The following is a 47010-nucleotide window of genomic DNA, read 5'->3' as shown; positions in this document are numbered from 1 at the left end:
GAGCTGGTCCGGCACGTCCGGTCCGAAGCTGAGGCACCCGCCCAGCAACAGCGCGGGGGCCAATCCGGCAAGAAGGCGAACGGAATTCATCGCGGGATATCCTCTCACGGCTCGTAATCGGGCAGAGGTTGGCTCGACAGCAAAGCGCCCGCGCCCTGTTCGTCGATCTTTTCGGTCACGTCGCGCAGCGCTTTGCTGGTGGCGCGCAGATCGCGCAGCGTCGCTTCGGCGGCGGGCAGCGTGCTTTCGGTCAGCTGGCGCGTGGCCGGACGCGCTTCCTCGAGCGTCTGTTCGAGCGCTTCGGCAGCACCGCTGGCGGATGTGAGCGTGGCACGCAATTGCGCTGCGATCGCTTCGCCTTCCTGGTTGATGATCCGGTCGGTGGAGCGCGTAACCGTCTCGAACTCGTTCAGCGCCTCGCCCGCTTCGCGCAGCGTGACCTGCAATTCGGTCATGGTGCGTTCGATCTGCGGCGTCGCGCTGGCGAGGTCCGCGCTCATGCGGTCGGTATTGCGCAGGATGCCCGCGATGGAAGCCTGGTTGTCGTCCGACAAGAGCATCGTCAGCCGCTCGGTCAGTGTCGCCAGGCGTTCCAGCAGCAGCGGCGCGTTGGCGAGAATCTCCCCGAACCCGCCAGCCTTGGGCGGGATCACCGGCACGCCTTCGGTGCAGGCGGTCGTCTCGCAAGTGATCGGCGGCTGGCCGCTGCGCGCGCCATCCAGCAGGATGGTCGACACGCCGGTGAAGCTCGACTGGATGGTCGCGGTCGTACCGACCAGGATCGGCGTATTGGGCTTCACCTCGATGCGCACGCGCACGAATTCGGGGTCTTTCTCCCACAAAACGATATCGCTCACCTGCCCCACCGGGACGCCGGTGAAGGAGACCTGCGATCCGGTGGCGAGGCCCGACACCGAAGTCTTGAAGAAGATATCGTATTCGTCCCTGTCGCCCTGGCCCAGTCGTGCGAGCCAGATGACGAAAGCCGCCAGCGCGGCCAGAAGGACGAGGGTGACGACACCCACCCAGACGTGATTGGCACGCGTTTCCATTGGTTAGGCCTTATCCTTTCCGGCAGGCGGATTGTCCAACGCTTTGATCGTCTGCGCGGCTATCGGCTCGTCCATATGCCTGCGCAATTCGTCGAGCGCCTGCGCAGTCAGCGCTGCGCGGCCGCGCGGGCCGTTGAAATATTCCTGGATCCATTCGTGATCCAGTTCCATCAGATTGGGAACCGTATCGACCGCGATGACCTTCTTGTCGGCCAGTACGGCAACCCGGTCGCAGATTTCATGCAGGCTGTCGAGATCGTGCGTGATCAGGAATACGGTGAGGCCGAGCGCTTTCTTCAGTTGAAGCGTCAGCTGGTCGAACGCCGCCGCTCCGATCGGGTCGAGACCTGCGGTCGGCTCGTCGAGGAACAGGAGTTCGGGATCGAGCGACAGTGCGCGCGCGAGGCCGGCGCGCTTCTTCATCCCGCCCGACAGTTCCGACGGGTATTTGTTGACCGCCTCTTCCGGCAGGCCCGACAGCAGCACCTTGTAGCGCGCGATATCGTGCATGAGCTCGGGCGAGAGGTCGGGGTAGAATTGCTTCAAGGGGACTTCGACATTCTCGCCCACGGTCAGCGTCGAAAACAGCGCCCCGCCCTGGAACAGCACGCCCCAACGATCGCGAATGCCCAGCGCCTCGTCCGGATCGGCATCGGTGATCGAGCGTCCGAAAACCTTGATCGATCCTTCGGTTGGCGGTTGCAACCCGATGATCGAGCGCATCAGCACCGATTTGCCGGTGCCGGAGCCGCCGACCACGCCCAGGATTTCGCCGCGCTTGACGTTGAGGTCGAGCCCGTCGTGAATGGTCTGATCGCCGAAGCGGTTGACCAGCCCCTCGACCTGGATCGGGTATTCGCCGCGAAACCGTTCGTGCCGACCCACGCGCTCGTTCTGGCTTTCGCCATTGTCGGTGCTCGCTTCGGCCATCACGCCCATCCAACTCGGGTGAAGAAAACGGCGAAGAAAGCGTCCAGCACGATCACTGCGAAAATCCCGGTCACCACCGCCATGGTGGTTCGCGATCCCACCTGCTCGGAATCCCCTTCCACCTGCATACCGTTATAGCAGCCCGCCAGGGCCACGATCAGCCCGAAGACCGGCGCTTTGATCATGCCAACATAGAGATCGTAGGGAGGAACGACTTCCTGAATGCGCTGGAGGAAATTCCAGAACGGGATACCCAGCATCAGGTCCGACACCACCGCCCCGCCGATGATCGCCATGACCGAGGCGTAGAAGCCCAGAAGCGGCATCATCAGGATGGCGGCGAGGATGCGCGGGATCACCAGCGCTTCCATCGGCGCGATGCCGATCGTGCGCATCGCGTCCACTTCCTCGGTCAGCTTCATCGTGCCCAATTGCGCCGCAAAAGCGGAGCCGGAACGGCCCGCGACCATGATCGCGGTCATCAACACGCCCAGTTCGCGCAAGGTGATCCGGCCGACAAGATTGACGGTCAGCGTCTCTGCGCCGAATTGCTGTAATTGCACCGCGCCCTGCTGCGCGATGACGATACCGATCAGGAAGCTCATCAGCCCGACGATCGGTAGCGCCTTGACGCCGACCAGTTCGAGCTGGCGCACCAGCGCCTTGCCACGGAACCGGCTCGGATGGCGGATGACACTGCCCGCGGCGAGAATCAGCGCACCGAGAAAGCCGATTACGCCGCGCGCACCGTGGCGGGCGTTGTAAACCTTTTGCGAGAAGCTGTGATAGACCCGCTGCCCCAGCGGTTCGCGCGGCGAGCTCACCTCGGTGTCGGTTTCGTGGCCGCAGACCGCGTCCATCAGGCGCTGCGCACGCTCGCTCGCGCCGACGATTTCGGCTTCGTGTTCCTTGGCGAGGTCGCAGGCGATCCAGGCACCGACAGTATCGATTTCCGACACATCCGAAAGGTCGATTTTCGAGACCGGGCCTTCGACGGCGTAGATCCCGTGCTCGATATCGGAGACGGAGGATACGAGATAGGGTCCGGAGAGGGCCAGGACACCATCGTTGATCGCGAATTCGGCCGTGCGCTCCATATTCCCGCGCCTATGCGGGCTTTCGCGCGGTTTGCCAAGGGTTTCGGCGTGTGTGCGCCAAGTCGGTACGCCAGCGGACGCCGCCGCGTACCGGACTGTCCGGGCCTCTGGTGGCCTTGTTTCGCCAGTCGCGCGGGGCGCTGGCGTCCTTGTGTTGCCAGTCGCGCAGGGCGCTGGCGTCCTTGTGTTGCCAGTCGCGCGGGGCGCTGGCAAAGGCTCCGCCCATGAGCACCGATCTTTCGAAAACCTTCGACCCCGCCGAAATCGAGGCGCGCTGGTACGCGCACTGGGAGGAAAACGGGCTTTTCCGCCCCGAACGCCCCGACGCCGAAGCCTACACTATCGTCAATCCGCCGCCCAATGTGACGGGATCGCTCCATATCGGCCATGCGCTCGACAACACCTTGCAGGACATCGCGATCCGTTACGAGCGGCTGCGCGGCAAGGATGCTTTGTGGGTGGTGGGTACAGACCATGCCGGGATCGCGACCCAGATGGTGGTCGAGCGTCAGCTGGAAGCAGCGGGCGACAAGCGCACGAATTATGCGCGCGAGGATTTCGTCGCCAAGGTGTGGGAGTGGAAAGAGGAATCGGGCGGCACCATCACGCGCCAGCTGCGCCGCCTCGGCTGTTCGATGGATTGGAGCCGCGAACAGTTCACCATGGACGATCATTTCAGCCGCGCCGTGATGCGCACTTTCGTGCAGCTGTACAAGGATGGGCTGATCTATCGCGACAAGCGGCTGGTAAACTGGGATCCCAAGCTCAAGACCGCGATCTCCGACCTCGAAGTGGAAACGCGCGAGGTCAAGGGCAGCTTCTGGCGCCTGCGCTATCCGCTGGAGGACGGCGTCACGCTGGCCGATGGGCGCGATTATATCGAGGTTGCGACCACACGGCCCGAAACGCTGCTCGCCGACATGGCAGTGGCGGTGCATCCGTCGGACGATCGCTATGCGAGCGTGGTCGGCAAGCATGTCGTCCTGCCGATTACGGGACGCCGTGTCCCCATCGTGGCGGACGAACATGCCGATCCCGAATTGGGATCGGGCGCGGTCAAGATCACGCCGGGCCACGATTTCAACGATTTCGAAGTGGGCAGGCGCGCAGGGATCGCGGCGGGCGACATGCTGAACATGTTCGATGCGGACGCGCATGTCTGCCAGACTTCGGACGGGCTGGTGCCCGGCGACCTCGTCGGCCTCGAACGCTTCGCCGCGCGCGACGAGGTGGTGGCGCGGATGAAGAAACTCGGCCTGCTCATCCCGCACGTCACCGAAAAAGATGGCGAGCGCACCGAACACGATGCCGAGCCGCGCACCATTCAGCAGCCCTTCGGCGATCGCGGCGGCGTGCCGATCGAACCCTGGCTGACCGACCAGTGGTATGTCGATGCCGAGACCCTGGCGAAGGATCCGATCGAAGCGGTGAAGTCCGGCGCGGTCGAGATCGTGCCGAAAAGCTGGGAGAAGACCTTCTTCAACTGGATGGAGAACATCCAGCCGTGGTGCGTCAGCCGCCAGCTGTGGTGGGGACACCGCATTCCCGCCTGGTACGATGGCGACGGAAACGTCTTCGTCGCCGAGACGGAGGAAGAAGCCCAGGCGCAGGCGGGCAGAGGTGTGGCGCTGACCCGCGACGAGGACGTGCTCGACACCTGGTTCAGCTCCGCCCTGTGGCCCTTCGCTACGCTCGGCTGGCCGGAAGAGACCGAGCTCGCGACCAAGCATTACCCCAATTCGCTGCTCGTTTCGGGCTTCGACATCCTGTTCTTCTGGGATGCGCGGATGATGATGATGGGGCGCTATCTGACCGGCGAAAATCCGTGGCCGCGGCTCTATCTCCATGGGCTGGTGCGCGCGGCGGACGGTGCCAAGATGTCGAAATCGAAGGGCAACGTGGTCGACCCGCTCGGCCTGATCGACCGCTACGGCGCCGATGCGCTGCGCTTCTTCATGGCGGCGATGGAAAGCCAGGGCCGCGACATCAAGATGGATGACAAGCGGGTCGAAGGATACCGCAACTTCGCCACCAAACTGTGGAACGCCACGCGTTTCTGCCAGGCGAACGGCATCGGCGCGAGCGATACGATCGCCGCACCGACCGCCACATTGGCGGTCAACAAATGGATCGTCGGAGAAGTCGTCGAAACCCGCGACACGCTCGACAAGGCGCTGGCGGAGCTGCGCTTCGACGCGGCGGCGAACACGATCTACCACTTCGTGTGGGACCGGTTCTGCGACTGGTATCTGGAGCTGATCAAGGGCCAGATCGACGACGAGACTCGCGCGGTCGCCGGGTGGGCGCTCGACCAGATTCTGGTCATGCTGCACCCCTTCATGCCCTTCATCACGGAGGAACTGTGGTCGAAGCAGGGGGACCGCGCGGACTATCCCCTCATCACCGCCAAGTGGCCCGAGCCCGAGGCCGACGTGGACGGCGAAGCCAAGGCGGAAGTCGATTGGCTGATCGCGCTCACCAGCGCGGTGCGCACGGCCAAGAACGAGCTCGCCATCGCGCCGGGTGCCAAGCTCGAAGCCTACTGCCCCGCCCCGTCCGCACTCGCACGCAAGGTCGTGGAAGAAAACGCCGCCTCGATCGAGCGGCTCGCGCGTCTGACGCCGATCCGCTTCGCCGATGCACCCGCAGGCGCGGCGATGCAGGTCGGCGCGGGCGAGGATGCTTTCGTTATCCCGCTCGAAGGCGTGATCGATATCGACGCGGAGAAAGCCCGCCTCGCCAAAGCGCTCGAAGCTTCGCGCAAGGAAGCGAAATCCTTGGAAGGCCGGCTCGGCAATGCCAATTTCGTCGAGCGGGCCAAGCCCGAGGCGGTCGAGAAGGCGCGCGCCGACCTCGCCCACCACACCGGCGAGATCGAGCGGGTGGAGGCGGCGCTGGCCCGCCTGGGTTGAACAGCCCTTGCCGATGCCCGCCCTCCCCTTCTGCCACAGAGCCGCGCCATGACGCTGACGCTCGCCACCGACGATACCGGCGGGCCGGAAATTTTCGCCTCGGTCCAGGGCGAAGGGCCGAGCGCGGGCATGCCGGTGGTGTTCCTGCGCCTGTCGCGCTGCAACCTCGCCTGCGTATGGTGCGACACTGCCTATACCTGGCATTTCGACGGGGACGATCGCCCGCATCGCAATAGCCGGACATTCGATCGCAAGGCCAATCAGGTGACGCTGGACGAACGGGACGTTGCGGAGCGGATCGCCGCTTTGGGCCAGAAACGGCTCGTGATCACCGGGGGCGAACCGCTGCTGCAGGCTCCGGCGCTCGCCAAGCTGCTCGATCTGCTCCCCGATATCGGCGTGGAGATCGAAACCAACGGCACGACCAAAGCCCCGCCCCGCCTCGATGTCCGTATCGACCAGTTCAACGTCAGCCCCAAACTGTCGCATAGCGGCAATCCTGCGGAGCTGGCGCTGATTCAGGAACGGCTCGACGCATATGCCACCGATCCGCGCGCTTTCTTCAAATTCGTGGTCGCGAGCGAAGACGACGTGAGCGAAGCCGCCGCGCTCGTACGCCGCCACGCGATTCCGCCCGGGCGCGTATTCCTGATGCCCGAAGGCACCGACAGCGCCACCCTGCGGGCGCGCGAGGAATGGCTGGTGCCGCTATGCCTCGACCACGGCTTCCGCCTCAGCGACCGGCTTCATATCCACCTCTTCGGAGATACCAGGGGGACGTAGCTTGTTTTCCGCACGCCTCCGGCGCGCGATATCCTCGCGCCTGACGGCGCTGCGGGCGGGCGGTCGCCCTTGCGGTCGGCTGGTCGCCGACCGAGCTCCGCCACCAAGCCCTCAGACCGGGAATAGCCCGGTCCGCGACCAGCGGACCGCAAGCGCGACTGCGCGCCCCGCAGGTGCCCGACCGAAGGGAGGACTAGCACCGAGGATGGACCCGCGGAGGCGGGTTCGGCACTTAACTACTCGCCCGCCAGCGCGCCACGATCCGTTCCACCTGGTCTTCTTCCCCGCCTGCCTGATTCCATAGCTCGACGAAACTGGGATCGTCAGAGGCAGGACGCTTCGATTCTTCCAGTGTGTCGAAGCTGACCCTGATCGGAATCGCCACACCCTCGCCGCAGACGATGCATTCGCGATTGCGCAGCGCCGGTATCGAATCGAGGAATCCGCGCGCGCCTTCGGGCATGGCAGCCTTGACGAAAGCCTGATCGCGTTCGTTGTTGAGGCGCATCGAAATGATCGTGCCGCACTGCGACAGCACGCCTTCGGCCAGATCGCTCGGCCGCTGGGTGACGAGGCCCAGCGAAATTCCGTATTTGCGCCCTTCCTTGGCGATGCGGCTCAGGATCTTGCCGACCGACGAACCATCCGCGTTCTTTTCGTTCGGCACGTAACGGTGCGCTTCTTCGCATACGAGCAGGATGGGGCGAGTCTTCTCTTCGCGCCCCCAGATCGCGAAATCGAACACCAGGCGGCTCAGGACCGCGACGACCGTGGCGGTCACGTCGGACGGAACGCTCGAAACGTCGATGATCGAGATCGGCTTGCCGCCGCCGGGCATGCGGAAGAGCTTGCAGATGAAGTCCTTCATCGTATCCGCCACCAGCATGCCGGAGAACATGAACTGGTAGCGTGGATCGTTCTTGATCTCGTCCAGCTTGTTCCTGATCCGCATATAGGGTGCCGAATTGGTCGCCTTGTCGAGCTTGCCCATCGCGTCCTGCAACGCGGCGCCCAGATCTGAGAGCAGATAGGGGATCGGCGAATCGACCGTGATCTTGCTCAGCTGGCTTGCAAGGCGGCTTTTCTGTCGGGCGGCCAGAAGGCATTTGGCCAGGATGTCGGCATCGATCTGCCGCTCGTGACCCTCGCTGTTGAGGAACACTTCGCAATGTTCCTCGAAGTTCATGATCCAGTACGGCATCTGGAGATTGGAGACGTCGAAGATATTGCCCGCCTCGCGAAACGCCGCAGAATATTCGCCGTGCGGGTCGATCATCACGATATGGCCGTCGGGCGCGGCCTGGCAGATGCGATGGAGGATCAGCGCGGCACTGGTCGATTTGCCCGTCCCCGTGGAGCCGAGAAGCGCGAAATGCTTGCCCAGCAGGGCATCGATATAGAGGCCCGCGCGGATATCCTTCGTGGGATAGACTGTGCCGATCTGGACCGAACTGCGCCCGTCGCTGGCATAGACCTGCCTTAGATCCTGCGTCGTGGCAGGATAGATCATGGCACCGGGAACCGGATAGCGCGTGACGCCCCGCCGGAACCCGTGAAGCTTGCCCGTGAGCTTCTCCTCCTTGCCTTCGCCAAGGAAGTCGATGTTGGCAACGATGGAACCTTCGGCACGCCGATCCTGGCGCTGATCGCGCACGCTTGCCAAAAGCCAGCTATCGCCGACGCGGATCTTGATCTGGCTACCGACCTGTCCGGTCATAGCGATGGAGGGGTCGGGATCGTCCGCGCAATCGGTGAGCCGCTGAATATCGATCGCGATCTGCGATCCGGCGCCAGCTACTTCGAGCACCACGCCGATGGGAAGCGCGGCGTTTTCGCCGGGAGCGGGCGTATCCGGCTTTTCGGACGTTTCCGAGGGAGGTTCGGGCTTTGAATGCGGCGTTTCCACCTTCGGGCGCGGCGGCTGCTTTTCCGCATCGATTTGGCGCAGTCGGTCGCGCAGGGCCGCTGGACGGGCGGGCTGGGCCTGGTCTTCGAAATCGCGCTCCGTGGCCGGGTCGAACACCCGAAAATTCCCGCCTCCCACATCCGTCATACGAAAACCCTTTGCGCGCCCTCTTGGTCTAGGGTCCGCTATGGATCGGGAGCGGTTAAGAACGGGTCAATATCCACAACCGCGCTGTGTCAAGCGTCAGATAAGCGCGAAAAAACGCCCCGCTGCCCAGCCCATCCCGATCGACAGGATAACCGCGACGAGCCCATATACGAGGCCGTGGCGATTGGCCGAGTTTTCGACGAAGCGTTCGAAACCGACCTTGCGTACGGCGACCTCCGCCGTCGCCGAAGCGAGCACGCGCCCGCGCGAAATCGCGAAGGTTTCCGCCGTGTAGATGCCGGTAGTCACATTGGACGGCAGCTCGATCCGCGCCTGATACAGCACCTCCTCGCTGATCGTAACGCCGCCGACCTGTTCCTTGTAAAGGCCCTGTCGCGTTTTGAGATCGACCAGCCCGGCGGCGAAGCGCGCCTGTTCCTCGGTGTCGATGACCCCGCTGGGCGAAAGCTGGATATAGGACGTCCCGAATTCGTAGATCGCGGCGGTCTTCTCGTCCACGATCTGCTCGATCGGGCGCGAGGACGCGACGGCGAAGAAGCTGGGGGCGGAACGGAAATCGGTGTCTTCGGCATTCAGCCAGACACCGGCAATCCGCTCCTTCTCGCGGACCCGGATAGGCTCGGACGGGCCCTTCAGGACCACGACGATATCGTACAGCCCGCCGGTGCGCTGGGCGATCGGATCGATGATCGCGCCGAAAAGAAGCAATTCGGTGCCGGTAAAGCCCTGGCGAACCTGCACCTCGTGCTGCGACACTTCCGGCACGAGTACCGGATCGCGCTGGCCCATCGTCAGGACCGCGAAAAACAGGAGCAGCCAGGCTCTCACAGGCTGTCGACCGTGTAGATTTCGTCCGGCTGGACGAACAGGCCGAAGAACATCCGCACGGCGATCACGAGCACGATCACCGCCAGCACGATGCGCAGTTTTTCAGGCGCAAAGCGCGCCGCCACCTGCGTGCCCATCTGCGCGCCCGTCACCGATCCGATCAGAAGCAGGCCGACCAGCACGATATCGACCGCCTTGGTCGTCAGCGAATGCATCATCGTCGTCACCACGGTCACGAACAGGATGTTGTAGAGGCTGGTGCCGACCACGACATTGGCGCTCATTCCCAGGATGTAGAGCATCGCCGGGACCAGGATGAAGCCGCCGCCCACGCCCATCAGCATGGTCAGCGTGCCGACAATAACGCCCAGCAAAAGCGGGGCGAGCGGCGAGATGTAGAGGCCCGAGCGATAGAAGCGCCAGCGTCCGGGCAGCGAGGCGACCAGCGGATGGTGGCGGCGACGGCGCGGTGCGGCGGCATTCGGATCGCCGCGCAACGCCTGCCACGCCTCGCGCGCCATCAGCGTCCCGATTGAACCTAATAGAACGACGTAGAGCGCGTTGATGACCACGTCGATCTGACCGATCGAACGGAAGAAACGGAACAGGAGCGATCCGATCCCCGCCCCAATCCCTCCGCCTGCGACCATGACCGCGCCCATGCGGTAATCGACGCCGTTGCGCTTGGAATGCGCCAGCACGCCCGACACGCTGGCCCCGGTGACCTGAGTCGAAGCGGACGCGGCTGCCACGGTGGGCGGCACCCCGTAGAATATCAGCAGCGGTGTCGTCAGAAACCCGCCGCCCACGCCGAACAGGCCCGAAAGTATGCCCGTGATCCCGCCCAGCAGCACGATCCAGAGCCCGTTGACGGACAGGTTCGCGATGGGGAGGTAGACGTCCATCCTCCGGCTCTATCGCAGGGGAGGCGGGCTTTGAAGTACGCCGTTTCAAAATCCGGTCGAAAGCGTCACCGCCGCGCCCGATCCCGGCTGCGCATCGCCCGCGATCCGAAACCGGTAGTCTGCGGACAGCCAGACAGGCGATCGGCCAAGGCGTAACGCTACGCTGGCGCTCGGGCCGATATCGAGCCGCCCCGCGCCGCGCTGGACGCCGCCCCAGGCCCCCGCCCCGATGGAGATCTCTCCCAGATCGAACCGCGCGACCGCGCGTTCGCCGACGATCTGGGCATCGGCGAAGGCCGTGGCCGATTGCCCGCCGACATATCCCGCCTGCGCATAGCCGCGCGCCGTCAGCCCGGTTTCGCGGTCGTCGCTGTAAAATCCGGTGGTCGCGAAGACGGCGGGGCGCACCAGCGTCTCTCGCTGCGAGGCCTCGCCCTGACGGGTCACGCGCGCTTCGGCGTGGAAACGCAGAGGCAGACTCGCCACAGGCTGCGCGCTGACGCCGAGCGCGACATCCTGTTGCGTGGGCACCTGAAGAGCGGCGACGAGCCGCCCGTACAGTTCGGGCCGGGCCGCCTCTTCAGGCGCGAGCGCGTAACGCAGCACAGCTCCTGCCTGGCTGGCTCCGTAAGTCGCAAGCGCGGGAGCGACTAGCGCAGAGGGGGAATTGCCCGCTCGGTTGAAGATCCATACATCACCGCTAATTCTATTCCGAGAGGCCGGACGATAGGCCGCTTCATCGTAAAAGATGGGAAGAGTTCGGAAATCCGTTCCCGCGACGAGAAGCGACTCTCGCATCGCCCGCGATGGTTCGGCGATCGGGATCGGCCAGAAACCTCGCGGTCCAGGATCACCGGACGGGGCTTGGTCCACCAACCTGGTGCGGGCAATTTCGCCGAAAGTGAAGGATGGCTCGATGCGCTCGGCTCGTATGAACCGCGCACGCGAAGGTCTGGCTGGTATCGCGATTTCGGGCGCCTCGCTGCCGTGCGCGAAGACCTGAAGCGGGGTAATCGGTCCGGCGAGAGGCTCGACCGATGGGCTAGGGAGTGGCGGAACGGCTTCGAACAGCGGTGTCCAGAACGCCGTGCGTAGGACGGTATAACCCGCGAGCAGCGAGACGATCGCCACCAGCGGTTGGCCCCGCTGCTTCGCCGTCGTCATATCAGCTGCCTTCGCGCCTGTCGGGACCAGGCCCTGCGGAAACATCAAACGCGGGTTCATGGAAGGCAGGATGATCGCGATGCTCGGTCTTTTCCCACACCACGGGAGCCCCGCGCAGAGTGCGGAGATAGGCGAAGAGGGCCCGCCGCCCGGCAAGAATGGCAATGAAGTTCGAGACCGGAATGCGGATGACGGCCAGCATGGCCTCGCGCCAGCCGAATTCCCGCCCCGTGAAAGCGGCGCGGACAACGGCTCGCCAGACAAGAGCGGCGAAGTTCGCGATCAGAAGCATTCGGAGCACCGGACCGGGCGCGACCGGTCCGATCCTGCCCAGCGACCGCACTGCCCAGCTTACCGCGATCGACAAGAGCAGGGCATATGCCAGGAACAGGAGCAGGGCGGCCAGGGGCCCGCGCCGGTCGCGAAGATCGAACCAGCGCCGGGCGAAACCTCTGCCCCAACCCATCCGGTCCCAGCCCAGCAAGGCGATCCCGTTTATCCACCGCGTCTTCTGCCGCACCGATTCTCCGATCCTCCCGGGAAAATAGGCTCGCGTTGCGATCAGGCGCCCTTCTATAGTCCGCATGCGCAGAAATCGCGTCCGCAGGCCCATCGCCGCGATATCGAGCCCGAATTCGTAATCCTCGGTCAGCGAATCGGCCGCGAAAGGCCCCGTTTCCCCCCGCATTCGCGCGACCGCACGAATTGCGTCGCGTCGCACGGCGCATCCGACGCCTGCGCCCGGTACGCCCGCCCCAAGACCATCGCGCACGGCCATGGTCTTGCCATGGGCCTCGCAGAATTCATCCGCATAATGACCGGCCACGAAAGGCGATCCGGGCTTGGGCAAGGCCAGCACCGGCAATTGGACGAAAGCCGCATGGTCGAGCGCGAGGTCGAACAGCTTGAGCGCCAGGGGATCGACCATATCCTCGGCATCGTGGAGTACGACCATGCGGACCGTTCGCCCCGTAGCCGTCTCCTCGTCTTCAAGCGCTTTGTAGAGACAGTTCAGACAATCCGCCTTGGATGTCGGCCCCGGCGCGGGATTGACGACAACGCGCACGCGGCAATCCTGCGCGGCGAGCGAGCGCGCGGCAGCCAGGGTTTCGGCATCGTTGACGTAACAGCCGATATGGATCGTAAGCTCGGGATCGGACCAGACCGTGAGCGCATGGGCAACGGTGGCACCGATAACCCGCGATTCTTGCCAGCAGGGAATGAAGACTGCCACCCGCCCGCCGAGCGGATTGGTGGAAAGCTCTGCCGCATCGATGCGTCCGGTACCTATTCTGCGCGTAATGCGCAGCCACAGATAGGCAATATCGACGGCAAATTCGTCAAGCGTTCCGATCAGAAAGAAGATACCGGCGAACAGCAGCATCTCGTGCTGGAGCAGCATGAACCATTCGCCGCCTTGAAAGGCGTCTGTCAAAGTAATTGCATGCCCCCAACACGCCCCCCCGTTCTTGCCGCCCAATTCTAATACGCAATCTGCGTAGCGGCAATACTAGAAAGTCGCAGGGGAAAATGCGAGCGGTTGTCGGCGGCGATCGCTATCGATCGATCTGCCGCCGATTAAATCAGGGCCTCGCCCCCCCCCGATGGCACGAACGCCCCTACCAGGTGCCGGTGTTTTCCATGCTCGCCCAGGGCTCCCGCGGCGGTAGATGGCCTTCCTGCAACAATTCCACCGAGATCCCGTCGGGCGTGCGCACGAAGGCCATATGGCCGTCACGCGGCGGACGGGCGATCGTGTGCCCGGCATCCATCAGGCGCTGGCAGGTCGCGTAGATATCGTCGACGCGATAGGCGAGATGCCCGAAATTGCGGCCACCGGTGTAGTCTTCCGGCGCGCTGCCGTCTTCGGCGGGCCAGTTATATGTCAGTTCGACCTCGGCCACGCCCTCCTGCCCTTCGGCGGCGAGGAAGATCAGCGTGAAACGGCCCTGTTCGTTGTCGAACCGGCGCATTTCCTTCACGCCGATTAGGTCGAAAAAGGCAATGGTCGCATCCGGATCGCTGACCCGGATCATGGTGTGGAGATATTTCGTCATACTCGGTCCCTTCGTCTAGGCCTGCCAGATGGGACCCATGACGGGACGGCGAAAGGGGCGGCCCGTAAGGACCGCCCGACTTTCTTCGATACGCGAACTATCTCAGAAGCTTGCGCTGAGCGTGACTACGAAAGCGTCGTCGACGAAATCGTAAGCGCCCGGCGCAATGTCGCCTTCCGCACCGACATAGGCCGCGCTGAGCGTGAGCGGACCGTAGATATTGGCCTCCGCCCCGATCGACCAGTCGAACGCATCGCCATCATCCGTGAAGGTGAGGAAGCCGTCGGTGTAGCCGAGATGCCCCGTCAGAGTGACCGGCGTATTCGGAATGCCGACGCCGACATCGCTGTAGACGTAGAGATTGTCCGTTCCGCCGAGCGAATCCTGTTCCGGCGCATAGGCGACGCCGACCGTGGTTTCGGCGGGTCCGAGGGTGAAACCCAACGACGAATAGAATTCGACGTAATCGAAGTCTCCCGGCCCCGCGTCGGGATAGAGATAGCCGATAACCCCGACATCGAGTGCCACACCTTCGCCGACATCACCGCTCCAGCCGCCATAGACGTCGAGCTCGATATCGCCGAAGCCGACCGTATCGTTATCCAGCGTGGAGGCCCAGGTGCCGACGTAGAAGCCCGATTCGTGGCCCAGGTCGAGGCCGCCCTGAACGGCCACGTCGCCGCCCGACAGATCGACACCGCGGAAGCGGTATTCGCTGGTCAGCGCGACATTGGCGGAAAAGGTAATAGGACCTTCGGTTTCCGCTTCGACTTCGTCGGCGGGATTGACGGTCTGAGCAGCCACCGAGGCTGCGAAGGCGAGGCTCGCCAAACCAAAAAGCGCGGTCGGGCCGCGAAAGGACGTGCGCATGACAGACTCCTGTATGTGTCGCTTCGTCCCACCTGCAATCCGCCGGGCCCCTTGTTTTCGAGCGGGGTCCTCGTCCGGATCGGAAAGCTTGTTTCATCAAATTGGGGTCAGGCGCAAGTTTCGATCCACAGCTTTTCGCACTTGCAACAAATTGCGTGGCAAATCTGCAACTAACCGATGGGGCAGAGGGGCGCGATGGCGGTTGCCGTGCCACGCGCCCTCCCCTATGTGCCTTGCGCCGGGCTCCAGGGTCGCCACATGCCAGCCATGATAAAAGCTCTCAGCAAGATTTTCCGCTCAGACAAGGCTGTCAAGCCGCTCCCCTCCGTGCCCGAGGGCGAGCGTTATTACGTGATCGGCGATATCCACGGTCGCTGCGACCTGTTCGAAGCGCTGGTGCAGGCGATCGAGCACGATGAAAAGGACTGCGAGGGCACCAGCACCATCATCCTCCTCGGCGACCTCGTCGATCGCGGGCCCGACAGCGCGGGCGTGATCGCCATCGCGCGCGCGCTCGAAAACCAGCGCCCGATGCGGTTCCTCGCGGGCAATCACGAGGAAATGTTTCTCGAAAGCTTCGAGGATCGCAAGGTTTTGCGCCATTTCGTCAAGCATGGCGGGCGCGAGACGATCATGAGCTACGGCCTCACGCGCAAACAGTACGACGCGCTGGAACTCGCCGAATTGCAGGACGAGATGCGGCGTCTGGTCCCGCAGGAGCACCGCGATTTCCTCGCAGGCTTCGAGGACATGGTCGTGATTGGCGATTTCGTCTTCGTCCATGCGGGCATCGATCCCGCGCGCCCGATCGAGGACCAGTCCGGCAAGGATCTGCGCTGGATACGCGAGCGCTTCCTCAACAATGTCGGCCCGCTCAGCCATGTGGTGGTGCACGGCCACACAATTTTCGAAGACGTGCAGGACAAGGGGCACCGCATCGGGATCGATACGGGCGCCTTCCGCACCGGCATCTTGACCGCGCTCGTCCTTGAGGGCACCCAGCGTCGCTATATCCAGGCCGTCGAGCGTGACGGTACGATAACCATCCAGGACGGGTAGACGACATGAAAATAGCAATGGTCGGTTCGGGTTATGTCGGGCTGGTATCGGGGGCCTGCTTTGCCGATTTCGGCCACGAGGTCGTCTGCATCGACAAGGACCAGTCGAAGATCGACCGCCTCCATGACGGGATCATGCCGATCTACGAGCCCGGGCTCGATCAATTGGTGGCGAAAAATGTCGAGGCCGGACGGCTCGCCTTCACCACCGATCTGGCCGAGGGGATCGGGGGCGCTTCCGCGATCTTCATCGCGGTCGGCACGCCGAGCCGCCGGGGCGATGGACATGCCGACCTCTCCTTCGTCTATGCCGTCGCCGAAGAGATCGGGGCGAACCTGTCGAACGATGCGGTGATCGTCACCAAGTCGACCGTTCCGGTCGGCACGGGCGACGAAGTCGAACGCATTCTCAGGGATAGCGGCGTACAGCACCGCTTCGCCGTCGTCTCGAATCCGGAATTCCTGCGCGAAGGCGCGGCGATCGGTGATTTCAAGCGGCCGGACCGGATCGTGATCGGGGCCGAGGACGATTTCGGGCGCGACGTGATGCGCGAGGTCTATCGCCCGCTCTTCCTCAACGAATCGCCGATTCTTTTCACCGGCCGCCGCACCAGCGAACTGATCAAATACGCCGCCAACGCCTATCTCGCGACCAAGATCACCTTCATCAACGAGATGGCGGATCTGTGCGAAAAGGTGGGCGCGAACGTTCAGGACGTGTCTCGCGGGATCGGGATGGACAACCGGATCGGGTCCAAATTCCTCCATGCCGGACCGGGCTATGGCGGATCGTGCTTCCCCAAGGATACGCTGGCCCTGCTCAAGACGGCGGAAGATTACGACAGCCCGACGCGGATCGTGGAGGCGGTGGTCAAGGTCAACGACACTCGCAAGCGCGCCATGGGCCGCAAGGTTCTGGACGCCATCGGCGGGCATGACGGGGCGCGCGGCAAGAAGGTCGCGCTCTTGGGTCTGACCTTCAAGCCCAACACCGACGACATGCGCGATTCGCCCGCCATTGCGGTGGCGCAGACGCTAACCGATGCGGGCGTGGACGTGGCGGCTTACGATCCGGAAGGCATGGAGCTGGCCAAGCCCCTGATGCCCGACGTCACCATGTGCGCCGATCCCTACGAAGCGATCGAGAATGCGGACGCGGTCGCCATCGTTACCGAGTGGGACGCCTTTCGCGCGCTCGACCTCGACCGGGTCAAATCGCTCGCCAAGGCGGCGGTCATGGTGGATTTGCGCAATATCTACCGCCCCGACGACATGCGCGAGCGCGGCTTCGCCTACACCAGCATCGGGCGGGAATAACCCAACCTGAGAGGGCGAAGGCGGCGGGCCGCGATCAGTCGATCACGCGCCCGCGCACCATCACCCAGTCGACGTCTTCCAGCACGGTCACGTCGGCCAGCGGATCGCCGTCCACCGCGATGATGTCCGCCGAATAGCCGGGCGCCAGCCGCCCGATCTCGTTTTCCATTTCCAGCACGCGCGCCGCCATGGTCGTTGCGCTCGCCAGCGCTTCGCGGTCGGTCATGCCCTGCGCGCGCATCAGCGCGAATTCGCCCGCATTGCGGCCATGTTCGAATACGCCCGCATCGGTTCCGAAGGCGATCGGCACGCCCCAATTGCGCGCCTTGCCCATGAAGGTCTGCGCCACATCGGCGACTTCGCGGATCTTGTTTTCGACCACCGGGGTGTAGATCCCCTGCCCCAGCCGCTCGGTCACGCCCTTGAACGCCATCAGCGTCGGGATCAGCACCGTGCCGTTCTTCACCATCTCGCGCGCCGCCGCCTCGTCGAGATAGGTGCCGTGCTCGATCGTATCGATACCCGCCCGGCTCGCCGCCTCGATCCCGCGCGCGCCATGCGCATGCGCCATCACCTTGAGCCCGAGGGAATGCGCGGTGTCGGCGATGCTCTTCATCTCGCTATCGGTGAAATGCGCTTCCAGCCCGCGGCCCTGCTGGCTGAGGACGCCGCCGGTCGCGGTGATCTTGATCGTATCCGCTCCATTCTGGCTGGCGCGGCGCACCTCCGCCGCGCATTCGACCGCGCCGGTGCAGCTGTAACCGCTCGACAGGATCTCGTTGATTTCGGGCAGGAAGCCGGTGACGTCGCCATGCCCGCCGATAATGGCGAGCGGCGGCCCGGCGGCGACGATGCGCGGGCCCGCGATCAGCCCTTCTTCCGTCCCGCGCCGCAGAGCGAAGGCCGTCTGTTGCGCGCTGCCCGCTTCGCGCACGGTTGTGAATCCGGCCAGCGCGGTCAGGCGCGCGTTCTTGGCGCCGACCACCACGCCCCATTCGGCGGGCTCGACCGCTTCCTTCCAGAAATCGCCGCCCGGATCGCCCGTCAGGTGGACATGCAGATCGATAAGGCCGGGCAGCACCGTCTTGCCCGGCAATTGCACCAGCGTCGCGCCATCGGGGGCTGCCTGCCACCCGTCTGCGATCGAGACGATGCGCCCGTCCGTAACCGTGATCGTCGACTGACCGAGCGGCGGCGCATCGGGCGCGACGATTACCCGCTCGGCCTGGATCACGGTGGTATCCGCCAGCGCCGGGGCCGCGATCATGGCGAGTGCGGTGGCGGACATAAAACGGGCGATGGATCTGGTCATGCGGTCTCTCCCTTTTCCATAGCTTGTGACGCGATGACCGGTGCCGGGCAAGCGCCGGTTTGCCATCGGGAGTGGCATCGGTATGAAGGGCGGCAATGATTTCAACGGAAACCGGAACAAAGAGGATCGCCATACCGATGAACCGCAAGCTTGTTTTCGCCAGCCTGTTCGCCAGCGCATCGCTGATCGCCGGGGCAGCCAACGCCCGCCCGATGACTCCCGAAGACGTCGCCAAGCTGGAAAGCGTGGGTACCATCGCGGTCTCGCCCGACGGGCGCCGCATCGCCTACACCACCGCCAGCCTGCCCGACGTGACGTCCGGCGAAGCGAATGGGACGACGCAGCAGCAATTGAAGCTCGCAACCGGACCGGACATGGCGCGCACCTTCCTGCCCGACGATGTCAGCGTGGGCGGCGTCGAATTTTCGCCCGATGGCCGGATGATCAGCTTCCTGTGGACCAAGGATGGGGAAAAGCGCGCGGTCTGGGGCATTCCGGTCGATGGCGGGGCGCAGCGCAAGCTGGCCGAGGTGGATGGCGTCGGCGTGTCGAGCTACGCCTGGTCGCCCGATGGCTCGATGATCCACATGCTGACCGCTGCCGCCGAGGATACCGAGCGAACGTCGCAGAACGAGGCCGGATTCAACGCCATCGTCTATGAGGAAGAGGCGCGGCTCAACCGCCTGTTCTCGGCCCGCGTCGGCGAAGAGATCGACGAGAACCCGCGCGCCGTCACCATCCCCGGCTATGTCAGCGCGTTCCACGTCGCGCCCGATGGCCGCATGGCCGTGGTCGAAAGCGCGCCGACCCCGCAAATCGACGATGCCTATACCTCGAAGCGCGCGCATATCATCGACCTTGCGACCGGCGAGATCACGCGCGTGGTCGAAACGCCGGGCAAGCTCGGCGATATCGAGATTTCTCCCGACGGCCGCCAGCTTTCGATGATCGCGGGCGTGGACGTGAACGATCCTGCGGACACGACTCTGCATCTGGTCGACGTTTCGACCGGCCAGTACCGCGCGCTCAATGCCGGCATGCCCGAAGCGGCGGTGGATGCCGAATGGCTGGCCGACGGACGCCTTGCCGCCGTGATCCACAAGGGCGCGCAATCCGCGCTGCGTCTCTACAACAACGATGGCAGCCTTGCGGGCGAATATCCCGGCGGCGAGCTGATCCTGACCGCTGTCGAGGCAAATGGCGGAACCATCGCGGTGGAAGCCAACGCCCCGCGCCACCCGACCGAATTGTTCACCTGGAACGATGGCGGCTTCACCCGCTGGACCACGCACAATCCCTGGCTGTCCGAAATCGATTTCGGCAATCAGCGCACGGTGACCTACACCGCGCGCGACGGTCAGGCGGTCGAAGGCGTTCTGATCGAACCCGTCGGCGGGGCGCCGCGCGGTGGCGCGCCGCTGATCCTCAACGTCCATGGCGGGCCGGAAGCGCATGAGAGCAATGGCTGGCAGACCGCCTACAGCAAGCCGGGCCAGGTTGCCGCGGGCGAAGGCTATGCCGTGTTCCTGCCTAACTATCGCGGATCGACCGGTTACGGCACGGCGTTCTCGAAGCAGCATCAGGGCCGGTACACCGATCCCGAATTCACCGATCTGGTCGATGCCAAGCGCGCGCTGGTCGTCGAAGGAATCGCCGATCCGGACCGCGTCGGCGTAACCGGCGGCTCCTATGGCGGCTATGCCACCGGCTGGTCCGCCACCGCGCTCAGCGACGAGTTCGTGGCGGGCGTCATGTTCGTCGGCATCTCGAACCAGATCAGCAAGTTCGGCACCACCGACATTCCGTACGAAATGTACAACGCCCACAGCCTCGCCTGGCCGTGGGACGATTGGCAGAAGATGCTGGAAGTCAGCCCGATCTATCACGTCGACAAGGCGAACACGCCGCTTCTGATCATGCATGGTGCGGAAGACCCGCGCGTGGCGCCGAGCCAGAGCTACGAGCTCTATCGTTCGATCAAGGTCAGGAAGCCCGACGTGCCGGTGCGCCTGGTGCTGTATCCGGGCGAAGGCCACGGCAATTCGCGCGCCGCGGCCCGCTACGATTACAATCTGCGGATGATGGACTGGTTCGACACCTATCTGAAGACCGGCGATCGCGACGCGGAAATGCCCGGCCCCCGGCCCGCCCTGGCCGAAGGGACGGTCGGCACCGGATCGGGCGAAGACTGATACGAAAAGGGCGGCCCCGGGGCCGCCCTTTTTTATTGCCGGATGATCGGAGACTAGAAGGTGTAACCGATCCCGATCGCCGCGAACCACTGATCGGCATCGCCGCGGATCGACGTGAAGGGGGTGTCCTCCGCATCGCCCAGCAGGTGCGAATAGCCGCCGATCCCGATCAGCGACACGCCCCCATCGGCGAGATTGCCGCCGAGATCGTAAGCCACGAGCAGATTGGTGCCGACCTTTTCGAACCCGCCTTCGGCCTGGAAACCGGGCAGTTGCGCGCCCACCGGGAGGTTGGGATTGCCGGGCGCGACCGAATAGTAATAATCGGCGTAATCGTCGTCGATATAGGTCGCGCTGGCGGACAGCGAGACCGCGATAGCCTGGCTGAGCGGGGTGAAATACGCAACGCTCGGCGAAATCTTCATCCCGTCATGCGCGCCCGCGACATCCCACAGCGCATCGACGTTGAAGCTCAGGCTGTCATAGGGATTGAGCACGGCGGGAAAGGACAGCCCAACGGTCGGCCCCACTTCGATCGCAGTGTCGAGCTCGCCATAGGCGGCAACGACGTCGTCCTCGATATCGTCGATATCGCTGCGATCGGTGTTGATGCTTCCGGCGATGCCGAGCGAAAAGTTCGGCCCGCCGTCCATCTCCGCGTTTAGGAAGTTCAGCGCGACGCCGCTGGGGCGCGGATCGATGTCGATCCCGCGATAGGATCCCTGCACGACGGGAAACACGAAGGTGACGTAATCGTCCGACCCCGAATAGCTGGCGGCATAGCCCACGCCGACGCCGACGCTGAGATAGTCGCCGTCGAAGACCGTTTCTTCCGGTCCTTCTGCAGTGACGCCGGGCTCGCCCTGGTCCTGTGCGCTGGCCGGAGCAGCCAGAGTGGAGGCGATGGCGAAGGCCGCCACGCCGGTGAAGAATTTCGTAACTGTCATGATCGATCCCTCGGTCTGTCTTGTGCGCGTAACGGATTGCCGCGCGTCTCGTTCCTGTCGGCTGGATGAATATCTTGCCTGCGCGATTGCTGCCCCGGCGCGTTGCGCCTACCGGATAGGGCGATGAGCGCATCTGCGATCGACCTCGCCATCGTGGGCGGCGGGCTGGCCGGTGGCCTCACCGCGCTGGCCGTCCATCGAAAATATCCCGAACTGGATGTCGCCCTGATCGAAGCGGGCGACAGCTATGGCGGCAATCACCGCTGGAGCTGGTTCGAAAGCGATTGCGGCCCAAAAGGCGATGCGCTGCTCGGATCGTTCGAGGCCAAGCGGTGGACCGGCGGAAACGAGGTCAGGTTCCCGCGCCATAAGCGCCGTCTCTCGGCCGATTACCGTTCGCTCGACAGCCGGGATTTCGACGCAGGGCTTCGCCGGTGCCTCCCCCAAAGCGCGCTTCATCTGAATGCGCGCGTGACGGCGCTGGCGCCGGACAAGGTCACGCTGGCAGACGGGCGCTCGATCGCGGCGCGCCGAATTCTCGATTGCCGCGATGCAGCCCCCTCTCCCCATCTCACCGGCGGATGGCAGGTCTTTCTCGGCCAGCATCGCCGGATGGACGCACCGCATGGCGTGACCCGGCCGGTCATCATGGACGCGACCGTCGATCAGATCGGCGGCTATCGCTTCCTGTATCTCCTGCCTTTGAGCGAGACCGACCTCTTCCTCGAAGACACCTATTACCAGGACCGCGCCGAATTGGACGCGCCGGCCTTGCGCGAGCGGATCGAGAGCTATTGCGCCGAACGCGGCTGGCAGGGCGATCTCGTGCACGAGGAGACGGGCCTTCTTCCCGTCATCACCGGTGGCGATTTCGACGCGCATCGCGAGGCTCTGGAACAGCCGGGGATCGCTCTGGCAGGCGCGCGCGGCGGTTTCGTTCACCCGCTCACCAGCTACACCGTGCCGATCGCGGTGCGCACCGCACTCGCCGTGGCCGATGCGGTCGGCGGGATGGATGGGCCGGACCTCGCCGGTTTCGTCGCCGCGCGCGCGCGCGATCACTGGCGTTCGACCGGCTATTACCGCCTGCTCGGCAAGATGCTGTTCGATGCCGCCGATCCTTCGGAACGCTATCGCATCTTCGAGCGCTTCTACACTCTGCCGGAACCGCTGATCGAGCGGTTCTACGCCGCCAAATCCTCCCCGCTCGACAAGCTTCGCATCCTGTCGGGCAAACCGCCGGTTCCCATCCGTAGCGCAGTGGCCGCCCTGCTTGGCAAAGGCGCCCCGCTCGTCCAAGGTGACAAATCATGAACGCCCCCATTATCGAGACCGCTCGCCCCTCCTCGTCCGTCACTCCCACCGGCAAGACCGCCTGCGTCGTCGGCGCGGGATTCGGCGGGCTTGCGCTGGCGATCCGCCTGCAATCGGCGGGTATCGCCACCACGGTGATCGAGGGCCGCGACAAGCCGGGCGGCCGGGCTTACGTGTGGGAGCGAGACGGCTTCACCTTCGATGGCGGACCGACCGTCATCACCGATCCCGCCTGCCTTCAGGAATTATGGGCGCTGTCCGGCCACGACATGGCCGAGGATATCGAGCTCGTGCCCGTAATGCCCTTCTATCGCCTGCAATGGCCCGATGGGACGCTGTTCGATTATTCGAACGACGAGGACAATCTGTTCGACGAGATTGCCAAGATCAATCCCGCGGATGTCGCGGGTTATCAGCGCTTCCTCGAATACAGCGCAGGCGTTTACGAGGAAGGCTACGTCAAGCTGGGGCACGTTCCTTTCCTCGATTTCAAATCCATGCTGAAGGCCGCGCCCGCTCTCGCGAAAAAGCAGGCCTGGCGCAGCGTCTATTCCATGGTGTCGCATTTCATCGAGGACGAGAAGCTGCGCGAAGCATTCAGCTTCCACACGCTGCTGGTCGGCGGCAATCCGATGAAGACCAGCGCGATCTACGCCCTGATCCACAAGCTGGAAAAGGATGGCGGCGTATGGTGGGCCAAGGGCGGCACCAATCGGTTGATCGCCGCGATGGTAACGCATTTCGAAAGACTGGGCGGCACCGTCCGGCTCGACGATCCGGTGGAGCGCGTCCACACGCTCGGCACCCGCGCGACCGAGGTGGAGACGAAATCGGGCTTCAAGCAGCGGTTCGACGCGGTCGCCAGCAATGCCGACATCATGCACAGCTACAAGGACCTTCTCGGCCAGTCCAAGCGGGGCAAGGATTACGCCAAGAGCCTGTCGCGCAAGAGCTTTTCGCCAAGCCTGTTCGTGGTGCATTTTGGCCTGGAGGGCACCTGGCCCGGCATTCCGCACCACATGATCCTGTTCGGCCCGCGCTATAAGGGGCTGCTTGACGATATCTATGGCGGCGGCGTGTTGCCTGCCGATTTCTCGATCTATCTCCACCACCCCAGCGTGACCGATCCGGCCATGGCGCCCGAAGGGATGAGCACGTTCTACGCGCTGGTTCCGGTCGCCCATATGGGCAAGCTGGCGGTCGATTGGGAAGAAATGGGCAAGCAGCTCGAAAAGCGCGTGCTCGACGAGATCGGCAAGCGGCTGATCCCCGACATCCATGATCGGATCGTGACCAAGTTCCACTACACCCCGCGCGATTTCGCGACCGATCTGAACGCCCATATGGGCAGCGCCTTCAGCCTCGAACCCGTCCTGACGCAGAGCGCCTGGTTCCGCGGACACAATCGCGATGATGTGATCGACAATTTCTACCTCGTCGGCGCGGGCACGCATCCGGGCGCGGGCATCCCCGGCGTGGTCGGCAGTGCGAAAGCGACCGCAGGCCTGATGGTGGAGGACTTGGTCGGGTGATCCTCCCCGGAACGGGGAGGGGGACCAGCCGCAGGCTGGTGGAGGGGCACCGGGCATGATTACAGGCCCCCGCCCGACCATAAAACGCGCCCGGAGACTCAGGAGCGAGATGAGCCTGCCCGAGGTGATGCTGTGGAGCGAGCTGCGAAAACGTCCCGGCGGATTTAAATTTCGTCGCCAGCACTCCGCTGGAGACTACGTGCTCGACTTTTATTGCGCGAAGGTGAAGCTGGCGATCGAGATCGACGGTCGTGCGCACGACAGCGCTCCCGCAGCGCTTCGCGATGCCAACCGTTCGGCATTCCTCAAAGCGCGCGGCGTCGCAACGACGCGCGTTCCGGCAAGGGCGGTACTTGAAGATGTCGAGCCGGTCGTTATGCGACTGGTCGAAATCTGCAATTCTCGATCGGAGATATCGATGCTGCCCCTCCACCATGCTGCGCATGGTCCCCCTCCCCGTACCGGGGAGGATTTGTGACTCTTCAACGCCTCGCCATTTATTGCGGCTCCGCCACGCCATCCGATCCGCGCTATATCGAGCTCGCCCGCGATGTCGGCGCCACGCTGGCGCAGCGTGGGATTGGGGTCGTCTATGGCGGCGGCAGGCTGGGTCTGATGGGCGCGGTCGCCAAGGGCGCGCTCGATCATGGGGGCGAGGTGATCGGTGTTATCCCCGAAGCGCTCGCCAATTCGGAAGTCGCCAATCACGATTGCAGCGAACTCCACACGGTCGGCGGCATGCACGAACGCAAGCAGAAATTCACCGACCTCAGCGACGGGTTCGTCACCATTCCCGGCGGCGTCGGCACGATGGACGAATTGTGGGAAGCGGTCAGCTGGGCGCAATTGGGCTATCACACCAAGCCGGTGGGCCTACTGAACGCCTTCGGGTTCTACGACCATCTGATCGCCTTCAACCGCCATATGGCCGATGTCGGCTTCGTGCGGTCCGCGCATCAGGGGATCATCCTTGCTGCCGACACGTTAGGCAATTTGCTCGACCAAATGGAAAGCTACGAGCCCCATACGCCGATCTTCAACATGAAGGCCTCCGACCTCTGAGCACCGAGCGTCCCCTCGTATCCTCGCGTTTCATGCGGGACACGCCCGTCCAGGCGGGCGGCGGTCGCGATCGCGCGTCCATGGTGGCGCAGGCCAGGCAGGCGATCGAGGAAGGCTCGCAGAGCTTCGCCGCCGCGTCCAAGCTGTTCGACCAGAGGACGCGCGAGCGGGCATGGCTGCTCTATGCCTGGTGCCGCCGGTGCGACGATATCGCGGACAATCAGGACAAGGGCGGCCCGCTGGGCGATCAGGGCGATCTGAAAAGTGCGGAAGACCGCGTGCAGGCGATCCGAGTCCTCACCCGCCGCGCTTTCGCCGAACAGCCGACTGCCGATCCGGCCTTTGACGGCTTCGGCATGGTGGCGGACGAATGCGGACTGACCCCGGACATGGCGAACGACGTCATTTCCGGCTTCGCCCTCGACGCGACCGGATGGGCGCCGGCGAACGAGCGGGACATGCTGCGCTATTGCTATCACGTCGCGGGCGCCGTCGGGGTAATGATGGCCAAGGTGATGGACGTGCCGGAAGACGATGGCGACACGCTCGACCGGGCATGCGATCTCGGCCTTGCCTTTCAGATGGCGAATATCGCGCGCGACATCGTCGAAGATGCCGATGCCGGGCGCTGCTATCTCCCCGCCGAATGGCTGGCGGAAAAGGGGTGGGAACAGGGCGAACACGCGCTGCCGGAAAACCGCTTCGAACTCGCCAGCCTGATGCCGCGCCTGATCGCTCTGATGGAAAAGCACGAGGCGGCGGCCCGGCTGGGCGCGGCGCGGCTGCGCTTCCGCCAGCGCTGGGCGGTGCTGGCCGCGGCGAACATTTACGGCGCGATCGGGCGCAAGGTCCTCGATCGCGGGCAACTGGCCTGGGACCGCCGCGTCGTGGTGCCCGGTTACGAGAAAGCGTGGCACGTCCTCACCGCCTTCGGCCAGGCGATCGCCAACCGCTCCGAAGGGCCGGACGAGCCGATTATCTGGACCCGCCACGATTATCGTCCCGTCGCGGGCTGGTAGCTCGCCAGAAGAGTTGGCTTTTGTCCGCATGCGGGCTAGCCGAACGGCATGATCCAAAAGCTTCTGATCGCCAATCGCGGCGAGATCGCCTGCCGTATCATCCGCACCGCGCGGGACATGGGTATCGCCACCGTTGCGGTCTATTCCGATGCCGATGCAAGGGCGTTGCATGTCCGTAGCGCGGACGAAGCCGTGCATATCGGCCCCTCCCCTGCGGCGGAAAGCTATCTCGTCGGCGAAAAGATCATCGCGGCGGCGAAGGATACCGGGGCGCAAGCGATCCATCCGGGTTACGGCTTTCTGAGCGAGAATGCGGGCTTCGCTCAGGCCGTGATCGATGCAGGGCTGATCTGGGTCGGCCCGAAACCGTCGAGCATCGAGGCGATGGGCCTGAAGGACGCGGCCAAGAAGCTGATGCGCGAAGCGGGCGTGCCGGTAACGCCGGGCTATGACGGCGAAGACCAGAGCCCCGAGCGATTGAAGAAAGAGGCCGACGCGATCGGCTATCCCGTGCTGATCAAGGCGGTCGCGGGCGGCGGCGGCAAGGGGATGCGCAAAGTCGACGAGGCGGCGCAGTTCGAGGAGATGCTGCAAAGCTGCAAGCGAGAGGCCAAGGCCAGCTTCTCGAACGACGAGGTGCTGCTCGAAAAGTGGATCACCTCGCCGCGCCATATCGAAGTGCAGATTTTCGGCGATTCCCACGGCAATGTCGTCCACCTGTTCGAACGCGACTGCTCGCTCCAGCGCCGCCACCAGAAGGTGATCGAGGAAGCCCCCGCCCCGGGCATGGATCCGGAAACCCGCGAAGAACTGTGCGCCGCCGCCGTGCGCGCCGCCCAGGCGGTGGATTACGAAGGCGCCGGGACGGTGGAATTCATCGCCGATGCCAGCGAAGGCCTGCGCGCTGACCGCATTTTCTTCATGGAAATGAATACAAGGCTTCAGGTCGAACATCCGGTGACCGAAGAAATCACCGGCGTCGATCTGGTCGAATGGCAGCTGCGCGTCGCGAGCGGCGAAGAAATCCCCCGGACGCAGGACGAGCTGACGATCGAAGGCCACGCCATCGAAGCCCGCCTCTATGCCGAAGATCCTTCGAGCGGCTTCCTTCCCAGCACCGGCCCGCTCGACTGGCTCGATCTGGGCGTGGAAGGCCGGATCGAAACGGGCGTGGAGGAAGGTGACGAGATTTCGCCGCATTACGACCCGATGATCGCCAAGCTGGTCGCCTGGGGCGAGGATCGGGACGACGCGATCGACGCGCTGGTCGAAATGGCCGAAACGGCGGAAGTCTGGCCGGTGCGCACCAATGCCGCCTTCATCGCCAACGCCCTGTCCGATAACGATTTCGTCGCTGAACGCCTCGACACCGGCTTCATCGCCGACAAGGGCGACGCGCTGATCCCCTCGGGCGAGCCCGACGAGGCCGTTTTGCGCGGCGCGGCACGCATCGTTATGGTTTCGAACGACGATCAGCCCGAAGCCCTTGCCGGGTTCCGCCTGAACCGCGCACCGCGCCATGCCGTGGCGCTGTCGCATCGCGGCAAGACTCATCTGGTGGAGCTGGACGACACGCCTTTCGAGCCTTCCTTGACCGGCTTTTCCGACGGCACGCGCATCGTCGTGTTCGACAACGGTCAGGCGTTCGGCTTCGAGACCGAAATTCGCGGGTCCGGCGCGGCCTCCGCCGCCGATGGCGCTATACTGGCCCCGATGCCGGGCAAGGTGATCGCTGTCGATGTGAAGGAAGGCGACAACGTCAAGGCCGGTCAGCGCCTTATGGTCCTCGAAGCGATGAAGATGGAACACGCCCTCACCGCGCCGTTCGACGGAACGGTGAGCGAACTTTCCGCCAGCGAAGGCGGGCAGGTGCAGGTGGAAGCGGTGCTGGCCGTGGTGGAGCCGCTATCCGAATAGAGGGGTCAGTCGGCCTCTGGGCGCGGCGCGCCGAACAATTCGCCTTTTTCGCTGAACAGCACGAAGATCAGGCTGAGCACGGCAGTGATCAAAAGCGCCGTCGCCAGCGGGCGTGCAGTGCCATCGTACATAAATCCGATCAGCGCACCCAGCCCGGCCCCGGTCGTCAACCGCAGGAAGCTCTGCGCCGAGCTGGCTGCCCCGGCGATGTGCTTGAACGGCTCCATCGCGATCGAACCGAAATTCGCGCCGATAAATCCGAGCAGGGCCATATTGGCTGCCATCAGCGGCACGAAGGTCCACAGGCTCTCGTCCGGCTGATTCGCGAACCACAATTGCGCGCCTGCGACGGCGATGAAGACGAACAGCGCCGCATGGCTGACCCGCCGGGCGCCGAAGCGTTCGACGATGCGGCTGTTGGACCAATTCGCAATCGACATCGCGCCCGCGCACATCGCGAAAATCAGCGGGAAGAGATCGCCCGCATTGAAAGCCTCGCCGATCAGTTGCTGCGAGGAATTGATGAAACCGAACAGGCCGCCGAAGACCAGCGCGCTGCCCAGCGTATAGCCGATCGTGGCGCGCAGGGTGAGCGAGTGGCGCATATTGCGCACGATCACGGGCAGGCGGATCGGCACGCGGTCGTCCTCGTGCAGCGTTTCCGGCAGCTTGGTATAGACCCATACGGCCATCACCGTGCCCGCCGCCGCCATGGCTGCGAAAATCCAGCGCCAGCTGCCCGCGATCTCCAGAATACCCTGCCCGATCGTCGGCGCGATGGCGGGGACGATCAGGAAGATCACGAAGATCAGGCTCATCATCCGGGCCATCTTGTCCCCGCCGACGCGATCGCGGATGATAGCGGGAGGAAGCGCGATGATGGAGGCTGCGCCGAAACCCTGGATTGCGCGCAAAATGACGAGGGTGGTGAAATCGGTCGCCAGCGAACAGGCTATCGACAGCGCGATATAGATGCCGAGGCCCACGAACAGAACCGGGCGACGCCCATATCGGTCGGCAAAGCTGCCCGGCACCAGTGCGCCGATACCCGCACAGATCAAATAGGCACCGACGACGAATTGCCGGCTATTGCCTTCCGCCCCCAGAGTGCTCGCCAGATTGTCCAGCGCGGGGAGGATGGAATCGATACCGAACGCATTCAGCGCCATCAGCAGCGCCATCATCCATATCAGCGAGCGTTCGCTGATATGGGGACGCCGAGCCGCTTCGGCCCTCGGGCGCTCGCCCGTCGCTAGCTGTTCCGTTCGCATCTGCACAAAGCGTCAGGTGGCGGCAAAGGTTCCGATTTGCAACTCGGCTCGCTATCTATTCCTGCATGGGTGATTGCGGTTCCGACAACGATGATGACGAGGGCGCGCCCGGCAGCGGCCTGCGCAAGATCATCCATGTCGACATGGATGCTTTCTTCGCCAGCGTCGAACAGCGCGACCATCCGGAACTGCGCGGTCGCCCGGTGGCGGTCGGCGGATCGAGCGGGCGCGGCGTGGTCGCCGCCGCCAGTTACGAAGCGCGCAAGTTCGGCGTAAAGAGCGCCATGCCCAGCGTCACGGCGAAACGCCTGTGCCCCGATCTGGTGTTCTGCAAGAGCCGGTTCGACGTCTATCGCGAAGTATCGCAGCAGATCCGGGCCATTTTCCATCACCACACCGATCTGGTCGAACCGCTGAGCCTCGACGAAGCCTATCTCGACGTGACCGAAGATCGGCTGGGGATCGGTACCGCCACGCGCATCGCGCAGATGATCCGGCAGGAAATCCGCGCCAAGACCCAGCTGACCGCGAGCGCGGGGGTCAGCTACAACAAATTCCTCGCAAAACTGGCCAGCGATCAGAACAAGCCCGACGGGATCTGCGTCATCAAACCGGGAATGGGCGCGGATTTCGTACAAAGCCTGCCGATCCGCCGTTTTCATGGTGTCGGTCCTCGGGCGGAAGAAAAGATGCAGCGGCTCGGTATCGCCACCGGCGCGGACCTCGCGGCCAAGGACCAGGCCTGGCTGACGGCGAATTTCGGCAGTTTCGGAGAATATCTCTACCGCGCCGCGCGGGGGATCGACCTGCGCCCCGTCCGCTCAAGCCGGACGCGCAAATCGGTGGGGGGCGAGCGCACCTTCCACGAGGACCAGCACGCGCCCGAGGATTTGCGCGCCACGCTGGAGCGGATCGTCGATATCGTATGGGAGCGGATCGAGCGATCGCAGGCGCGCGGGCGGACCGTGACGCTCAAGCTCAAATACAACGACTTCACGCTCAACACACGGGCGAAATCGGTGCCGCATCTGGTCGGCGACAAGGCGGAATTCGCCGCGATCGGGCGCGAATTGCTGGAAAGCGAATTGCCGCTCCCGCGCCCGATCCGCCTGATGGGCCTCACCCTGTCGTCACTGGAAGGAGTGGAAAAGGGCTCGCGGCGCGAAAAGGCGGCGCGGTCGGCGCAGCTTTCGCTGCTCTAAAGCGTCAGGCGCCGCGGACCATGTTCTTGGGATCCTGAAAAAAGCGCAGCCGCGCGGAGGTGTGCGGGCTCAGCGGTTCAGGCAGCGAATGGGTGGGGAAAAAGCGCGCTTCCACCACTTCGCGCCGGTCTGGCTTGGGCACATCATGCGTGACGCACGTGACGACATGTGCCGTGTGGGGCGATCCGGAGATTTCCTCTTCGAACTGCCCGACCAGGAAGATCCCGTCGCATTCGCAGCCGGTTTCTTCCTTCAATTCGCGCGCCGCAGCCTGTTCGACCGTCTCGCCCTTGCGAATGCCGCCACCGGGAAAATACCACGCGCGCGGACCATAGCTGTGACGGACCAAGAGGACGCGACCGTCGAGATCGCGCGCGATCATCGACACGCCTTCCAGCGGCGTCTTGCGCCAGCGCCGCCACCGGTCCCGCAGCTTGTGCGCAATCCGCAGAAACCGCCGCTGCAGCGCGCCGGACATTAGGTGAAGACCGTGACGGGCTGATGTGCCGCACCGAAAAGGCGGGCGATCGGCAGGTCGTTCTCGCCAGCCAGAGCGGCGTCGAGAACCGGGCGCTTGTCCTCGCCGCGCGCGACCAGCACGATCTCGTCGCTGGCGAGCAGAGCGGGCAGGGTCAGGCTGATCCGGTCGAAGGGCGCTTCGGGCGGCAGCGGATCGGGTGTCAGCCGCACGATCGAGCGATCTTCGTCGATCTGGGGATCGGTATTGGGAAACAGCGAGGCGGTGTGACCGTCCGCGCCCATGCCGATCCAGGCGAGCGCGAAATGCGGGACCTGCTCCATGATGGTCAGCGTCGCGACCTCGGCTCCTACCCGCTCGAACAGGGCACGCAGCTTGCCCGTATTGCTGGCCGCGTGATCTTCGGGAACGACGCGGTCGTCGTTCGGCCAGACCACCAGACGCTCCCATGGTAAGTCGCGCGCAATCAGGGTCTCGATAATCGGAAACGGCGTCGAACCGCCGGGTACGGTGATCGCCACCGGCCCGTCGCGCTCGAACGCCGTTTCAAGTCTGTCCGCAAGCCAGTCGGCTATGGCGTCGTCGGTTTTTCCGTTACGGATCGTACGGTCGCTCATAGGACGGCGATACTCGCGATCTCCCCATGCGCCAACCCGTCTCCGGCCTTATTTCGACGTCTGATTGAGGAACCAGATCCGCTCTTCGCACTGGTCGGCCCAGTCGTCCACGATGCCGCTGGTCGCATTGTCACCGGCTTCCTCGGCCGCCTCCTTCACCTCTTTCAGGCGCTTGTGGAGCAGCTTGTTGCCATCGCGCAGTTCGATCACCATCGCGTCGGGCGTGATCGTGACATCGTCCTGATCCTCGATCCGCGTCTGCTTCGCGACCGATCCGATCGAGGTCAGCGTGTATTCGTCGTTCTTGCGCACACGCTCGCCGATGTCGTCCACCGTGCCGAGCAATTGGGCGGCCTGCTCGTCGAACAGAAGATGGAGATCGCGGAAACGCGGACCGGCGATATGCCAGTGGAAATTCTTGGTCTTGAGATACAGCGCCAGCGTATCGGCCAGCGCGCCGTTGAGAGCGGTTACGAGAGCGGTCTTCGAGTTGTTGCCAATATCGGCCATCATACATCCTTCATTCAGTCGGTAAGATTGTCGTTTATCCCAACGGGAATGCCGCCAGTATGTTTCAGGCGGTTTGCACATCGCAGTGATCGGCTGGATCGATCACCCGACAATTCCGCGCGCAGTCAGTCCGATCACGATCGCGGCGACTACTATGATCGTCCCTAAAGCCAGGCGCACGGGGCGCAGCGGCAAGCGTTCGAGCGCCGCGCCTAAAGACCAGCCCAGCGCGATCGCGGCCGCCCCGCCCACCGCTCCGCCGACGCCGGTCAAGAGCGGCGCTCCGCTGCTTGCCGCCAAAGCGAAGATGACGAAGCGCGGACCGTCCGAAACCTGGCGAGCGAGCAGAACCAGCGCGATAGCGCCGAGCGAACGGGTCGGTTCGAGCAGGCGTTTCTCGCGATTGGGCCAGAGCAGTTCAAGCCCTGCCAGGCCGAGCGCGAAGGCGACCAGCATCGTTTCCGCCGCATCCGAGATCATCGCGTCCACGACCCCTCCGGCCCACGCCGCCAGCGCCCCGGTCAGGACGGCGCAAGCGATCCCGATCACGAGCAGGGGAAGGCCGCCCCGCTGCGCGCCCGCGGCTCGTATCCGCGCGACGAGCAATTGGTCCCGCCCGCCCAGCGCGGCAATCACGGTCAGAACCAGAGCGATAAAGAAGCTGCCGCTCATGAACTATTTCCATCGCTCCAGCTTGCACGGCTTTCGAAATTGGCTATCGTTGAACTGTAGGAGAACCACGTCGTTACTCCGATCACCAAGGCGATGATCGGCAAGGCAATCAGCAGACCTCTTGTCGATAAAGACACGACCGATACCTTCGCAACTACGTTTCAAGCCAGGCGCAGCATCGTTCCGACACCGTTTTGACGCCGACGATACGGATAGTTTCGCCAAGGCGACAGGCCGATGCCAAGCCGGATAAGACGCTTAAGCGACGGCTGCGCACGCGACCCTATCGAAATAGAATTTTTCGAAATCCTTAGCGCTCATCGGTTTGCCGAATAGAAAACCCTGCACGATCTGGCAGCCCATCGCCTGAAGTTGCTCTGCCTGTTCGAGAGTCTCGACCCCTTCCGCAATCAAACCCACGTCAAGGGTGTCGCTGATGGCTACCATCCCGGCGACGACGGCACGATTATGCGGATCGTCCGCGATATTCTCGACGAACCGGCGGTCGATCTTGAGCTGCGTGATCGGAGCGCGCGTCAAGGTTGCCAGCGAGGCGAAGCCGGTCCCGAAATCGTCGAGGGCGACCCCTACCCCGCAGGCTACGAGATCGTATAAAGGGCCGATGCTCGCCCGGTCGAAATTCAGCGTGATCTTCTCGGTAATTTCGAGCTCGATATCCTGTGGCTCCAGACCATGATGGGCAAGTGTGCGCATCACGTTACCTTTCAGCGAGGGAGCATGGAACTGCGCCGCGAATAGATTGACGCTGATGCGCGGTAATTTCAGTTCGGTCTTGCGCCAGGCAGCCAATTGACGACAGCTTTCGTCCAATACCCATTGCCCGACTTCGAACGCCACCAAGTGGGTTTCCAGCACGGGCATGAATACCGCAGGTTCGATCAGGCCCAATTCCGGATGTCGCCACCGCAAAAGAACTTCCGCTCCCGTCAATTGCCGGGTCGAAAGATCGAATTGCGGTTGAAGAAACAACTCCCATTCGTCGCGCTTGCTTGCCAGGATGAGCGCATCGTTGATCTGACGCCTGGCTGCGATGTCAGCACGCATGGCCTGATCGAAGAGCTTGACCTTGCGGCCTCCGCTTCGTTTTGCCTGAAACATCGCGCGGTCTGCCAGCGCAATCAATTCTTCGGCGTTATCGCTGTCCGTCGGGCCGAACGCGACGCCTATGCTGGCGAATATCTGAAGGCGATGCCCGTCCACGCTGAAGGTCTTGCTGATCCGACGCATCAGGCCATCCACCGTATTTTGGATGTCGGGCAGCGGCGCATCGGTCGGCACCGCAATGGCGAACTCGTCTCCGCCCAGACGCCCGATGATCCAAGAGGGGGCCGCGATCGCCTTAAGCCTCAGCGCGAACGATTGCAGCAATGTATCACCGACCGGATGGCCGAGAGAATCATTGATACTTTTGAAATTGTCCAAATCGATCATGAACACGGCGACGCAAGCGCTATCTTCAAGGCTGCGGGCCAGCTCGTGTTCGAAAGCTTTCTGGCCCAACAGCCGCGTGAGCTGATCGTGCGTGGCCCGGTGTTCCAGTTTCGCCTCGGCAGCGCGCCGTTCGGTGATGTCGGTCATGAAGGCGCCGAAATGCATCTCTCCGCCCGAGTCCCAGCATGCAAGCGAAAGTATTATGGGAAATTCCGTTCCGTCGGCTCTGATAGCCATGACTTCGACGGTTTGCCCGATGAGAGAGGAGGAGCCACCACCAGCCACGCGCCGAAGCCCGGCACGATGCGCATCCCGAAACCGCTTCGGAATGATGATCTCCATCGATTTGCCGATTGCTGCGGACGATTGGATCCCGAACATTCGTTCCGCGGCGTAATTCCAGCTCGTTATCTTGCCTTCCGCATCGGACGTAACGATGCCAATGCCGCTGGCCTCTGTGAGTTTCTCATGATCAGCTTGTGAAATCGACCCGCCCTCATTCTTTTTATGGCGGTGTGCTTTACTGTCTCTTCCTTGATAGACCCTGCCGATATACATGAGAAAATTTTCCACTCCGCTCCGAGTCTAAGACGGAGCACACTCTCACATGTTCCTTAAGTTTCTGAAAACAGGCTATAATGCGTATTTAACGAAAGTTGGCGCGTTCCCGCGTATCCGGTGGTGGATGGCAAGCGCTTGGCGGGGCGAGCGGGGATCGACGATGCCTCTAAAAGCGCGTGCTCTTTGCTCGTTTATGCATCGGCTGAAGCGCTCTGCCGGACGCGTCTCTTCCGTCGCTCGAAACGGCGTGATGCGCCTTCCGAGTTCGCGATCTTAAGAAGCGATTACCAAGGATGGAGCGAGAGCGAGAAAATGGACGCACTTGTTCGTCCGAGACTTCTGTATCGATCAGCCTATTTTCGGTTCTCTAGAAGGCGTTACGGTGAACCATGACAGTCGCGGTCCGCAGCATTATGATGAGGTCACGGCTAAGCGACCACCCATCGAGATATTCCAAATCTGCCGATAGCCGATCGGTCAGGTCTTCGTGCTTCGGTGTAGCGCCGCGATAGCCACGAACCTGAGCAAGTCCCGTAATACCCGGTTTCACCGAATGGCGGAGCCAGTATCGCATATCGATTTCCCAGAAAAGCGACGTACCCGCCCGTGATCCGAGCGCGTGCGGACGCGGGCCTACCAGAGACATATCGCCTTGCAGAACATTGAGAAGCTGGGGAAGCTCATCGATACTGGTGGCGCGTATGAAGCGGCCCACGCGGGTAATGCGATCATCATCGCGAGAGGCGGATCGCGTCCCGTCACGATCCGTGGACTCCACATACATGCTACGGAACTTGAAGACATCGAAGAGGCGATTGTGGCGCCCCATCCTTTGCTGTCTGAACAAAATCGGACCGGGACTATCCAACTTGATTGCCAAGGCGACCAGAAAAAACACCGGGCTCAGCAGAACAATGAGCGGGGCGGTGATGGAAAGGTCCAAGACGCGTTTCCCAACGCGCGCAGGCAAGTTCATCGGCCCGATCGAGACCTGCAGGGTCGGCCATGGTTCGAATGGACGTACGCGCCAGCCGACGATATCGAAAAGCTCTGGCATGACGAGCTTACCGTCACAGGCTGCCGATCGGAGATAGAGCGCCCACGCCGAGCGGCGCTCGGTAGGACAGGAAATAACCACCCGATCGTAGGGCGCGACCAGGCCTGAAAAATTGTGCAGACTGACCGGATTTTCCGGATCCGGACGAAAGCCGAAGCGGTCTGCACGAGCGAGGTCCCATCCTTCCGGGACCTGTACGGGCAATCCATCTTCGATAACCAAGCGGCGCTCTAGTCTGATCTTCAGCAGATCATTGGCGATATAGAGAAGCGCAGCTCGACCCGACCAGAGAAAAAACGGAGTTGCGATAGCGATCGTCAAGAAAAGGCTGCGAGACAGAGATGACGAAGTCTTGATCGAGAAGAAAACCAGCAAAACGAGAGCTATCGAGGCGAGCCACGCTTGGGTGATGCGTCCAAGCGACTTGGGAATCGAAACCAAAGAAGAGGACAGATATCCTCCCGCATAAAAAAAGCTAAGCAGAAAGATGCCACCCAATGCGAGCAGCATTGTTGTATCTTCGGACCGGAACATGCCGCCATTCAGAAATAGGTTTGCCGTCAGGAAAGCTGTGCCGAGCATGGCAACATCGACGCCAAGTGCCGCAGTCCAAGCTAAGGCACGCCATGCTCCATTGTTTCGCTGGGGCCCGCAATGCGCGACTACAGCAGGATCAGCGCCACCCCCCATCACTTCCCTGATTTCCATCGGCCACCCTTCTAGTCTTCGAAGTGTCTTCGAATTTACAAATTCTTGAAGGCGACCATCGGATGTTATGTATTTCGACCGCTCGTGACCCGCTTCATAGCGTCCCCGAGCCAACGGGCCGAATCCATTTGTTCTGATTTTAGATGGCTGTCTTAAATCGGGAAGACTTTTGATGCAAATGTTACCTGTCGCCTCCTCTCCAGAAGACGATGGCAAAAAATCGCGTCAGCAACACGCATCCCGCGTGCGAAAGCTCTGGCATAGCCTGAGTTATGCGCAAAATATCAGATCATTTTAATATCTTAGGCGAAAATCAGGAATAGGCCCACTACCACCCCGACAAGGGCTACATACCCCGCAAATCTGGAAACCAGATATTCGGCCCTTTGCCATCTGGGAGCTTCCCAGAGCGGACGCGGCGGCGCCCTCCCCTCGCGGTGGTGAGTTTTTCCATTGATGTACGACACGATTATTCCTCTCTCCGTGCCCCACATATTCAATCTCGACCTGAGAAAGTCAAAGGCGAAAGCGTGAACATCCGGTGCAAAACCCATTACGCTTTCGAGTAAGAAAAGTTTCAGGCTGCGCGATTCGCTGGGATCATCCTACGGGCTAGATCGCAGTTGCGTTTGCCGCTGATTACCCTCCCGTCCGCTTTTGATGCTATTCCGCTTCGGCTTCAGTGGGCCGCGATTACAGGCGATAGCGAGATCATTCTGAAATATAAGACAAAAGGACGGCCCCGCTCTTCGAGATCTAGTTTGTCGGATTCTTATACCTTGACCCCAAAGGCAGTTAACGATAGTTTGCCTAGTCAATTTACAGAAGGAACGAAGACGTTGCCTTACTCCGCTACGAAAATCGGGATCGGCGTGAGCATGGTGCTTGCCACCGTAGGGATTTCGTCCTCCGTCTCGTCTCAGGATGTCGATCCCGCAGTTACCGAATTGACACCGGCGGCGTCTGCGCCTCAGGAAGCACCTGACGGCACCCCTTCAAGCGTCGATGGCGAGTCTGCTGCCGAGGGCGACTTGCCCGATCCGGCCGGACCGGAAGTGGAACGCAGGCGCAGCTTCTTCGGGCCTGCTTTGGCTCTGCTTGGCTTGGCGGGCGCCGGCGGCACTGCGGCGGCGTTGGCAGCTGGCGGTAGCGACGCAAGTCCGCAGTAATCGCAACACTGATACGCGGGCGAAATTCGTCCTGTGAGAGTCAGGCCGATTCAAGCCTAGACTTGCGGCGCGGAATTGCCGTCATGTAATGCAACCTGATTCACATACACTGCACTTGGATTCCAGGTAGTTACGGCGGTCAGCAGGCCGTTTATTACCTCAGGGTTCAACAATGCGCTTTGCAAATCCGTGTCCTTCAGGCTCGATATGGCGAATTCGGGCGGCACAGGATTGGACAATGTTTTAGAACGCTGGCTCGCCGCCAGAATGCCGACCGTCGTGCCGAGCTTGAAGTCCGCGATCCGGATCTCCCCGCCGACCCTGTCGACATACGGTTTGCTCCAAATCACGCCTTCATCGGGTTGAGATAAGACGCTCGGCAAGCCGGAGGCTGACGCGCCGGGTCCCGAGGAACCAATCTCAGCGCTGGCTAAAGCCATCTCATACGGTTGCGCGGACTGCCGACGCTCCTCAACATATTTTGCGGCTGCGAGTGTCACGTTTTTGATGCGCCGCCCTATCCCGGGATGGCCGATCGGTATGTCGTACCAACGGATCCGGCCCGCCTTCTTTAAAAAGATTGTTGCTCCGTCGATATCGTAGCCCGCACGCAAAAGCATGGAAACGGCATGTTCGTCCGCAGCGATTTCGAGGTTCTTTGAATTGCTCGCCGAACTGGTAACGCCCGCCCCGCCCTTACGCGACGCAGTGAAAATCGTTCTCGTCGGTTCCGACGGACCGGTATGGTCGAGAATATTGTGCGACATCTCGTGAGCCACCACGAAGGCGAGCTGATCGTCCGTCGTCGCCAATTCCATCATGCGAGTTGTCACAGCCACGAAGCGCCCGTCCGTCCACGCATTCAAGGCCCGATCCGGCATTACGGTCACTTGTCCGCCGCAGCCGGGTTCGCCGACGAGATGCAGGGAAATCGTTTCTCCCGCCCGCTTCACATCCACATCTACCAAACCATCGGCGAGGGCTTCGGAAAGGAAGAAATTGAAATGTTCAACGCGATCGTAGGAAGCGGATCGACCGATTTGCTCCAACGCGAAAGCATTCATCGGAAAACCATCGACTGTGATGATTTCGTCTCCGCGTTGAAATCCCGACAGGGAGGCGGCGCTTTCAGGCACTAGATCGCGAACACCGAACCCCATCTCCAATTTGTAATGGGCGGTGATTTTGGCGCGATCGCGTTCAGCGTAGCTTGCAATGTCATGTATGAGCAGCCCGGACATCATTTGCGGATTTGTGCACAAATCGGCGTTTGCGCGCGCCAACCGGTACCCAACAGTCGCAAGGCGTAGATCGTTGCTGGGACGCGTATCGCTTGTTTCAGCGGCTTCGCTCGACCGTGCTTGGGCGGCATCGACGCCAGCAAGGAGACAAATTGCCGCCGCGCTTGCGCCGAGGAGCGACCAAATCGGACTGGAGCGAAGCATGTGGAAATGTCCTGTTTTGCAACAGGAGCCAGACTAGAAAACAACCCGATAAGGTCTGTTGAAGTGTTATGGTAAACTGGCGTAAACCTTGCCGAGCCAGGTTTCGAAAAACACAGAAGCTTGGCGACTTCATCCGATGAATTGATACCAAGAGTTTCCGTACAAAACTGGCAGTTAAGCTCGGTTTCCTTGGGGAGGATGAATTGCGGCTGTCGGTAGGGGGAATTGAAGCGGCTATGCCTTCGGACCAGCGATTTTCACGGATCAACGCGGGGTATTTCGCCATCTGCCTCCTATTGGGCGGCGCCGGGGCTTATTACCCTTTGATCCAGTCGGTTCTGGAGCTTGGCGCGCTCGCACTTCTGTTCATCACGCTTCCTCGCCTGCGCGGGATTACGACCGTGCCGATCGCAAAATGCTTGCTTTTGCTGATGACGGCCTGGTTCGCGCTGATACTTTTGCAACTCGTCCCGCTTCCCCCGGCAATCGGTTTGGATCTGCCCGGTCGGTCCTGGGCAATTGCGGTGCAGCGCGAAATATCGCTCGCGGATTCCTGGCGTCCGCTCAGTCTCGCGCCGGATCGAACGGCCCGCACTCTTCTCGCCTCGCTGATACCGGCCGCAATACTGTGCGGAACCCTGACCCTGAGTAAAGATGGGCGACTGCTGCTGTGGCGCGTGGTGATAGCTGCCGCACTGGCGGGAGCCATTGTCAGCGTCGTGGAATTTGCGACTGGCTTCTCCTTCAGCCTGTGGGCCAACTCGACGCGGAATGCTGCCTCGGGACTATTTACGAACCGCACCCACCATGCGGACATGATGCTCGTCGGCATCATCGCCTGCGGTGTGGAGGGGGCCGTGCGATCAGGGGCGCGCTGGGAAAAAAAATGGATGCTGCTCGCCCTGACAGCTCTTTTCGCCTTCGCCGTGCTCATAACGAAGTCCCGGTCCGGTCTCGTTCTCCTGCCCCTGGCAGTCTTCGCCGCATTGTTTCTGGCAAGGCCAGCTGAGAAGCGAGGCCCATGGCGTTACCTTTCCCTGGGTGCTGCGATCGGCCTGATCGCGATGCTTCTCACCCCCACTGCCGACCGCGTTCTCGCGCGGTTCGCTTCGTTAGGAGATAATCCGCGTTACGGGTTCTGGGCCATGACCGCCGAAGCGATCGGCGATACGTTCCCTATTGGCACGGGGCTCGGCACTTTTCGCAGCCTCATCCCCGTCTGGGAGCCTTTAAGGCTCGTCAATCCATACTATCCGAACCACGCGCATAACGATTATCTCGAACTGGTGATGGAAGGGGGCGCGCTCGCAGCCCTCCTGCTCGCGGGATTGATTGCGATCGTCGTTCGCGCTCTGCAACACCATCGACGGGCGGGGAATACGCCGGGGCGTAACCCCATATTTCTACTGGGTGGATTTGCAGTCGTGCTCATCCTCGCGTTGCATTCGTTTAACGATTATCCGCTGCGCATGACGGCACTGGCAGCGGCGGGGGCGTTTGCGCTGAGCCTGCTCGCCCTGCCCCATAAGGCTCGGACACGGTCCTTCAAAAGTTCCGCAGCGGCCATTACCAGCGCAATCGTGGTCCTATGCCTATCGGCTTTGTCCGTGTCCTTCGCTCTCTCAATGCGCGCCGAAATTCGCGATCCGCAAAAGGCTGTCGCGCTACAGCCCTTCTCGTCGACCGGTTGGATATCGCTCGCCTATGCCCGCCTGACAGAAGATCGCTGTAACGAAGCAAAGGCAGCCGCTGTACAGGCGCTGCGAATTGCGCCGGCCAGCAGCACCGCGCTGGCCGTGCTGGGAAGCTGTGCGTGGCGATCCGGCGACGAGGCGTCGGCTGAAAGATGGATGGCTCTCGCAGAACCTCTCGGCTGGCGTGACATCATCGTTCAAAGCTGGTTGGCCGATCAATCCCTGCAAGGCGAAGACCGGGCGAAAGCGACGCCTCATCTCGATGCGCTGCTTCGCATGGACCCTGAGAACCCGATTGCGGGCACGACGATGATGTCGCTCCTTGCCGATCGCAACGGCCCGGACGCCGTCGCCGAAGCGCTGGGCGTCGCCCCTTCCTGGCGTCACGATTTCTTCGAAAATTATCGTCGAACGGGCGTAATCTCCGCTGCGGGGACGGTGACGCTCGTCGAGGGTCTGTCGCAGTCGCCGACGCCCGTAACCGAAGCCGAGCGGAGCACGATCAGATCGGGATTGCAGGCGCGTGGTGAAACCGCTGCCGTCCGCCGTCTTTCGAGCGGCCTTATAGACAATGGGACCTTTTCGAGCGGGTCCGGCCCCTTGCCGAACCGAGCTCGCTCATCGCGTGACTGGCGATCGGGCACGGCATTCGGAGTAAACGCCGTCATCGGTGAGATCGAAAACCCGTGGGATGGAAATGCTCTAATTGTGTCCGACCGTGGCATCGGGACCGGGACCATTGCCGAACAAACCATGACGCTGGCTCCCGGGCTCTACCGCCTGCGACTGGCGATCAGGCCGCAGGCCTCGGTCTCCGCCCTCCCCGAGTGGCAAATCGCCTGCCAGACCTCGCCGGACCGTAGAGCACCTTCGTCGCCCTTGAACGCTCGGTACGACACCGCTCGAGACTCATGGCAGTCTCTGACAGCTGATTTCGTAGTGCCGGAACGCGGATGCACGACGCAGACATTGCAGTTCGTGGTCGCTGACCAAGCCCGCGATCCTGCGATCCTATATCTCGACTCAATCGAAATCATCAGCCTGCCGGATTAAGGCAAGCCGTTCAGGGCACCATTGCAGGGAACGTTGCAATGCACAATCGAAAGAGTTAATACTGGTGTCCGGACCAAGCGGGGGTCGGGATGATCAGGTATAGTTTGATCGCTGTTGCTATTTTTAGCGCGGCAATTGGCGGCTGCGCCAACAACAACGTCGGCGTTGATGTTCCGCGCGGTGATGCCGCCTATGCGCTCGTCCCTGCGGCAAGCGCTTCGCGTCAGCTCAAGGAATACCGGATAGGACCGCTCGACAAGATCGACGTTACCGTGTTCCAGGAGCCCGATCTGACGATGAAGGGGCTCACGGTCGATGCATCCGGCCTGATATCGATTCCGTTTGTCGACAATGCGCAGGCAGCCGGCCTCACGGCTCGCGAACTAGCGCGCTCGCTGGAAGATGAGCTGCGTTCCCGCTATCTGCATCCGCAGGTTACGGTGACCATAACCGAATCCGTATCGCAGCGTGTCACGGTCCAGGGCGAAGTGGACGAGCCTGGAATTTATCCGATAGCCGGTGCCACCACCCTGCTTGGAGCGATCGCTCTGGCCAGCGGAGAAACCGACGTTGCTGCGACGCGAGACGTCGTCGTCCTCCGCACGATCGATGGCGAGCCCAAGGCTGCGGTGTTCGACATTCAGCGTATCCGCCAGGCGCAGGACCCCGATCCCCTGATCGAAGGAAATGATGTCGTGATCGTCGGCTATTCCCGCAGCCGCGGGCTTAAGGAAAACATCCTGCTCGCCGTGCCGGTCCTGAACCTTTTCGCCCTGTCGGCGGCCCGTTTCTGATGGGCTCCACCGTGCAGACGGCGCCTTCGGCCATCCATCTCGATCAGCCCGACGATATCTTCCTCATCGAAGACGATGCCGAGCGAGAGCCGCGCCAGTGGATCGATCTACGCTCGATCTGGGCCGCGATCTTTCGCAATCGCTTCGTCATTCTCGCCATTTTCGCGATAGCCCTGCTGATCGGCGTGATCGGCGTGCTGCTGACGACCCCGATCTATCAGGCGCGCGCCAGCATTCAGATCGACCAGCAGGCGGCGCGCGTTCTCGGCACGGAAGAGCAGGAGCCGATGCCGATCGGGACGGAGGTCGACCGTTTCCTGCAAACGCAGATCGACATTCTGAAAAGCCAGTCGCTGGCGCAGCGTGTGTCGCAAAGCCTCGGCCTGGCGACGAGCGACGCCTTTCTGGAGGCAATGGGCGCCGATATCGACGAGCGCCTGTACAGCACGTCGCGCGAAGAGCAGGTGATCGAGGTCCTGCAAGAGAATATGGGCGTCAATCTGCCGCCCAATACGCGAGTGATCGAGATCACGTTTTCCAGCCGCGATCCCGAACTCGCCGCCAGGGTCGCCAACAGCTATGTCGAGAACTTCATCTCCGGCAATATCGAGCGGCGCTTTTCGACCACATCGTATGCGCGCAATTTCCTCGAGAACCAGCTTGAGCAGGCCCGCCAGAGGCTCCAAAACTCGGAACAGCAGCTCAACGAATATGCGCGCGGTGCGCGGTTGATCGATACGTCCGGAACCTCTTCGGAAGGAGGATCCACCCGCTCGCCAACCGTGGCCAATCTGATGCAATTGAATCAGGCCTACGCCTCCGCGCAGGCGGCCCGCACCATGGCCGAACAGCGCTGGCGCCAGGCCCAGGCCACCAATCTGATGGATCTGCCCCAGGTCCTGTCCAACGGGACCGTCATGGCTCTGGCGGAACAGAAGGCCGAACTGACCGGCACGCTCGCTTCGCTGAGTGAGCGCCTGACCGCCGACCATCCGCAAGTGGTCCAGGTGAATGCGCAACTGGCCGAAATCGACCGGCAGATGAGAGCCATCGCCAGCAGTGTGCGCGCCTCGATCCGCAACGAATACGAAACCGCCGCGCGCCAGGAAGACGCCCTGCAATCGCAGGTTCAGGGCCTCGAGGCCGATACCTATTCCGAACAGGATCGCGGCGTCCGCTACAATATCCTGCGGCGCGAAGTGGACACCAACCGGGCGCTCTACGACAGCCTGCTCAATCGCTTCCGCGAAGTATCGGCCGCCGCCGGGGTCGTTCCCAACAACGTGACCCCTGTCGACGAGGCGCAGGTGCCGCGCCGCCCGATCCACCCCAATATCAAGCTGTTCGCGCTGGCCGCGCTGCTGGCGGCGATCGCCCTGTCGGTGATTGCGGTGTTCGCGCGCGAATGGTTCGACGATACGATCCGCTCTCCCGACCAGTTCGAGGACAAGCTGCGCCTGCCATTGCTCGGCGCGGTGCCCTTGGTGCGCGACGGCGATCCACGGACCGCTCTTCGCGAACCGCATTCACCCTTGAGCGAGGCGTATCACGCGATCCGCGCGTCGATCGAACTGTCTTCCACCAGCGGGATCCCGCATACGCTGCTGATCACCAGCAGCCGCAAGGGAGAGGGCAAGTCGACCACCGCGCTCGCGCTCGCCCAGGATATGGCGGCGACGGGCGGCAAGGTGGTACTGGTGGACGCGGATCTGCGTGCACCGACGCTCCACCGTTTCGTTTCCACTGCGGGCGAGGAGAGGCCTGCCGGCTTGTCAGACCTGCTGGTCGGTCGGCGCACGCTGGACGATGTCCTGCATGACGGCCTGGAAGGCGGCGAAGCGGAGGACGGGACAGGGCGGCTCAAGCTCCTGTTCTCGGGTCCGATCCCGCCCGATTCCGCCACTCTCCTGTCGGGCGAGGCGCTCGGCACCGTAATCGATCAACTGCGGGAGCGGTTCGAGATCGTCATCCTGGATGCGCCCCCGGTCATGGCGCTGGCCGACGCGATCCACCTGTCCGCGCACTCCGATGGCGTGCTGTTCGTCACCGAAGCGGGCGGCGCGCATTTCGGCCAGGCCAAGGGCGCCCTGCGCCGCCTCCAGCGCGCCTCAGCCCGACTGATCGGCGGCGTGCTGACGAAATACGACGCGCGCAAAGCGGGGTATGGGGAAGACTATTACGGGTATGATTACCGCTCGTCGGAGGGAACGTGATGGGAAGCGTCGAGGTCACGCGGCCACTTGCCTCCCCATCGGCGAGACTGTTCCGAAGACCCAAAGCATCTTCTTATTTGCTCAGGGCGAACGCACCGAAAGTTCGGGTGCGTCCGGCTTCAATCGTTTTGTATCTGACTGTAATAGTCGGCGCGGTCGTGGCCACAGCGATCATCCGTGATCGGCCTTATTCCGACAAATCTATCGATATGCAGGTAATCATCCGTCTCTTAGGCGTGGTTTGGACAGCGGTCGTTGCGATCTATTGGAGTGTCATCCGTCCACCTAGCGCGTGGACGGCCCGCCTTACCCCGTGGGCAATCTTTTTCGTCCTTTTGACGGCAAGTGCGCTCTGGTCTCCTAATGCCGCGACCGCCCTGGTCGCCACGATATCTATGCTCATGATCCTCGTCCTGTGCGTCTATTCCGTTGAGATCAACGGCGAATTCGTATCAGTGCGAGCCATCATTTGGGCCTCTCTGTTTCTATGCGGCGTCTCATTGATCCTCATGCCGATTGCACCGGATTTCGTATCGATGCGCGGCTGGTCTGACGATGGCTTTGGCGCGATCAATAGACTGCGAGGGATCACACCCTCAGCTAATGCAATCGGGGGTGTTGCCGCCATCGGTGCTCTATTGAGCTATGCCTATTATCCGCAGTTTCGCCGTGTCGGACTCGCTCTTCCGTATGCGATGATCGGAGTCGCAACGCTCACGCTCATACTTGCCGATAATCGTATGAGCATTCTCGCCGCAGTCGTGAGCGGGGGTGTCATCTTTCTGAGCCGCGGCGCGACGCTGCTCCGATGGGCCCTTGCGACTATTGCAGCAATCAGCGCGTTGCTCTCTTTAACCCTTGCCTCGGATGCGATTCTTTACAGTGTGTCGCGATCGGGCGATACTGCGGAGTTGACCAACCTCACTGGCAGAACTGATATCTGGTTGGTCGCTTTAGAGAAAATCGATGCCGCCCCTATTCTCGGACATGGATATATGTCGGCGGTAACTATCCTTTCACAAGACCCAAGGTTGTTTTCAGCTGCTGCCCATACGCACAATCTTTTCTTGGAAATACTATTTTCATCTGGCCTTCTCGGCTTGATCGCTTTTTTTATCGCTTTGGCATCGACCATAAGGTCATTTTTGATCACGTCCAATATGGCTGTGCTAGCAATACTACTTTTTGTGCTGATCAGGGGCATCACCGAAGCCTCGCCGCTGAATGGCGCCCCGAATTTCGTGATCTACAGTTTGCTCATGATGATCGCGATCGCAGCTGCCCGCATTAAACGAAGGATCCGTTCGGGACGGACATCCGGCACGCCGAATAGCCAGCGCCCGCTTACCAGACACCGGCAGAACCAATATGGGAACTGACGCTCTTTCACAAAATCGATCAAACTTGGCGTCCCCTGCCAAACCATCTGGCAATAGAATCGAGGCGCTAGATGCCATTCGCGCTTTCGCCATTCTCACGATTACGATCAATCATATCTCCAGCCTTACTGTTTATCTTGGTCGGAAAGGGGCGAATTTTCCAACATATACTCATTTTGGCTTTTCGTCGGCCGCCGAAACCTTTGTTATGGTCTCAGGGCTACTCTTCGGACTTGCGTATTTTTCTAAAATTAACAGATATTTCTATCATAGATCAATTGGTCGCATGTTCAAAATAATGGCTGCCAATTGTGTTCTTATACTGCTGATTTTTTCGGTTGTATCGATGTCCCCGACTGAGGTTGGGCAGGTGACTGGCGTCAGCCTGAATGG

Annotated in this window: 38 protein-coding genes; 18 read left to right on the top strand and 20 right to left on the bottom strand. The window is 62.4% G+C overall.

What is annotated here, in order from left to right; genetic code table 11:
• Positions 1 to 104: 104 nt before the first annotated feature.
• From A3736_RS01335 to A3736_RS01325, 3 genes are read right to left on the bottom strand one after another with little or no spacing between them, the layout of a single operon-like run.
• Entirely contained in the window at positions 105 to 1052 is a 948-nt protein-coding gene (locus A3736_RS01335; RefSeq protein WP_067678249.1) for an MlaD family protein, read from the bottom strand.
• Between the two features lie 3 nt (positions 1053 to 1055).
• Complete coding sequence (locus A3736_RS01330; RefSeq protein WP_067678278.1) at positions 1056 to 1982, bottom strand: ABC transporter ATP-binding protein; 927 nt, start codon at positions 1980 to 1982, stop codon at positions 1056 to 1058.
• Positions 1982 to 3079 (bottom strand): ABC transporter permease, encoded by a 1098-nt coding sequence (locus tag A3736_RS01325; protein ID WP_067678246.1) that lies wholly within the window; start codon positions 3077 to 3079, stop codon positions 1982 to 1984. Before A3736_RS01325 ends, A3736_RS01330 begins: the two co-directional genes overlap by 1 nt.
• 224 nt (positions 3080 to 3303) lie before the next feature.
• On the opposite strand from A3736_RS01325, the gene A3736_RS01320 reads away from it, so the two are divergent.
• Positions 3304 to 5991 (top strand): valine--tRNA ligase, encoded by a 2688-nt coding sequence (locus A3736_RS01320; protein WP_067678243.1) that lies wholly within the window; start codon positions 3304 to 3306, stop codon positions 5989 to 5991.
• Positions 5992 to 6039: 48 nt separating this feature from the next.
• Positions 6040 to 6774: a 7-carboxy-7-deazaguanine synthase QueE gene (locus A3736_RS01315; protein ID WP_067678240.1), complete on the top strand. Its 735-nt coding sequence runs from the start codon at positions 6040 to 6042 to the stop codon at positions 6772 to 6774.
• 232 nt (positions 6775 to 7006) lie between these two features.
• Here the strand turns inward: A3736_RS01315 and A3736_RS01310 are convergent, their stop codons facing one another.
• The 7 genes from A3736_RS01310 to A3736_RS01280 form a co-directional block, all read right to left on the bottom strand.
• Positions 7007 to 8827: an ATP-binding protein gene (locus tag A3736_RS01310; RefSeq protein ID WP_082851240.1), complete on the bottom strand. Its 1821-nt coding sequence runs from the start codon at positions 8825 to 8827 to the stop codon at positions 7007 to 7009.
• Between the two features lie 96 nt (positions 8828 to 8923).
• Entirely contained in the window at positions 8924 to 9637 is a 714-nt protein-coding gene (locus tag A3736_RS01305) for a TIGR02186 family protein (RefSeq protein ID WP_067678272.1), read from the bottom strand.
• Positions 9638 to 9672: 35 nt separating this feature from the next.
• Entirely contained in the window at positions 9673 to 10581 is a 909-nt protein-coding gene (locus A3736_RS01300; RefSeq protein WP_067678237.1) for a sulfite exporter TauE/SafE family protein, read from the bottom strand.
• Positions 10582 to 10626: 45 nt separating this feature from the next.
• Positions 10627 to 11745 carry a hypothetical protein gene (locus tag A3736_RS01295; RefSeq protein ID WP_156501913.1) on the bottom strand — a complete coding sequence of 373 codons (1119 nt, stop codon included), beginning with the start codon at positions 11743 to 11745 and terminating at the stop codon, positions 10627 to 10629.
• Position 11746: 1 nt separating this feature from the next.
• Positions 11747 to 13147 (bottom strand): glycosyl transferase family protein, encoded by a 1401-nt coding sequence (locus tag A3736_RS01290; protein ID WP_067678269.1) that lies wholly within the window; start codon positions 13145 to 13147, stop codon positions 11747 to 11749.
• Positions 13148 to 13364: 217 nt separating this feature from the next.
• Positions 13365 to 13802: a VOC family protein gene (locus A3736_RS01285; RefSeq protein WP_067678218.1), complete on the bottom strand. Its 438-nt coding sequence runs from the start codon at positions 13800 to 13802 to the stop codon at positions 13365 to 13367.
• Positions 13803 to 13904: 102 nt separating this feature from the next.
• Positions 13905 to 14672 carry a TorF family putative porin gene (locus tag A3736_RS01280; protein ID WP_067678215.1) on the bottom strand — a complete coding sequence of 256 codons (768 nt, stop codon included), beginning with the start codon at positions 14670 to 14672 and terminating at the stop codon, positions 13905 to 13907.
• 258 nt (positions 14673 to 14930) lie between these two features.
• On the opposite strand from A3736_RS01280, the gene A3736_RS01275 reads away from it, so the two are divergent.
• Together A3736_RS01275 and A3736_RS01270 are read left to right on the top strand one after the other, a co-directional pair.
• The gene (locus A3736_RS01275; RefSeq protein ID WP_369815404.1) at positions 14931 to 15731 is read left to right on the top strand and encodes a metallophosphoesterase; all 801 of its coding nucleotides are present in this window, start codon (positions 14931 to 14933) and stop codon (positions 15729 to 15731) included.
• Between the two features lie 5 nt (positions 15732 to 15736).
• Positions 15737 to 17047: a UDP-glucose/GDP-mannose dehydrogenase family protein gene (locus A3736_RS01270; protein WP_067678212.1), complete on the top strand. Its 1311-nt coding sequence runs from the start codon at positions 15737 to 15739 to the stop codon at positions 17045 to 17047.
• A gap of 34 nt (positions 17048 to 17081) precedes the next feature.
• Here A3736_RS01270 and A3736_RS01265 read toward each other — a convergent pair whose 3' ends face one another.
• Entirely contained in the window at positions 17082 to 18359 is a 1278-nt protein-coding gene (locus A3736_RS01265; RefSeq protein WP_233999146.1) for an amidohydrolase family protein, read from the bottom strand.
• A 137-nt stretch (positions 18360 to 18496) separates the two neighbouring features.
• On the opposite strand from A3736_RS01265, the gene A3736_RS01260 reads away from it, so the two are divergent.
• Entirely contained in the window at positions 18497 to 20551 is a 2055-nt protein-coding gene (locus tag A3736_RS01260; RefSeq protein ID WP_067678209.1) for a S9 family peptidase, read from the top strand.
• 53 nt (positions 20552 to 20604) lie between these two features.
• Here A3736_RS01260 and A3736_RS01255 read toward each other — a convergent pair whose 3' ends face one another.
• The gene (locus A3736_RS01255; protein ID WP_067678206.1) at positions 20605 to 21498 is read right to left on the bottom strand and encodes a MipA/OmpV family protein; all 894 of its coding nucleotides are present in this window, start codon (positions 21496 to 21498) and stop codon (positions 20605 to 20607) included.
• Positions 21499 to 21621: 123 nt separating this feature from the next.
• On the opposite strand from A3736_RS01255, the gene crtY reads away from it, so the two are divergent.
• Genes crtY through A3736_RS01225 form a run of 6 tightly spaced genes read left to right on the top strand, consistent with a single transcriptional unit; the run spans position 21622 to position 28342 of the window.
• A complete protein-coding gene (gene crtY / locus A3736_RS01250) occupies positions 21622 to 22812 on the top strand; it encodes a lycopene beta-cyclase CrtY (protein ID WP_067678203.1) in 1191 nt (396 codons plus the stop codon).
• The gene (locus tag A3736_RS01245; RefSeq protein WP_067678201.1) at positions 22809 to 24344 is read left to right on the top strand and encodes a phytoene desaturase; all 1536 of its coding nucleotides are present in this window, start codon (positions 22809 to 22811) and stop codon (positions 24342 to 24344) included. Before crtY ends, A3736_RS01245 begins: the two co-directional genes overlap by 4 nt.
• Positions 24345 to 24399: 55 nt before the next feature.
• Positions 24400 to 24822: an endonuclease domain-containing protein gene (locus A3736_RS01240; protein WP_067678199.1), complete on the top strand. Its 423-nt coding sequence runs from the start codon at positions 24400 to 24402 to the stop codon at positions 24820 to 24822.
• Complete coding sequence (locus A3736_RS01235) at positions 24819 to 25406, top strand: TIGR00730 family Rossman fold protein (RefSeq protein WP_067678197.1); 588 nt, start codon at positions 24819 to 24821, stop codon at positions 25404 to 25406. Before A3736_RS01240 ends, A3736_RS01235 begins: the two co-directional genes overlap by 4 nt.
• Before the next feature lie 32 nt (positions 25407 to 25438).
• On the top strand, positions 25439 to 26425 hold the full coding sequence (locus tag A3736_RS01230; RefSeq protein WP_197465450.1) for a phytoene/squalene synthase family protein: 987 nt from the start codon (positions 25439 to 25441) through the stop codon (positions 26423 to 26425).
• A 48-nt stretch (positions 26426 to 26473) separates the two neighbouring features.
• Positions 26474 to 28342: an acetyl/propionyl/methylcrotonyl-CoA carboxylase subunit alpha gene (locus A3736_RS01225; RefSeq protein WP_067678191.1), complete on the top strand. Its 1869-nt coding sequence runs from the start codon at positions 26474 to 26476 to the stop codon at positions 28340 to 28342.
• Between the two features lie 5 nt (positions 28343 to 28347).
• Here the strand turns inward: A3736_RS01225 and A3736_RS01220 are convergent, their stop codons facing one another.
• On the bottom strand, positions 28348 to 29613 hold the full coding sequence (locus tag A3736_RS01220; RefSeq protein ID WP_067678188.1) for a multidrug effflux MFS transporter: 1266 nt from the start codon (positions 29611 to 29613) through the stop codon (positions 28348 to 28350).
• Between the two features lie 65 nt (positions 29614 to 29678).
• Here A3736_RS01220 and dinB point away from each other — a divergent pair, with 65 nt between their 5' ends.
• Positions 29679 to 30815 (top strand): DNA polymerase IV, encoded by a 1137-nt coding sequence (gene dinB, locus A3736_RS01215; protein ID WP_067678185.1) that lies wholly within the window; start codon positions 29679 to 29681, stop codon positions 30813 to 30815.
• Between the two features lie 4 nt (positions 30816 to 30819).
• On the opposite strand, the gene A3736_RS01210 is transcribed toward dinB, so the two are convergent.
• From A3736_RS01210 to A3736_RS01185, 6 genes are all read right to left on the bottom strand, one after another.
• Positions 30820 to 31293: an NUDIX domain-containing protein gene (locus tag A3736_RS01210; RefSeq protein WP_067678182.1), complete on the bottom strand. Its 474-nt coding sequence runs from the start codon at positions 31291 to 31293 to the stop codon at positions 30820 to 30822.
• The gene (locus A3736_RS01205; RefSeq protein ID WP_067678179.1) at positions 31293 to 31910 is read right to left on the bottom strand and encodes a 6-phosphogluconolactonase; all 618 of its coding nucleotides are present in this window, start codon (positions 31908 to 31910) and stop codon (positions 31293 to 31295) included. The genes A3736_RS01210 and A3736_RS01205 overlap by 1 nt, the downstream gene beginning before the upstream one ends.
• A gap of 48 nt (positions 31911 to 31958) precedes the next feature.
• Positions 31959 to 32420, bottom strand: coding sequence for a Dps family protein (locus tag A3736_RS01200; RefSeq protein WP_067678258.1), 462 nt, complete (start codon positions 32418 to 32420; stop codon positions 31959 to 31961).
• A gap of 102 nt (positions 32421 to 32522) precedes the next feature.
• Entirely contained in the window at positions 32523 to 33092 is a 570-nt protein-coding gene (locus A3736_RS01195; RefSeq protein ID WP_067678176.1) for a hypothetical protein, read from the bottom strand.
• 258 nt (positions 33093 to 33350) lie between these two features.
• Positions 33351 to 35117: a bifunctional diguanylate cyclase/phosphodiesterase gene (locus A3736_RS01190; RefSeq protein ID WP_156501912.1), complete on the bottom strand. Its 1767-nt coding sequence runs from the start codon at positions 35115 to 35117 to the stop codon at positions 33351 to 33353.
• A gap of 355 nt (positions 35118 to 35472) precedes the next feature.
• Complete coding sequence (locus tag A3736_RS01185; RefSeq protein WP_082851238.1) at positions 35473 to 36870, bottom strand: sugar transferase; 1398 nt, start codon at positions 36868 to 36870, stop codon at positions 35473 to 35475.
• 839 nt (positions 36871 to 37709) lie between these two features.
• On the opposite strand from A3736_RS01185, the gene A3736_RS01175 reads away from it, so the two are divergent.
• On the top strand, positions 37710 to 38039 hold the full coding sequence (locus tag A3736_RS01175; RefSeq protein ID WP_156501911.1) for a hypothetical protein: 330 nt from the start codon (positions 37710 to 37712) through the stop codon (positions 38037 to 38039).
• Between the two features lie 56 nt (positions 38040 to 38095).
• On the opposite strand, the gene A3736_RS01170 is transcribed toward A3736_RS01175, so the two are convergent.
• A complete protein-coding gene (locus A3736_RS01170) occupies positions 38096 to 39484 on the bottom strand; it encodes a M48 family metalloprotease (protein WP_082851237.1) in 1389 nt (462 codons plus the stop codon).
• A 236-nt stretch (positions 39485 to 39720) separates the two neighbouring features.
• Between A3736_RS01170 and A3736_RS01165 the strand changes: the two genes are divergently transcribed.
• The 5 genes from A3736_RS01165 to opgC form a co-directional block, all read left to right on the top strand.
• A complete protein-coding gene (locus tag A3736_RS01165) occupies positions 39721 to 42231 on the top strand; it encodes an O-antigen ligase family protein (RefSeq protein ID WP_067678162.1) in 2511 nt (836 codons plus the stop codon).
• An 89-nt stretch (positions 42232 to 42320) separates the two neighbouring features.
• On the top strand, positions 42321 to 43025 hold the full coding sequence (locus A3736_RS01160) for a polysaccharide biosynthesis/export family protein (RefSeq protein WP_067678158.1): 705 nt from the start codon (positions 42321 to 42323) through the stop codon (positions 43023 to 43025).
• On the top strand, positions 43025 to 45238 hold the full coding sequence (locus tag A3736_RS01155; protein ID WP_082851236.1) for a polysaccharide biosynthesis tyrosine autokinase: 2214 nt from the start codon (positions 43025 to 43027) through the stop codon (positions 45236 to 45238). The genes A3736_RS01160 and A3736_RS01155 overlap by 1 nt, the downstream gene beginning before the upstream one ends.
• 158 nt (positions 45239 to 45396) lie before the next feature.
• Positions 45397 to 46617, top strand: coding sequence for an O-antigen ligase (locus tag A3736_RS01150; protein ID WP_197465449.1), 1221 nt, complete (start codon positions 45397 to 45399; stop codon positions 46615 to 46617).
• A partial coding sequence (opgC, locus tag A3736_RS16520) for an OpgC domain-containing protein (protein ID WP_156501910.1) occupies positions 46607 to 47010 on the top strand: 404 nt, incomplete at its 3' end. The genes A3736_RS01150 and opgC, both read left to right, overlap by 11 nt.

The sequence above is a fragment of the Erythrobacter sp. HI0063 genome (assembly GCF_001635685.1).
Classification (GTDB): Bacteria; Pseudomonadota; Alphaproteobacteria; order Sphingomonadales; family Sphingomonadaceae; genus Qipengyuania.
Note: the sequence above shows the minus strand (reverse complement) of the source record. Positions and strands in the feature narration are given on the sequence as shown.

Excerpts from the sequence above, each read along its gene's own strand:
- A3736_RS01335 (WP_067678249.1), bottom strand. The coding sequence starts at position 1,052 with ATGGAAACGCGTGCCAATCACGTCTGGGTGGGTGTCGTCACCCTCGTC.
- A3736_RS01330 (WP_067678278.1), bottom strand. The coding sequence starts at position 1,982 with ATGGCCGAAGCGAGCACCGACAATGGCGAAAGCCAGAACGAGCGCGTG.
- A3736_RS01325 (WP_067678246.1), bottom strand. The coding sequence starts at position 3,079 with ATGGAGCGCACGGCCGAATTCGCGATCAACGATGGTGTCCTGGCCCTC.
- A3736_RS01320 (WP_067678243.1), top strand. The coding sequence starts at position 3,304 with ATGAGCACCGATCTTTCGAAAACCTTCGACCCCGCCGAAATCGAGGCG.
- A3736_RS01315 (WP_067678240.1), top strand. The coding sequence starts at position 6,040 with ATGACGCTGACGCTCGCCACCGACGATACCGGCGGGCCGGAAATTTTC.
- A3736_RS01310 (WP_082851240.1), bottom strand. The coding sequence starts at position 8,827 with ATGACGGATGTGGGAGGCGGGAATTTTCGGGTGTTCGACCCGGCCACG.
- A3736_RS01305 (WP_067678272.1), bottom strand. The coding sequence starts at position 9,637 with ATGGGCCAGCGCGATCCGGTACTCGTGCCGGAAGTGTCGCAGCACGAG.
- A3736_RS01300 (WP_067678237.1), bottom strand. The coding sequence starts at position 10,581 with ATGGACGTCTACCTCCCCATCGCGAACCTGTCCGTCAACGGGCTCTGG.
- A3736_RS01295 (WP_156501913.1), bottom strand. The coding sequence starts at position 11,745 with ATGACGACGGCGAAGCAGCGGGGCCAACCGCTGGTGGCGATCGTCTCG.
- A3736_RS01290 (WP_067678269.1), bottom strand. The coding sequence starts at position 13,147 with ATGCTGCTCCAGCACGAGATGCTGCTGTTCGCCGGTATCTTCTTTCTG.
- A3736_RS01285 (WP_067678218.1), bottom strand. The coding sequence starts at position 13,802 with ATGACGAAATATCTCCACACCATGATCCGGGTCAGCGATCCGGATGCG.
- A3736_RS01280 (WP_067678215.1), bottom strand. The coding sequence starts at position 14,672 with ATGCGCACGTCCTTTCGCGGCCCGACCGCGCTTTTTGGTTTGGCGAGC.
- A3736_RS01275 (WP_369815404.1), top strand. The coding sequence starts at position 14,931 with ATGCCAGCCATGATAAAAGCTCTCAGCAAGATTTTCCGCTCAGACAAG.
- A3736_RS01270 (WP_067678212.1), top strand. The coding sequence starts at position 15,737 with ATGAAAATAGCAATGGTCGGTTCGGGTTATGTCGGGCTGGTATCGGGG.
- A3736_RS01265 (WP_233999146.1), bottom strand. The coding sequence starts at position 18,359 with ATGACCAGATCCATCGCCCGTTTTATGTCCGCCACCGCACTCGCCATG.
- A3736_RS01260 (WP_067678209.1), top strand. The coding sequence starts at position 18,497 with ATGAACCGCAAGCTTGTTTTCGCCAGCCTGTTCGCCAGCGCATCGCTG.
- A3736_RS01255 (WP_067678206.1), bottom strand. The coding sequence starts at position 21,498 with ATGACAGTTACGAAATTCTTCACCGGCGTGGCGGCCTTCGCCATCGCC.
- crtY (WP_067678203.1), top strand. The coding sequence starts at position 21,622 with ATGAGCGCATCTGCGATCGACCTCGCCATCGTGGGCGGCGGGCTGGCC.
- A3736_RS01245 (WP_067678201.1), top strand. The coding sequence starts at position 22,809 with ATGAACGCCCCCATTATCGAGACCGCTCGCCCCTCCTCGTCCGTCACT.
- A3736_RS01240 (WP_067678199.1), top strand. The coding sequence starts at position 24,400 with ATGATTACAGGCCCCCGCCCGACCATAAAACGCGCCCGGAGACTCAGG.
- A3736_RS01230 (WP_197465450.1), top strand. The coding sequence starts at position 25,439 with ATGCGGGACACGCCCGTCCAGGCGGGCGGCGGTCGCGATCGCGCGTCC.
- A3736_RS01225 (WP_067678191.1), top strand. The coding sequence starts at position 26,474 with ATGATCCAAAAGCTTCTGATCGCCAATCGCGGCGAGATCGCCTGCCGT.
- A3736_RS01220 (WP_067678188.1), bottom strand. The coding sequence starts at position 29,613 with ATGCGAACGGAACAGCTAGCGACGGGCGAGCGCCCGAGGGCCGAAGCG.
- dinB (WP_067678185.1), top strand. The coding sequence starts at position 29,679 with ATGGGTGATTGCGGTTCCGACAACGATGATGACGAGGGCGCGCCCGGC.
- A3736_RS01210 (WP_067678182.1), bottom strand. The coding sequence starts at position 31,293 with ATGTCCGGCGCGCTGCAGCGGCGGTTTCTGCGGATTGCGCACAAGCTG.
- A3736_RS01205 (WP_067678179.1), bottom strand. The coding sequence starts at position 31,910 with ATGAGCGACCGTACGATCCGTAACGGAAAAACCGACGACGCCATAGCC.
- A3736_RS01200 (WP_067678258.1), bottom strand. The coding sequence starts at position 32,420 with ATGGCCGATATTGGCAACAACTCGAAGACCGCTCTCGTAACCGCTCTC.
- A3736_RS01195 (WP_067678176.1), bottom strand. The coding sequence starts at position 33,092 with ATGAGCGGCAGCTTCTTTATCGCTCTGGTTCTGACCGTGATTGCCGCG.
- A3736_RS01185 (WP_082851238.1), bottom strand. The coding sequence starts at position 36,870 with ATGGAAATCAGGGAAGTGATGGGGGGTGGCGCTGATCCTGCTGTAGTC.
- A3736_RS01170 (WP_082851237.1), bottom strand. The coding sequence starts at position 39,484 with ATGCTTCGCTCCAGTCCGATTTGGTCGCTCCTCGGCGCAAGCGCGGCG.
- A3736_RS01165 (WP_067678162.1), top strand. The coding sequence starts at position 39,721 with ATGCCTTCGGACCAGCGATTTTCACGGATCAACGCGGGGTATTTCGCC.
- A3736_RS01160 (WP_067678158.1), top strand. The coding sequence starts at position 42,321 with ATGATCAGGTATAGTTTGATCGCTGTTGCTATTTTTAGCGCGGCAATT.
- A3736_RS01155 (WP_082851236.1), top strand. The coding sequence starts at position 43,025 with ATGGGCTCCACCGTGCAGACGGCGCCTTCGGCCATCCATCTCGATCAG.